The following is a 56,740-nucleotide window of genomic DNA, read 5'->3' on the forward strand; positions in this document are numbered from 1 at the left end:
ATCTGGGACGGCGCCATATCGCTGCCGCGCGACTTGGACTCATGATGCAAGAGGACCGCGTGCGGGACATAAACATTCTTCCACCCCGCCGTTTGTAGCTTCAGGCAGAAATCGACATCGTTGAAAGCGACGGTAAACTGGTCTTCGTCGAGACCGCCGACCGCTTCATACTTTCGCTTGTCCACCGTCAGGCATGCCGCGGTAACCGCACTGACGAAATGCGCCGAATGGGGCAGAGCGAAATATCCGGGTTTGTCGTTCGGTTCGAACCGGTGTGCATGGCCGGCAGCGTCGCCGATCCCGATCGTGACCCCCGCATGCTGGATCGTGCCGTCGTCGTATAGCAGCTTGGCGCCGACGGCTCCGATGTCGGGGCGGATTGCGTAACGCATCATCTCCGACAGCCAGGCGGGCTCTATCACTTCGGTGTCATTGTTGAGGAGGCACACATATTGGCCGTTCGCGACGGACACCGCGAAATTATTGATCGCGGAAAAATTATACGGTGCGGGGTAGTCCAGCACGCGGATGCGCAAATCCTTGGAAATCCTGGACAAGAACGCCGCGGTGGCCGGCTCGACGCTCCGATTGTCGACGATGAGGATCTCGAAGTTCTGGTAATCGGTGCGCGCAAGGACCGTTTCTATACAAGGCTGAAGAAGTTCGACCTTGTCCTTGGTCGGAATGATCAGGCTCACCATCGGTGCTGGTGACGGCAACGGCCAGGTGACGCGGGTGGTACCGAAAGGCCCCGGCGAAACGCTGCCACGTTGCCCCATCAGCGCCGCGGCGAGAGCCGTGCGCCTCTCTTCTTCATGGCCGGGCTCCAACAGAATCGTGTGACTAAGCACGTGAGGGATGTGGAGAATGTCCTCATCGCGAGTTTGCAGAGCAGATCCCACTGTCAGGTCGGCGATGTTTGCGATCGCCTGCTGGCTATCGACATGCTTCGCCACTGACGTCGCAATCGCCGTCGATGAGCGAAGCAAGTCCTGGGCAATGTAATATTCTCGATTCCACCGCGGCTTGAACCAGGGTGAATACCGCTCCTCTTTCTCATCCAACCGGTCTTCATCGCCGTAGATTATCGACGGCCGCGCTGCCTGGAGCGCCTGCCCCAACCGGTAGAGGGCGGTTGTGGCAAGCCGATCTCCTGCCCGGAGCGGAAGGATGTAATCGGCGTCTGCCCCCGCGAGGCGCGCGCCAATCGGCTCCGATGGGTGCCCGATGAGTGCCCAGCCCGGATAGATCTGTCCCTCAAGCGATCGGAGCGAACGTTCGACCGCGGTCTCGTCATCGGGACCACCGTGGAGGAGTATTCCGAAGCGCGGTTTATACTTCCAGCCATCGATGACTGCGGGGGCTTGAGCCACCGCCTCGCGGCTGTTTTCAATCCGAGCGATCCAGACTTCGTAGGCGAAAGGCAGCTCACTGCTCGCACGGAGCAAGATGTTGCGGGCGCGCACCCGCTTGCGCAGCGAACGCCAGTACAAGGCGCGCAATGCCTCACCCGGCCGATGTCGAACGACGCGGACGAACAATCCCCAAAATCCAATTTTCGGGCTGGGTGGCAGAGCGGTCAAAAGACTAGCAAAACATTAGGGTTAGGTTCAGAGGGCCGCGTACATCAGCTTGGGAGGACAAGCTAGTTGGGGTGTTCTCGCGTTTGATCTTGGCGCGAGACAAGTGTTATGGGCGGCGCAGATCATCTGACCGATTTCAGGGTTCTTCTAGAAATGTGGAATAAAAGCGGACCGCGGCGGAGCGGATTGTTTCGCCGCGCAGTGGTGGTCCTGATTTGCACTTCGAGCTTGGGCGCGTGCGCAAGCTTGCCTTCGAGCGGACCGACCGGCGTCGAAATTCGTCAGGCCGTTCGCAGCAAGACCAATCAATACCCCTTCACGCTTGTCGAGCTCCAGACGATTGCGGCCGTGCCATCTCCACCCGCCGTCCCGACCTCCGACCTTAACGCGATGCCACCTCGCCCCACCGACCTCATCGGGCCTGGCGACGTCCTCAACGTCACGGTCTACGAAGCGGGCGTATCGCTGTTCGGCAGTGCGCTGAAAGCTTCGGCATTAGGCGGCGGCTCAGTCGACACGAGCTCGAGCGGTGAGCGCCTCCCGCCGATGCGAGTGGACGACTACGGTTATATCAAGGTGCCCTTTGTCGGGCGCCTTCGCGCGGCGGGGCGCACGGCGGCTGAGCTTCAAACCATGATTCAAGGTGGCCTGCGCGGTTTGTCACAAGATCCGCAAGTTCTGGTCACGATCGAGCAGTCGATCACCAACAGTGTGATCGTAGCGGGCGAGATCTCGAAGCCGGGGCGCCTTGTCCTCGCCACGAACCGTGAATCCCTGCTCGATGCGATAGCTCTGGCGGGTGGCTACCGCGGCCAGGCCAAGGATGCGGTCGCGCGGATCCAGCGTGATGGTCAAACCTTCGAAATTCGCCTGAGCGACCTCCTCGACCTGCCGCAGCAGGACGTTGTTGTCGCGCCGGGCGATCGAATTACCCTCGTCAGCCGGCCGCAAAGCTTCTCGGTGCTGGGCGCACCGAATAAGTCGGAGGAGATTGCCTTCCCGAGAAGCCGCGTAAACCTGGCGGAAGCTGTCGCTCTGGCGGGCGGCGCCAATCCAAATGCCGGCGACGCGGCGGCAGTGTTCGTGTTCCGTTACGTGCGTCAGGCGGACGGCACTGAGCAGCCCACGGTTTATCATCTCAACATGATGCGGCCGTCCTCGTATTTGCTGTCGCAGCGTTTTGCGATGCAGGACCGCGACGTCCTCTATATTGGCAATGCGCGCGCCAATCAGCTGACGAAGTTCATCAACCTGCTGAGCCAGTTGTTTGTGCCGGTCGCAACTGCGCGAGCGGTCACGCAGTAGCTTTCGGCACGTCGCAAGAGGGGCAGTGATGGAGTTTCGGACGTTTGCGATCGACGGGCCCGTCGAGGTCATTCCGCGCAAGATCGGGGACGAGCGGGGCTACTTTGCGGAGATCTTCCGCGCCGATAAGTTCTCCCACCATGTTCCGGACACCGCCTTCGTCCAGGATAATCAATCGCTGAGCGTTCGCGCCGGCACCATTCGGGGACTTCATTTCCAGTCTCACCCGGCCGCCCAAGGCAAGCTGGTCCGTTGCCTCTCGGGCCGAATTTTCGATGTTGCGGTTGATCTTCGAAATGGATCGCCGACCTTCGGCAAGTGGATTTCAGTCGTGCTGTCGCCTGAGGACTGCAATCAGTTGTGGGTTCCGGTGGGTTTCGGCCACGGCTTCTGCAGCCTCGAGCCGAACAGCGTGATCAGTTATCGCGTGACAGCCTATTACAGCGCCGAGAATGACAAAGGCGTCGCCTGGGATGACCCGGACATTGCGATCGAGTGGCCGCGGCTTGCGGACCCCGCGACATTATCCGCCAAGGACAAGACCCAGCCGCGACTGGCAGAACTGCCCTCATACTTCTCTATGGATGACCTCAAATGCGCGTAATCGTCACCGGCGGTGCCGGCTTTATCGGCTCGGCCCTCGTCCGACATCTGGTGCTGGAGCAGCGCTATGACGTCCTCAACGTGGATGCCTTGACGTATGCCGGTTATTTGCCGTCGCTGCGGGACGTCGAAGGCAAGGCCAACTACCGGTTTCTGCATGCCGATATCTGTGATCGCGCAGCCATGACGTCGGCGATCGCGGAGTTCGCGCCCGATCGCATCATGCATTTGGCGGCGGAAAGTCACGTCGACCGCTCGATCACCGGAGCCGCAGACTTTGTGCAGACGAACGTCATCGGCACCTTCACGCTCTTGGAGGCCGCGCGCGAGTACTGGTCGGGCCTGGACGAAAAGACCAAGCAGGCATTGCGCTTCCTGCACGTCTCCACGGACGAAGTTTACGGTTCGCTGGGTGATAAGGGCCTGTTCACGGAGGACACGCCGTACGATCCAAGTTCGCCCTATTCGGCGTCGAAAGCGTCTTCCGACCATCTCGCCAAGGCGTGGCAGCGCACCTACGGCCTGCCGGTTGTCGTTTCCAACTGCTCGAACAACTACGGGCCCTATCACTTCCCCGAAAAACTCATTCCGCTGACCATTCTCAACGCGCTCGCGGGTGAGCGTCTGCCGGTTTACGGCAAAGGGGAGAATGTTCGCGACTGGCTGTACGTCGAAGATCATGCTCGCGCGCTTGACCTGATCGCGGAACGTGGACGGCCCGGAGAGACGTATAACGTCGGCGGCCGGAACGAGCGGCAGAACATCGATGTCGTGCGCCGGATTTGCCAGACTCTCGACCGCCTGGTGCCTGGCAACCGGCCACGTGAGGAACTGATCGAGTTCGTCACCGATCGCCCTGGTCACGATGCGCGCTATGCGATCGATGCGACCAAGCTGGAGACGGAACTGGGCTGGCGCGCGCGAGAAAATTTCGAGAGCGGGATAGAAAAGACCGTCCAATGGTATCTGGACAACGAGTGGTGGTGGCGCCCGCTGCGCGACCGTTATTCGGGCGAGCGGCTTGGCCTGCTGAAAACCGCCAAAGGCTGATTCCAATGCGCCTCGTGGTCACGGGCCGGGAAGGGCAGGTCGTCCGCTCGCTGATGGAGCGAGCGGCGGACACGGCGGTGGAGGTAGTCTCCGTAGGGCGGCCGGAGTTGGATTTGGCCGGTGACGCTGCTGCCATTGGCGCGGCAATCGAATGCGCGCGACCGGATGCGATCGTGTCGGCCGCTGCCTACACTCAGGTTGATCGCGCGGAGACCGATCAGCATGCGGCTTTTGCGATCAATGCGGAGGGCGCCCGCGCAGTGGCCGAGGCGGCGGCTCGCCTGTCCGTTCCATTGATCCACCTATCCACAGACTACGTCTTCGATGGCACGTCGCCCTCACCCTATCGGGAAACCGACGATACCGGCCCAACCGGCGTTTATGGAAAGTCCAAACTTGCCGGCGAGCAGGCGGTTCTCGAGGCGCATGCAAACAGCGTCATCTTGCGCACTGCATGGGTGTACAGTCCGTTTGGGGCGAATTTCGTGAAAACGATGCTGCGGCTGGCAGGCGAGCGCGACGAGATCTCGGTGGTCGCCGATCAACGCGGCAATCCCACCAGCGCGCTCGATATCGCCGATGGCATTTTGAAAGTCGCATCCAACCTGCACGCGAGTCCATCGGAAGAACTTCGCGGGATATTTCACATGACGGGGCAGGGGAGCGCGACGTGGGCCGATTTCGCCGAGACGATATTCGACTTCTCGGCGGCGCTCGGCGGTCCGAACGCGGCGGTTAGGCCGATTGGGTCAGCCGATTACCCCACGCCAGCGCGGCGGCCACAGAACTCGAAACTTGACTCGAGCAAGCTTGAACAGATCCATGGCGTGACCTTGCCCATGTGGCAGGCCTCGACGAAAGAGGTCGTCCAGCGCCTCGTTAACAAGCGCTAAGGGAGCAGCAATTACTATGAAGGGTATCATCCTCGCTGGAGGAAGCGGGACACGGCTGTTTCCAATGACCTTGACGGTCTCCAAGCAACTGCTGCCCGTCTATGACAAGCCGCTGATCTATTACCCGCTGTCGACCCTCATGTTGGCTGGCATCCGCGAGGTGCTGGTGATTACGACGCCGCACGATTCGGCGCTTTTCCAGCAGTTGCTCGGCGATGGAACGCAATGGGGAATGGAGATCTCGTTCGCCGTTCAGCCAGAGCCCAAGGGGCTCGCGCAGGCCTTCACCATTGGCGCCGATTTCGTGTCGGGTGGGCCTTCATGCCTCATCCTCGGCGACAATATCTTCTTCGGCCACGGGCTGTCGGAAGTGCTGGTCAATGCGCGGCAGCGAAGCAGCGGCGCTACCGTGTTCGCCTATCATGTGGCTGACCCAGAGCGATATGGCGTGGTCGACTTCGATCAGGATATGCGTGCCCTTAGTATCGAGGAAAAGCCGTCGCAGCCGAAGTCGAACTGGGCGGTGACCGGGCTCTATTTTTACGATCATCAGGTCGTCGACCTCGCCGCCAATATTCAGCCGTCCGCGCGCGGCGAATTGGAGATTACTGACGTCAATCGTGCTTATCTCGACAAAGGTGAGTTGCAGGTCGAGGTGATGGGGCGCGGTTATGCGTGGCTGGATACGGGAACGCCCGACAGCCTGCTGGAGGCTGCCGATTTCGTCGGAACGCTTGAGCGGCGGCAGGGCACGAAAATCGCATGCCCGGAGGAAATCGCTTTCCGCTCGGGGTTTATCGATCAACCGCAACTGGAGGCTGCAATCGCCAAGCTCGGCAAGTCTGACTACGCGAATTACCTGCGGCGCGTGGCGAAAGACGGTTGAGCCACGGTCCGACAAGGCCGACGCTGAGTGAGGTTACCCTCGTTGCCGTGACCAGCGTGGCGCTGGCCGCAACGATCGAGGCGCTGCGTAAGTCCATGCGACAGGTGGAATTCGGCCGTGTCGTGCTTCTCAGCGACCGCAGGCCCTCCGTTTTCATGAAAGGGATCGAGTGGATCGCCATCGATCCCCTGCGGTCACGCAGCGATTACTCTCGCTTCATGCTGCACGAGCTGTACCGGCACATCACGACCGAGCATGCTTTGTGCGTGCAATGGGATGGGTTTGTCCTGAAGGGCGATGCATGGCGACCCACATTTACAGACTACGACTATATTGGGGCGCTATGGCCTCACTTCTCGGATGACTACCGGGTCGGCAACGGTGGCTTCTCGCTTCGATCGCGGCGCTTGCTGGAAGCTTGCACAAGCTTGCCAGCGGACGGTTTGCACGCCGAGGATGTGCTCATCGGCCGGGTGTATCGTGAACGCTTGGAAAACATAGGCATCCGGTTTGCTCCAGAGGAAGTTGCTGCCGGCTTCGCTTACGAACGAACAGCGCCAACCGGGCGGGAATTTGGATTTCACGGCGCCTACAATTTGGTTCGGCATGTCTCGAAGGAGGAGGCGTCCGCTACCTTCGGCTCGCTGGACCCGCTCATGCTAACCGATGGGGAGCGGAGGGAAGTATTTCGCTGGGCCCTGCGTCGCGGCAGGTTGAACCTAGCTTGGCAGGTCATGCGCCGCCGTTAGGGGCTCGCCCTGACCTCCTGTTGTAACAAAGCAACAATTTAAATTTACTTTTCGGTAACTGTATTTCCGCAGGGGGGAGTGCCGGGTCGATGCGGTCGCTTACCTTGACTGGAAGGCGACCTGCGATAAGGACGAGATGGCTCGGCTGGGGGTCTACTGTGATTTCGAGCGCGGCATCTATCGTGTTGCCAGACAAGGACAATTCGGACGAGGCTGACAGCCTCCCGAACCCTCGCGCGCAATTGCCCTTCCTTCGCATCCCGTCATTCCCTGGGGCGCTGCACGATCGCTTCAATCCGTTGCCCAATGCGGGCGAACAGCTTCCGGTAGATAAGATTGTCGGGCTTTTGACGCGTCACCGCGTCGGCGGGACATATTGGGCGCGCCAGCCGAACTTGCCGGCGAAACGCGTCGTCGTCCGCTCTGCCGTCACCCTCAGATACGCGGAGAAGTTCGCGGCGGGCCGACCCATTGTCGGCTGGTTCGACCGCGGCAGCGCACTCAACGGAGCTGAAACGCTGGTCGGGGATTGCGACCCGTGGCACGTGCTGGATGGCGCCAGCGCGCTGATCGCCGAACGGTCGGATGAGGTTGCGGTCGTGGCGGCGTTGCTCGGCGTGCCGGTTTACCTCGCCAAAGGTGGCGACGTTGTCGAAGCTGGCATCGACTTCACCCAGGCGCTCCGAGAGCGGTTGCCAGGGCAATATGAGAACCCGTTTACCGGCGATCCGATCAGCCTGACGGAGGCCATCGAACTTTGTGGCTTCTGGCGAAGCCTAATCGACTCGAACCGCGGGATCGCTGGCGGGTTCGGCTTTGCGTTCTGGAAGCAGGAGCGCGTGGCGCCTTTGCTCTGGAACGGCGCCGCGCCCTTCCGATTCCTGACCCGCGCAGCTGCCGTGCGACCTGCACAGGCGGTCGCCGTGTGGCGCGCGAAGACGCCGTCCTCCGTGATCGATGCGCTCGTTGCCCAAAAGTCTCCCCTGATCGAGGTCGAAGACGGTTTCCTCCGCTCGCATGGCCTTGGCGCGGATTGCATTCCACCTCTGTCGATCGTCGTCGATCGCCTGGGCGCGCATTTCGACCCCTCCCAGTCGAGTGAACTCGAGTTACTGCTCGAGGAAGGCAAGTTTTCGGACACTCTCCTTGCCCGTGCGCGGGAACTGCGCCGAGTCATCGTCGCCGCAGGCATCGGCAAGTATGGGCAAGGCGGTGCGCCGCTTGAGCGTCCGGCGGGGGAACGGCGCCACATCCTGGTGCCGGGGCAGGTAGAAGATGATCGTGCTGTTCAGACGGGCGGCTGCGGCCTGACCTCAAATCTGGATTTGCTTCAACGCGTCCGCGCCCAGGCTCCTGACGCATTTATCATCTACAAGCCGCATCCGGACGTCGTAGCGGGCCACCGCAGGGGCGCCATTCCCGAGCGTCACTGTCGCCGCTACGCGGACCTGATTGCCGAAGATCTTGCCATCGACCCGCTTCTCGCGATGGTTGATGAGGTTCATGTCAACACGTCTCTTGCCGGCTTTGAAGCGCTGTTGCGCGGAAAGTGCGTCACCACCCATGGAGTGCCGTTCTACGCGGGGTGGGGACTGACGCGTGATCTTGGGCCGGTGCCAGTCCGCCGCACCGCGCGGCGGTCACTCGATGAACTTGTCGCAGCAACGTTACTGCAATATCCGCGTTACCTAGACCCCGTTACGGGTTTGCCCTGTCCTGCCGAAGTCGTTGTGGCGCGCCTCAGCCAAGCTGAATCGCGCGACCCCGGGCTGTTAGTCGGCGTCCGGAGGATGCAGGGGAAGCTCATGCGTCGCTTGAGGAGCCTGGTCCAGTGAATCGCCCAGTTGGCAATCTCAGCTTCCTGTTACGCCCGACGGATCCGTCGCCGGCGTCCTTCCGGCCGCGAGTCCCGATTCAGAAGCCGGAGCGACGCGCGTTTCTCTTTCTCCAAGGACCTCCAGGCCCGCTAATGCATCAATTGGCGGGCGCGATGCGCGAACGAGGACTTAAGGTTGAACGCATCAATATTTGCGCGGGCGACCGGGTCGATTGGCCGGAACCTGCAACGAATTTCCGCGGCCGATTCCGCGACTGGCCGGTATTCTTCGACAATTTTCTGCGCGAGCATCAGATCACCGACATCCTGCTGTTCGGCGATTGCCGACCCTATCACATGTCGGCGCGCGGCATCGCGGCGCTGCGCGGGGTACGGACCTTCGTTCTCGAAGAAGGCTATCTGCGTCCCCACTGGATGACGCTGGAACTCGACGGGGTGAACGGTCACTCACGGCTGGCACGCAACAAGGAGTGGCTGATCGAGCAAGCGAGCGCATTGCCGCCCGAGCCCTATCTGATGCCGATCACGGCGACCTTCCGCCGTCGCGTGCGCGATACTGCTCGACACTATATTGCTGTCCACGCCGGCCGGCTGGCATACCCCTTTTATCGGACGCACCGGCCGGGTTCCGCGCTGATGGAAGCGGCGGGCTGGGGCTGGAAATATCTCGTAAGCGGCCTACGCCAACGGCAGACAGAGCGAGTTCTGCGGCGGCTTGAGGGCAAGCGGTTCTTCTTGTTCACCCTGCAATTGTCCGGCGATTATCAGATCCGGAGCCATTCGCCTTTCCCCGAAATGCGCGCGGCGGCCCGTTATGTGATGGAAAGTTTCGCCCGGCACGCGCCGGAGGATGCTCACCTGCTGATTAAGGCTCACCCCTTCGATACATCGCTGTTCAACTGGCGGAGCAACATCGATCGCCATGCCCGGCGGCTGGACGTGCGGGACCGCGTACATTTCATCGACGGCGGCAATCTGGAGGAGCTTGCTGCGCAGACGGCCGGCATGGTCTGCGTCAACAGCACTTCAGCTACTTTGGCGTTGGCGGCGGGCAGTCCGGTCTGCACGCTTGGCGAGGCGATCTACAAGGTGCCAGGTCTCACCTTCCCGCGGCATCTCGACGAATTTTGGACCGATCCGACCCCGCCCGAGCCAGGCCTTTATGGCGCCTTCCGTCGAGTGCTGGTCGATCGCTGTCTGGTTCGCGGTGGAATCGCCAGCGAGTCGGCGGTGCAGACGTTAATCGGATCGATGCTGGAACGCCTCGGCTGCTAGCCGAGCGAGCGGAGCAGCTTCTCCACCACCGCGAAATGCTGATCCCAATTGGGTGGCGTGAAGCCCTGGATCCGTCGCATTTGCGCTGCCCGGGCCGGACTCGCGTCCGAGGCGTAGTCGAGAATCGTCCGTTCCCAAGCTGATTCGTCGCGAGGGTCCAGATAGTCCGGTAGGCCACCGGCGATTTCGCGAAAGACCGGCAAATCGCTGGCGATTGCGGGAACCTGAGCCGCCAGTGCTTCGATCAACGGGAGCCCATAGCCCTCGATGATGCTCGGAAAGAGGAGTGCACGTGCCGAGACGAGATGCCGCGCAATCTCTTCGTCGGAACAACGGCTCAACTCGATCACCGCGCCGTTCAGTTCCTGAGGATGATCAAGACGCTCGAAAACCGATTGGGCCTGCCAACCGCGCTGGCCAATGATCAAAAGCTTGGGCGCCTTCGAGCCTAGACGCTCGACCAACCTGGTCCAGACGCGCAACAGCATTTCATGATTCTTGCGACCCTCGATCGTGCCCAAAATGACGAAGGTCGGCTTGGCAGGCGGGGGAATGGAACCACTCGGTGAAAGGCTCTCCTCCTTCCCAAGCCAAGCAACCGCGTGGGGGGGCATCGGACGGCCCTCCACCGCTGCGAAGGTTGCCAGCTCGTCGATCGTCGCCTTGCTGTTGCCAATGACGGCGCTGGCCGTGGCGAGCACCGTTCGCATTCGCTCGCGGTGCTTTGCGGTTTCGCCGGGTCGGCAGAATTCCGGGTGGGTGATCGGGATCAGGTCGTGAACCAGATAAACGGGTCGCACGTCCTCGCGCGCGCACCAGTGGGCATAACCCGGTGAATTGAGACCGGTGTGTCCGACGTTCAGATATAAACGGCCTTCACCACGCTCATGCAGGCGTCGAAAATTGCGAACGGCACCACCGAGCAGCGACGTCCGAAAACGAGGATGCGGCGCCGCCAGTAGCTCAAACAATTCTCGCGAGGCCTCGCGGTCGAGGACGCCCCGGAAACGGTCGTGTTGGACGACGGCTTGGGCTCGATCGGCAAAATGGCTGAGGTAGGCGAGGCTGACGCGATCAATCCCGGTCGGCAAGCGCTTTTTGGAGCGGCGCCAGATGAGGCGGGTCACATCGAGGAGAAGAGGCGCGTCGTTGCTCACGAGGGCGCGCCCATTTCAGTTACGCTGCGCGAGGTCAACGCAGGCAGGTGGTCACGGGCCAGTGGGACCGTTCTGGACCAATGATTTAGGAACAGGCCACTCGCCGCCATTTAATCCTTGCGCCATGCGGGGGTTGAACAGGGACAGCGGGCTACGCCCACGCGAATTGCGGCGACGAGTCGTCCTTCCGGCACGCCTGCGTTGCGGTTCACAATGGAGCGACGCCTGCATCCTGAACATTTCGTCGCGCGGAATGCTGATCCAGACGGGGCATCTCGCTCCACAAGGAACGATGATCGAGATTCGCCGCGAGCGCTATGTGATTAGCGCACGGATCATGTGGCGCGACGGCACCAGGATTGGGCTGCGATGCGAGGACAGCATGCCGGTCGACGAGATCCTGTCCTCCGGGGCGTGCAGCGCCCTGCGATTGGTGGCTGAACATGGCACATTGGTCGACCGACGGCGGTCGCCACGGCCTAACCGGTTCCGCCACCATGGAAGGTCAATGCAATTCGCCGCGGTGGTGACAATATCGCTATTTCTTGCGGTCACCGGCGTGCTTTGGGTTCACGCGATACTGGCGGCCCCGTTACGCGCGGTCGAGGCCGCGCTGACCTTCTAGACCCGTTCGGCGAGAAAGCGTTCCAAGTCCTCGCTGCCGCCGATGCGCTCGCCGGCAATGAAAATCTGCGGCGTTGTCGAAACGCCCTGCTCCGTCTCGAAAGCATCCACCTCTTCGCGGGTTGTCAGCAATCGATCATCCACCGTGTAACCGGCATCCTCCAGCATGGTCTTGGCCTTCAGGCCAAAGGGGCATTCGTGGCTCGGCAGCTTCATTCGATACAAGGTGGCATGACGTTCGGACATGTTCGGCCTCATGATTGATTAGGTTGCAGTCAGAATGCGCGGCTACGCTTGAAAGTTGCGGCCTCGCGACAGGCCGTTCGTCGCGCTATGCCGCGCTAATGAACCCCCTGTACGAGCACATGCCGACCAGCATTTTCGAGCGGATGTCGCTGGCTGCGGCCAGGCAAGGTGCCGTGAATCTCGGGCAGGGCTTTCCCGACTTCGGCTGGCCACCCGAAATTCTTGAGGCGGCCGCGCGTGCCTTGCTTGAGGGGTCCAACCAGTATGCCCCCTCGCGCGGCCTACCCGCGCTTCGTGAAGCCGTTGCGTACCACTATCGACGCCATTTCGGACAGGATTTCTCAGCAGCCAACGTCTGTATCACCAGCGGGGCAACCGAAGCTCTCGGCGCGGCTATTCTGGCGACGGTGGAGCCCGGTGACGAGGTTATCGTCTTCACGCCGGCCTATGACAGCTACGCGCCGATGATCCGCAGGGCAGGGGGCTCCCCGATCGAGGTGGCGCTGCAACCGCCCGACTGGCGGATCGAGGCCGACGCGCTCGATGCAGCGGTTAGTCCACGAACGCGCGCGATCATACTCAACAACCCGCATAATCCGACTGGCCGGCTGTTCGACCGTGCAGAATTGGACCTCGTTGCGAAGTGCGCCGTGGGGAGCGACCTAATTGTCATCAGCGATGAGGTCTGGGAGCATATCGTGCTCGATGGCTTGGAGTTCACGCCGCTCGCAACGCTTCCGGGGATGGCCGAACGGACGATCAAGGTCGGATCGGCCGGCAAGATTTTCTCGCTCACCGGCTGGAAAGTTGGCTGGATCGTGGCGCCCGAACCCATGAGCAACGCGCTCGCCAAGGCGCACCAGTTTTTGACCTTCGCAACGGCGCCAAATCTCCAGGCTGCCGTGGCATTCGGCCTTGATCAGGGCGACGAATGGCTGGTCCCAATGCGGCGCGACTTTCAGCGGGGGCGCGATCGATTGGTCGAGGGCCTAACCCGCGCCGGTTATACCGTCGCCCCATCCGTCTCGACCTATTTTCTTTGTGTGGATCTGGAGAGGTCGGGGGTCGGCGTAAGGGACGAGGATTTTGCAAACGCTGCCGTCGAACGGGCGGGTGTGGCAATTATCCCCCTGTCGCCTTTCTCGGAACAGCCGCCTTCCGGCCAATTCGTTCGGCTTTGTTTCGGCAAACGCGACGAGACGATTGATGCTGGCGTCGCGGCCATGGCGAAGGCCAGGGAGTTGTTCTTGTGAGGCCCGCGGATCAGGCGCGATCGCTGCTCCGTGATTTTGGGATCGTCAGCGCCGGCCCTTTGGTTAGCACCTCGCCAATAGACGGGGCTGAAATCGGGCGGGTCCAGGTCGGCAATCCGACCGAGGCTGCAATGTCCGCGGCACGAGCCTTCGCGCAGTGGCAACGGGTGCCGGCGCCCCGTCGTGGTGAGTTGGTTCGTCTGCTGGGCGAGGAGCTTCGGGCAGCGAAGGAGCAACTTGCGCTGCTGATCACCTTGGAAGCGGGCAAGATCGTCCAGGAGAGTTTGGGCGAAGTGCAGGAGATGATCGACATCTGCGACTTCGCGGTAGGTCTGTCGCGACAGCTCTACGGATTGTCTATCGCCAGCGAACGTCCAAGCCATCGGATGATGGAGCAATGGCATCCGCTTGGCCCGGTACTGGTCATCAGCGCGTTCAACTTCCCAGTCGCGGTATGGGCCTGGAATGCCGCGCTAGCACTGGTTTGCGGCGACTCCGTAATATGGAAGCCCAGCGAGAAAACCCCATTATGCGCGGAAGCCGTCATGGCTATTGTCCAGCGAGCGTTGGCTCGTTTCGGTGACGCGCCGGATCATCTCGTGCAACTTGTCCAGGGTGACCGTGAGGTTGGCGAGAGTCTGGTCGATGATCCGCGGGTTGCCCTCGTCTCCGCGACGGGGTCAACGGCCATGGGCCGCGTGGTCGGCCCCCGCGTAGCAATGCGCTTTGGGCGCGTGCTGCTGGAGCTCGGTGGGAATAATGCGGCCGTCGTCACGCCGACGGCGGATCTCGAACTGGCGGCGCGGGCGATTTTGTTCTCGGCAGCCGGGACGGCTGGTCAGCGCTGTACCACGTTGCGGCGCCTTATCGTTCACGAAAGCATCGCCGACAGGCTCATTGCAAGGGTCAGATCATTATTTGACTCCGTGCAGATCGGCGACCCCCGCGACCCGTCAACGCTCATCGGCCCGCTCATCGACAATGCCGCGTTTGACACCATGCGATTGGTGTTGCCGGACGCCCGGCGCGTCGAGGCGGTCCCGGGCGGCGTCTACGTCCGTCCCACGCTGGTGGAAGTCGAGACCCAGGATGAGCGCGTCATGACGGAGACCTTCGCGCCGATCCTCTACGTCTTGCGCTACCGCGATCTGGATGACGCTATGGCCTTGAACAACGCCGCGCCACAGGGACTGTCCTCCTCGATCTTTACGAACGACTTGCGCGAGGCCGAGCGTTTCCTGTCCGCGGCGGGGTCCGACTGTGGGATCGCGAATGTGAACATCGGCCCGTCAGGGGCAGAGATCGGCGGCGCGTTCGGCGGCGAGAAGGAAACCGGCGGGGGCCGTGAAAGCGGCTCGGACAGTTGGCGAGCTTACATGCGGCGGCAGACGAACACGATCAATTACGGCGCTGACCTTCCGTTGGCCCAAGGAATCAAGTTCGACGTCGCACCCTGATCAGGCTTCGACATCGCCCCACAAGGCTAGCTTCTCCTCGGCGATCATCGCCGGCCACGCCCGCCGGAACTTGAAGACCCAGCCCGGCAATTCCTCCGGCTCCATTGGAGGTGCCAGCAGATAACCCTGCACTTCGTCACAGCCAAGTTCGCGGATGGCGCGAAGCTGGTCGATCGTCTCGACCCCTTCCGCGGTCGCCGTAAGCCCCAGGCCATGCGCCAGTTCGGTCACAGCCTGAATGATCAGCCGGGAATCACGTGAGCTTGGGACATCGGCGACGAACGCCTGATCGATCTTCACTTCCGTGAACGGCAGCTGACGCAGTTGCATCAGCGACGAATAGCCGGTGCCGAAATCGTCGATTGCTAGGCCGATGCCCTTGATCCGAAAGCGGGTGAGGGCGTCCATCAGCTTGACCAGCGGCTGCGTCGCGCCCTCCGTCAGCTCCAGCACGATGCGGTCTGGCGGCACGTCAAGCGCGCGGCACATCCGCTCGACCAGATCCGGGAAATCGAGATGCTGCAAGCTAAGCGCGGAGATGTTGAAGGCGATGCAGGTGTCGAGGCCGACTTCGCGCCAGTCGAGCCACTGCCGCAGAATGGTGCGCAGGCCCCACTGCGTCAGTTCGTGAATCAGCCCGTGTTCTTCCGCCAGCGGCACGAAGTCAGACGGCTTGACGGCGCCCAGTTCTGGATCCGTCCAGCGGACCAGGGCCTCGACCTGGCGAAGGCTGCCGTCCCGGGTCGAGATCTTGGGCTGGTACATCATCCGCAGCCGCTGCAGATCCAGCGCCCGTTGCAGGCCGCGAACGATCGCCAGCTCCGCCTGCGGGCTCATATGACGAGGGTGGCCTTCACCTTGCTCAGCAATTCCTCGAGCACTTCAAGGCGCACCGGCTTCTCAACCGGCCCGGCCATGTTGAGGCCCAAGGCCTCGCCGAGACGGAACGCCGATTCCAGCACCCGTCGATCGAAGCCGCTGACGATCAGTACCGGCCCGCGATATTCGTGATCAGCCAGAAAGCGGATGAGTTCCACGCCGTCGACAGGCATACCTAGATCAACGGCGATCATCTCCGGACGATTGGCCAAGAAATATTGCCTGAAGTCCGCGTCGCGCTCGGTGATTACCGGCTCGAAACCGCAGGTACGCGCCGCGCTCGCCAGATAGTCGGCGAGGACCGGCTCGTCATCGATCAGCAGCAGGCGCGGCTGCGGCATCTCTAATCTCCCCACGGGAGGCGTAAGCGGGTACAACGCTTTAGATCAACAATTCTCAACGCCTTTTTAACCCTATCCCCAATAAAGTCCCAAATTGGCGCCGATCGCCTCATTTGGAGACGGAATTCTCGCATGTTCACGGACCTTATCCGTCGCAAAATTTCCGGTCAGCCGCTGAGCAGCACGGACGCGGCCTTCGAGTCGACGACGGTTTCGCTCTCGACGGCCGTGCCGCGTCCCGAGGAGCGCCGCTCGGACGAGCGCATGTCGCCGATGCTGCGCGTGGGCAAGCTTGTCGATTCCAGTGGCAGCGAGCAGTTGGTCAAAATCAAAAATTTGTCTGCTGGCGGCGTAATGGCCATCGTAACCCGTACGCCGACCACCGGCGAGCAAGTGAACATCGAACTTTCTTCGCAGCGCATTCCGGCGACAGTTGTGTGGATCCGTGGCGACATGGTGGGCCTGAAGTTTGAGCAGAATCTCGACCTCGGAGAGTTGCTCGCCGGCCGCAAACCACGGCACGGATTTCGCCCCCGTCCGCCCCGCCTCGAAATCCCATGCAAGGCTTCGGTCCGGGTCGGCAAGACCTACTATACCGTCGACGTTCACGATATCTCGCTCGCCGGAATCAAGGTCGAGCCGATCGAGGAATATTGTGTCGGCAAGCAGGTCGTGGTGGTGGTGGAGAGCCTCCATCCGATCAAGGGCGAAGTCCGCTGGTACAGTGACCGCAAGGCCGGCATCGTGTTCGACAAGCCGCTCGAGTTCCAGCAATTGTCAGAATGGGTCGGCAAGCGGCTCGAGCTCGCCAGCCTGAAGGCTGCTTACAAAGCCGGCTGAGGGTTCCTACATTCCGCTCAGGCAATCAGCAGGAGCGGATAGGATGGCGGAACAAGTCGCGGTGCTCGCGGGCGGGTGCTTCTGGTGCACCGAAGCAGTGTTCCTGGACGTGGTCGGCGTGAAGAAGGTCGAAAGCGGCTACACGGGGGGACAGGTCGCCAATCCGACCTACAAGCAGGTCTGTGGCGGGGATACCGGCCATGCCGAGGCGATCCGCATCACCTTCGACCCCGACCAGATCAGCTACGACGATCTCCTCGACATCTTCTTCGCGACCCACGACCCGACCCAGCTCAACCGGCAGGGCAACGACGTGGGGACGCAATATCGATCAGCGATCTTCCCCCAGGATGCCGAGCAGGCGGAGAAAGCTCGTGCCGGCATTGAGCGCGCCAACGCTGATCACGCCGGAAGGATCGTGACGACCATCGAGCCCAAGGCTGAATGGTATCCTGCCGAGGATTATCATCAGGATTATTGGGCCGGCGAGGGGCAGCGAAATCCGTACTGCCTCGCGGTGATCCCGCCCAAGCTGCAGAAGCTCCGCAAGAGCTTCCAGGCGCGTCTCAAGAGCGCGGGGCCGCAGCCCGCCTGAGCCGGTCGTTGATCGCGGCGCCGAGACCTGTTTCAGGGACCGGCGCCACGGCGATTCTTGATTGGGCAGCGTCATCTGCTTGGTGCAGCACGTCGAATAGCCGTGCCGCGGCTTCCGTTAGATCACCGTCGGCGCTGAGTGTCGCGTCGCCGGCAAGATCTCCGAAGCCGATCCAGAACTCGTCTGGCTCCGCACTGGACGCGTTGAGACGCAAGGGCTTCGATGGTGCATAATGGCTCGCCAATTGCCCGGGCGCCTCGATCTTCCCACCTTCGCTGGCGAGCGCGTCGACCTGGATCGGACCCGCGCGCAATAGCCGCAACGGTCCTCCCGTCGCCGCGACGATCGTGGACTCGATGCCGCGTTCCGTCGGTCCACCGTCTATGATTAGCGGTACGCGTCCCCCCAAACTTTTCAATACATGTTTGGCGCGGGTGGGGCTGATTGCGCCGCTTGCGTTGGCGGAGGGCGCGGCCAGCGGCCGCCCCGCCGCGCGCAGTAGCGCCTGCATCGCTGGATGCGCCGGCACGCGAAGCCCGATGGTCGGCAAGCCGGCGGTGGCGATCGAGGCGATCTGCGCTGCTTCGCGAAGTGGGACGACGAGCGTCAGCGGGCCTGGCCAGTACCGTGTCGCCAGCGCTTCCGCTTCTTCTCCGAACTCGCCGATCTCACGCGCGGCGGCGAGGTCGGGGACGTGCACGATGAGCGGATTGAACGACGGTCGACCCTTGGCTTCGTAGATGCGCGCGACGGCTTCGCCATTGGTCGCATCGGCCGCCAAGCCATAGACGGTCTCCGTCGGCACGGCGACGCACTGCCCGGCGAGGATCAAGCCAGCAGCTTCCGCTATCGTGGCATCGTCGAATTTCAGAACGTGGGTCTGCACGCCTCGCGGCTAGAGGATATTCCCGCCGTGCGGAATATCAGGCGCGTTCGCGCTCCAGCAGGTCTTCGGCGTCGATGCCAAGCCGCCGCATGCGCGCGCGAATCTCGGGCCATTCTTCCTTGAGGAAGCGGTTGCGTTCGGAATCGCTCAGCCGTGCCCGCGCACCCTCGGCGACGAACATGCCGACGCCGCGCTTCACGACCACTAGGCCTTCGTCCTGGAAACCCTGATAAGCCTTGGCGACGGTAAGCGGATTGGCCTGCTGTTCGGCGGCCAGTGCGCGGACGGACGGAAGCGGGTCGCCATCAGCATATTTGCCCGCCATGATCGCGTCGGCGATGGTCTCGCGAAGGCGGACGTAAACGGGCTTTTCGTGCTGAGTGCGTAGCGTCATGCTGTAGTAATACAGCGGATCGCAAAGAAGTTCAATGGCTTACTGCGGCGGCTGCCAAACGCTGACGACCTCATCTAGCGCCGGGCGCGGCCGGTCTTCGAGTTCGCGGCTCTCGTGACCGATGAAGATGAACCCTGCAATCTGCTCATCCGCCTTGCAGAAGGCGTTGCGCACGACGTCGGAATACGTCCGCCAACCCGTGACCCAACCAGGCACGTAACCAAAGGCGTGGGCTGCCAGCAGCAGGTTCATCGCTGCCGACCCGCACGACAGTTCCTGTTCCCACACAGGCACCTTGTGGCCCTGAACGGGGGCCGAGATCAGAATGACCAATGCGCCCTGGTAATGGGAAAACGCGTGCTCCTTCTCGACCTTTGCCGCGGGGGCGTCGGGTTCCTCCTCGCGCAGCGCCCGCTGAAGAACGGCTTCGAACGCGTCGCGCTGATCGTCGCCAACGATGACGAACCGCCAAGGCTCCAGATTGCCATGGTCGGGCGTGCGCGCAGCTATGGTCAGCATCTGCTCGAGCTCGGTCGGGGATGGGCCAGGCCCGACCAGTTCGCGCGGCTTTCCCGATCGCCGCGTTTGCAGCAGCGACAGGATGGAAGATGTGTCGTTCAGCATGGTTGCAGGCCAGATAGGAGACAGCGCCCTCATCAACAATGCGCTTCACAAGCGGGGATTCACCGCTAGGGTCGCGCGATTGCGCCGGGCTGGCGCGTGGGGAGAAATACCGGATGGTCGATACACCAGGCGTCGAAGAACCGTTTTCGCCTGCTTCGGGCAAGACCAATCCAGCGGACAAGGGCACTTGGTTTGGCCATCCGCGGCAGCTGGCACGGTTGTTCACCACCGAAATGTGGGAACGCTTCGGCTATTACGGCATGCGGGCGTTGCTGACGCTCTATCTGACCAAGCACTTCCTCTTTTCCGACCAGCAGGCGACTGGCCTCTACGGCGGCTACACCGCGCTGGTTTACCTGACCCCGCTGATCGGCGGCCTTCTGGCCGACCAATTCCTCGGCTCCAAGCGCGCGGTGAAGTTCGGCGCGCTGGTCATGGCCATCGGCTATTTCACGCTCGCCTTCGGCGGTTCGCCGGCCAAACCCTATGCAATGATCGACGGGCAACGTTACGAGGTCGTCGTCGACAATTTCGTGGACCGTCCGACCAGCAGTCCGAACGAGGCGCGCTTCGTCGTCGACAACGGCAAGAAGCTGCAGATCCGCGGTAACGAGGACAGCTCGGTCTCGCTGCTCGACAACGGCACCGAAGTGAAACGCGTCGCCAAGGGCGGCTTCGAGGCGGGCGCGGACCGCAACTCGCTGACGGTGATGATCATGCTGATCGCGCTGTCGCTGATCTCGGTCGGCAACGGTTTCTTCAAGCCGAATATCTCGACCATCGTGGGTACGCTCTACGACCAAGGTGACAAGCGCCGCGATGCCGGTTTCACCATCTTCTACATGGGCATCAACCTCGGCTCGGTACTCGGCCAGTTCTTCTGTCCGATCCTGGCCGATACGCTCGGCTGGTGGGCGGGCCTAAGCCTTGCCGGTGTCGGCATGCTGATCAGCTATGGCCTGATGCAATTCGATGGCGGCCGTCTCACGGGATATGGCGACCGGCCGGACGGCGCGCCGAACAAGGATGTCATGATCTACATCGGCGCGCTGATCGCGGTGCCGGTGCTCGTGTTCCTGTTCTTCAACCTGATGAACTCGCCGCCGCCGGCGGAAGGGTCGGGCTTCGTCGGCTACCTGTTGTCGCTCTCGCTGATGGGCAAGCTGCTGTTCGGCACGTTCATCATCGCCGTTCCCGCTATCCTCGCATGGTCCTATGCCAAGGGCACGCGGACCGAGGCACAGATGATGACCGCGGCGATGGTCCTGATCGTCTTCAACGTCTTCTTCTGGACCTTGTTCGAGCAGGCGGGATCGTCGCTGACGCTCTTCGCGGACCGGAACACCAATCGCGACTTCCTCGGCCTGTTCACAATGTCGGCGCCGCAGACGCAGCAGTTCAACCCGTTCTTCATCGTCGTCTTCGCGCCGATCATGAGCATCGTCTGGACGACCCTCGCCAAACGGGGGCTAGAGCCGTCGATTCCCGTCAAGTTCGCAATTGCGCTCGCGGGCGTCGGTGCCGGCTTCCTTTTCCTGGTGTGGGGTTCGACCTTCGCTAGTGCGGGGAACAACTGGCAGGTCGGCTTGTGGTGGCTCGCGGGCCTTTACCTGTTCCACTCGCTTGCCGAGCTCTGCATCTCACCGGTCGGGCTCAGCATGATCACCAAGCTGTCCATTGCCCGCGTCGTCGGGCTGATGATGGGCGTCTGGTTCCTGTCGATCTCGGTTGCGCAATATTTCGCTGGGATCGTGGCCCAGTTCTCCAGCGTCGATACGGTTGGCGGACAGGTCACCAACCTGAAGGTCAGTCTGGACACCTACATGCACACGTTCACGACCATCGCATGGATCGCGATCGGCGCGGGTGTAGCGCTGTTCCTGCTGTCATGGCCGCTCAAGAAATGGATGCACGGAGTTAATTGATGCACAAAGGGGGCGCGCTTTCGCTGATCGCTCTGGCGCTGTCGGCTTGCGCCGGCATGGGCGGCGAGGCGAAGGGGCCGCCCCCCATCCGCATCAATGAAGATCCCTATCCTTCGACCTACGCTCGCTATCCGGGCGTGCCGACGGTCATCCGTCACGCCACCGTTTTCGACGGCGAGGGGCGGCAAATCAACGACGGCGAAGTCGGTTTGGTGGACGGAAAGATTGCTTGGGTCGCCCCTTCTGGCGGCGCGGAAAGCATGAATTTCCAAGGGCCGCACGTTGAGATTGACGGCACGGGCAAGTTCATCACCCCAGGCGTCATCGACGTCCATAGCCACCTTGGCGACTATCCGTCGCCCGGTGTCGAGGGCAATTCCGACGGGAACGAAGCGACAGGTCCTGTCCGTCCCGAGGTTTGGGCCGAACATAGCGTCTGGCCCCAAGACCCCGGCTTCAGCCGCGCACTGATCAACGGCGGCGTGACCACGCTGCAGATCCTGCCCGGCTCAGCCAATCTGTTCGGCGGCCGCTCGGTCGTGCTCAAGAATGTTCCGGCGCGAACGGTGCAGGGCATGAAGTTCCCCGGCGCACCCTACGGGCTCAAGATGGCCTGCGGCGAAAACCCTAAGCGCGTCTACGGATCGAAGGGCAACATGCCCGGCACACGCATGGGCAATATCGCGCTATCCCGTCAGACTTGGGCCAAGGCGCAGGACTACAAGCGCAAATGGGACAAATACGAGAAAGACGGCGGCGACATGCCGGAACGCGATCTCGCCATGGACACGCTCAAAGGCGTGCTCGACGGCAAGATCCTCGTCCACAACCACTGCTATCGCGCGGACGAAATGGCCAACATGATCGATATGTCGAAGGAGTTCGGCTATCGCATCTCGGCGTTCCACCACGCGGTTGAAGCCTACAAGATCGCCGACCTGCTGGCCGCCAATGGCATTTGCGCGGCGATGTGGGCCGATTGGTACGGCTTCAAGATGGAAGCCTATGACGCGATCAAGGAAAATATCCCCTTCGTGCACAATGCCGGCGCCTGCGCGATTGTCCACTCCGACGACCCCAACGGCATCCAGCGCCTGAACCAGGAAGCGTCGAAGGCGCTCAGCGACGGCATCCGCGCCGGCATTCCGGGCCTCAATGAAGCAGTCGCCTGGACCTGGCTGACACGCAATCCGGCGCGCGCGCTCGGCATCCTCGACAAGACCGGGACCCTGACGCCGGGCAAGGAAGCCGACGTCGTGCTGTGGAACGGCGATCCCTTCAGCGACTATTCGCGGCCCGAGCGCGTCTGGATCGACGGCGCGCTGATGTACGACGCCAACGATCCCAAGCGGCGGCCGGTCAGCGACTTCGAGCTTGGCCAGCCCGGCCAGGGAGACGTCAAATGACGCGGCGCCTGTCATGGTGGGGAACGGCGGGGATCGTTTGCGGGCTGGCCGGTGCCTTCGTTGGCTGGAAGGCCAATGCCCAGACCTTCGCCATCGTCGGCGGGACTGTCGCGCTTGGCGACGGGTCGGAACCGATCCCGAATGGGACTGTGCTGGTTCGCGACGGGCGGATCGTCGCTGCGGGCGGGATGCAGTTCAAGCTGCCGGCCGGAATGCAAGTCATCGATGCGCACGGCAAATGGGTCACGCCGGGCATCGTCGGCGGCTTCTCCCGCCTCGGCCTGAGTGATGTGGACCTGTCGGCGGATGGCTCCAACGACACCACGGCGGACGGACCGTTCAGCGCGGCGCTGGATGTCGTGCCGTCGATCAATCCGCTTGCCACCCCGATTGCCGTGAACCGCGCGGACGGTGTCACGCGTGCGCTCGTCGTGCCCAACGTCGGCAAGAGCATTTTCGCCGGGCAGGGCGCGGTCATCGATACGGGCGCGGACATGGACCCGATCACGGCGCCACGGAAATTCCAGTTCGTCGAGCTGGGAGAGACCGGCAAGGACAAGGCGGGCGGCTCCCGCTCTTCCGCGCATGTGCTATTCCGAAACGCGTTGCGCGAAGCCGCTGAATTGCGGCGTTTCGCCGCGCCGTTGCGGGGAGCGGCACGCGGCACCTCGCAGTCGGCGGTGGTCACTAACCCGAATGAATCGCGCACGCTCGGGCCAGACGCACGGCGGAGCGACGACGTCCTCCTCACCCGCTTCGACGCAGCGGCGCTCGTGCCGGTCTTGCAGGGCCGTCAGTATCTCCTCGTCCATGCCGAGCGCGCCAGCGACATCCTGCAGGTCATCGAGCTTGGCCGGGAATTTCCGACGCTGAAGCTGGTGCTGGTTGGCGCCAGCGAAGGCTGGACCGTGGCCGACCGCATTGCGCGCTCCGGCATTCCCGTCATCGCCTCGGCGGTGAACGACCTGCCGGCCGCGTTTGAGCAGATTGCGGCTACCCAATCGAATATCGGCCGCATGCGCCGCGCGGGTGTGAAGGTGTCGATCGGCATGATTGACGACAGCGACACGCGCTACATCTTCAATCAGCGCCAATATGCCGGCAACCTCGTTGCGCTGCAGAAGCTGCCCGGCGCCGCCGGCGTCAGCTGGGGCGAGGCGCTGGCGTTGATCACCTCTCGGCCAGCCGAAGCGGTCGGCATGGGAAGCGAGATCGGCAGCCTCGCCAGCGGCCGCCGGGCCGACGTCGTCGTCTGGTCTGGCGATCCGCTGGAAGTCGCCAGCGCGGCGGAACAAGTGTATATCGATGGCGTGCGGCAACCGCTCGATACTCACCAAACCCGCCTTCGCGACCGCTATCGCGACCTCAGGCCCAGCACGCTGCCGCAGGCGTACCGGCATTGACCCCGCAGGCTGGCCTCTTCCTGTCCGCTCTCGCGTTCGTGGGAACGCACTTCCTGATGTCTCATCCGCTGCGCGGGCCGATGGTCCGTGCGATGGGGGAGAAGGCCTTTCAGGGCGTCTATTCGCTGATTTCGCTGATCCTGTTCGGCCTGATGATCTATTTCTACCGGGTCATTGGCCGCGAGCCGCCGCTGTGGGATGCCGGTCAGGCTGGTTGGGTCGCCGGCACGATCCTGATGTGGCTTGGTTCCGTCCTGTTCGTCGGTTCGTTCGTGAAGAACCCGGCTTTGCCCGGTGCGAAAGGTCCGCGTGGCGGCCCGCATGGCGTGTTCACCATCACGCGCCATCCGATGATGTGGGGCTTCGCCTCATGGGCTGCGGTTCATCTGGCCGTCGTCGCGATGCCCAAGGCGATGGTCTTCGACGGCGCGATCCTCGTCCTCGCGCTGTTCGGTGCGGCGGGACAGGACAGCAAGAAGGCCGCGCAGATGGGCGAGGCGTGGCACGAATGGACGGCGCAGACCGCCTTCATTCCGTTCAGCCGCGGTGTGGGCAATCCGGGTGCTGTTGCGCTGATCGGCGGCACCTTGCTGTTCCTGATTGCGACATGGGCGCACCCGATGCCGGCGGGAATCTGGCGCTGGATCGGCTAAGCGCGCTAGAGACGCGTCATGACGCGTAAATTCTTCGGCACCGACGGCATCCGCGGGACCACCAACACCGAACCGATGACCGCCGAAACCGCGCTTCGGGTGGGGCAGGCGGCAGGCGCCCATTTCCTGCGCGGCGACCATCGCCACCGCGTGGTGATCGGCAAGGATACGCGGCTCAGCGGCTACATGATGGAATCGGCGATGGTTGCGGGCTTCACCAGCGTCGGCATGGACGTCGTGCTGGTCGGGCCGATGCCGACGCCCGCAGTCGCGATGCTGACGCGTTCGATGCGAGCCGATCTCGGCGTGATGATTTCCGCCTCGCACAATCCCTACGCCGACAATGGCATCAAGCTGTTCGGGCCTGACGGTTACAAGCTCAGTGACGACGCGGAACGGTCGATCGAGCGGCGGCTCGAGAAGCAACCGAAGCTCGCCAAGTCGGAACTGATTGGCCGCGCGCGCCGCATCGACGATGCGCGCGGTCGCTACATCCACTTCGCGAAATCCACCTTCCCCGAGCACTTACGCCTGGATGGCCTCAAAGTGGTGGTCGATTGCGCCAATGGCGCCGCCTACCATGTGGCGCCCGAAGCCCTGTGGGAGCTGGGCGCGGAAGTGATCCCGCTCGGGGTTTCGCCGGACGGCACCAACATCAACGACGGCTGCGGCTCGACGCATCCCGATCTGCTGCAGCAGACGGTCGTTGCGAGCGGCGCGGACATCGGCCTTGCGCTCGATGGCGATGCGGATCGCCTGATCGTGGTCGACGAGACCGGCCGCCTGATCGATGGAGATCAGCTCATGGCGCTGATCGCGCTGGGCCTGAAGGGCCGCGACGAGTTGCGCGGCGATGGGGTGGTAGCAACGGTCATGTCCAACCTGGGTCTCGAGCGGAAGCTCAGCAGTGCGGGCCTCAAGCTCCACCGCACGGCGGTCGGCGACCGCTACGTTCTGGAACACATGCGCAAGTCCGGCTGCAACGTGGGTGGTGAGCAGTCGGGCCACATCATCCTGACCGATCATTCGACGACGGGAGATGGTCTCGTCGCGGGTCTGCAGGTGCTGGCGGCGCTGGTCGAAGCGAGCGTCCCGGCAAGCACCTTGCTTCGCCAATTCGAACCGCTTCCGCAACTGCTCAAGAACGTGCGCTTCACGGGAGGCGGGGAACCGCTCGAGACGGACGGAGTCCGCAAACGCATCGCGGCTGCGGAGGCCGAGCTCGAAGGGCGTGGCCGCCTCGTCATTCGCAAGTCCGGCACCGAGCCGCTGATTCGCGTGATGGCCGAGGGTGACGATCCCGCGCTGGTCGAACGCCTGGTCGACGACATTTGCGAGGCCGTGAAAGCCGCGGCGTGAACCATTTGTTCGGACTTGTCGGCTTACCGACGGACGCGTGCACATGGACAACTTCGCGCCCGGGATCGGCTCGAAGACGCGGGGTATGACGTCGACGGCTCGGATCCTGATCATCGCCGGCTCGGACTCGGGCGGGGGCGCCGGGATTCAGGCCGACATCAAGACCGTCACCATGCTCGGCGGCCACGCCATGACGGCGGTTACGGCGATTACCGCGCAGAACACGGCCGGGGTGCAGGGTGTCCACCCGGTCCCGACCGAGATGATCCTGCAGCAAATCGACTCCGTCATCGACGACCTCGGTGTCGACGCGGTGAAGATTGGCATGATCGGCGGTGCCTTTGCCGCGGAGCAGATCGCCAACCGGCTCGAGCGCCTGAAGGCCGACCAGCCCGACTTGCCGATTGTGTTCGATCCGGTGATGGTCGCCACCAGCGGCTCGATCCTCGCCGACGACGCGACGATTGCCGCCTTTGGCCGCTTGATGAACGTCGCGACCGTCGCCACGCCGAATCTTCCCGAGCTGAAGCGACTAACCGCCGAAGAAGATCCGGTGTCCGCCGCGCTGCACCTCGTCGGCCTCCACGGCTGCGCCGTGCTGATCAAGGGTGGTCATGAAGAGGGTGACGCGCTGGCTGATGCGCTGATCGAAACCGACAACATGACCAGCTGGCAGGGCGCCCGCGTCGACACCACCAGCACCCACGGCACCGGCTGCACGCTAGCCAGCGCCATCGCCACCTTCCTCGCCACTGGCGCGAGCTTGCCCGACTCGGTCGCACGCGCTCGCGAGTTCGTCCGCGTCGCGCTGCACGACGCGCCGGGGCTGGGGCAGGGCGCCGGCCCACTCGGCCAGGGCCGCGTCCGCCTCGATGTGGGCGAAGGACCCCGCCTCAACCAGGTCACCGTTACCGGCACGCATTACCGCCGTTCGGTCGAATTCTATCGCCAGCTCGGCCTGCGGCAGATCGTCGACAGTCCCGATACCGGCTACGCCCGCTTCGAAACGGCCGGCGGCGTGACGCTTTCGGTGCAGATCGACCCCGAGGAGAAAATCCTCGCGACCACCGCCATCTATTTCGAATGTGACGACCTCGACGAACGCGTCGAGCAGCTGGCGCGCAGCGGTATCGCCCTTGAACATGGTCCGCGCAACCAGCCCTGGATGTGGCGCGAGGCCCGCCTCCGCGACCCGGACGGCAACATCATCTTCTTCTACAAGGCCGGAGAAAATCGCCGCTTCCCGCCCTGGCGGATGGACTAATCCACAAAATTTGCGCGCGGCCACTGGCGATTTGTGCCGCGCCTTCATAGGCTTGGGCCATGCCGCGGCGCTGCTCTTTCAAGATCGAGCTCGAATTTCCCCAGCCGATGGCCGGCGTCGATGAGGCCGGGTGCGCGCCGCTGGCCGGTCCTGTCGTGGCGGCTGCCTGCATCCTCAATCGCGACAAGTTTCCGCGCGGGATCGACGACAGCAAGAACCTACCACTCGAGAAGCGCGAGGCGCTCTACGCCAAGCTCGTCAAGTGCGCGGGTTGGGCCGTCGGCATCGCGTCGGTCGAGGAAATCGACACCATCAACATCTACTGGGCACGCATGCTGGCGATGACCCGCGCCGTCGACGCGCTGGGGCTGGAACCCGCCTGGGTCCTCGTCGACGGTAACGCAACGCCGCGCTGGCAGCGGCCGTCCAAGGCGATTGTCGACGGCGACGCCAAGTGCCGCTCGATCGCGGCCGCCTCGATCATCGCCAAGGTCACGCGCGACCGGATCATGGCCGATCATGCCCGCGATTACCCCGGCTACGGGTGGGAGCGGAACCGCGGCTATCCGACACCTGATCACCGCCGGGCACTGCGCGAGCTCGGCCCGACGCCGCTGCATCGCCGAAGCTTCGGACTGGTCCGCGCGATGCTCAGCGAAGCCGCCCAGCCGCAGCTCGACATCGAAATTCAGGTCAGCGAGTCCTCCGCGCCACACCACCACGGGTTGAGTCCGGCCAAAGCCGCCTGACTCAACATCTTGTGCCGAAGCCGTTGCGGACTCGTTCCGTTCTTTCCAGCTGATCGCGGCCGTTAACCCTTTGCTTGTTGACCGCGAGTCCGCTTGGACTCAGCTTCTGGTCTCAAGAAACGGGGACGGGGCCAGCCATGAATCTCATCGCTCCAATCGCGGAGAGCCGGGCGCACTTGCGCCCGCGTACCAAGCCGGTGTCGAAGAGCCTGCCGCTCGACAGCATTCTCCAGGGCGATTGCATCGCGGAAATGGCGCGGCTGCCCGACAAAAGCGTCGACATGATCTTCGCCGACCCGCCCTACAATCTTCAGCTGGGCGGCGATCTGTTCCGCCCCGAAGGCAGCCGGGTCGATGCGGTGGACGACGACTGGGACAAGTTCGACAGCCTGACCGCCTACGACAATTTCACGCGCGACTGGCTGATGCAGGCGCGCCGCATCCTCAAGGACGACGGCACGATCTGGGTGATCGGCAGCTACCACAACATCTTCCGCGTCGGCGCGCTGCTGCAGGATTCGGACTTCTGGATCCTCAACGACATCGTCTGGCGCAAGACCAACCCGATGCCGAACTTCCGCGGCACCCGCTTCACCAACGCACACGAGACGCTGATCTGGTGCGCCAAGGACGAGAAGGCGCGCTACACCTTCAACTATCGCGCGATGAAAGCGCTCAACGACGACCTGCAGATGCGCTCGGACTGGCTGATGCCGATCTGCGCCGGCAGCGAGCGGGTGAAGGGCGAGGACGGCGCAAAAGCCCATCCGACGCAAAAGCCCGAGGCTTTGCTCTACCGCATCCTGCTCGCCTGCACGAAGCCGGGCGACATCGTGCTCGATCCCTTCTTTGGCACCGGCACGACCGGTGCCGTGGCCCGCCGCCTTGGTCGACGCTGGATCGGCGTCGAGCGTGAGCCAGCCTACATCAAGGTCGCGCGCGAGCGGATCGCCTCGACGCTGCCGCTCGACGAGAGCGCGATGAAAACGGTGCCCGACAAGCGCGACGCGCCGCGGGTTGCCTTCGGGGTCCTCGTCGAAAGTGGGATGGTGCCCCCGGGAACGGTGCTCACCGACGCCAAGCGCCGCTGGACCGCCAGCGTCCGCGCCGACGGCTCGGTCGCCTGCGACCTGCACGCCGGCTCGATCCACAAGGTCGGCGCCGCGCTCCAGGGCGCGCCGTCGTGCAACGGCTGGACCTTCTGGCATATCGACAAGGCCGGCGACCTGATGTTGCTCGACGCCTTGCGGCAACAGCACCTCGCCGCGCTATAGCGCCGGCCATGCGCACACTCATTCGCCCGACGGGCTTCGTCGACTCGCCCTTCGGCCATGACGGGAAGGTCGCTCGCCTCGCCGGCGGACTGAACTGGTTCTCGGCAGCCGAACTCATCACGGTGGACGGCAATCGCCGGACCGCGACTGAACTGGTGCCTGTTGCGGGGATTGAGGACCGTTTCGACGACGCGCTTGCCGCTCAATGGGCGGCACTGACCGCCACACGCGCGCCGCTGCAGCTCGGCGAGCGCACCGTTCGCTTGGACCAGCCGCAGGTCATGGGCATCGTCAATGCCACGCCGGACAGCTTCTCCGACGGTGGCCAGTTCGCCGACGCCGCCGCGGCTGCCGAGGCCGGTGCCCAAATGGCAGCCGAAGGTGCAGCGATCATCGACGTCGGCGGGGAATCGACCAGGCCAGGCGCGCGCTCGGTCTGGGAAGGCGACGAGATCGAACGTATCGCGCCCGTCATCCGCAAGCTCGCCGCTGGAGGCGCGGCCGTGAGCGTCGACACCCGCAAGGCCGATGTGATGACGGCAGCGGTCCAGGCTGGCGCGAGGGTGATCAACGACGTCTCCGCGCTGACCTACGATGAGCGATCTGCCCAGGTCGCCGCGACTCTAAACGTCCCTGTCGTCCTGATGCACCATCAGGGCGACCCGCAGACGATGCAGGACGACCCGCGCTACGACGACGTGCTGGTCGAGGTTTACGTCTGGCTTGAAGAGCGGATTGCCGCCGCGGTCGGCGCCGGCATTTCGCGCGACCGCATCCTCGTCGATCCCGGCTTCGGTTTCGGCAAGAACGTCGGGCACAATCTCGAACTCATGAACGGCCTGGCGCTGTTCCACTCGCTCGGCTGCCCGCTCGTCCTCGGTGCCAGTCGCAAGCGCACGATCGGGGCTTTGTCGAACGAAGCGTCGGCCGATCGCCGCCTCGCCGGCAGCCTCGCCTTTGCGCTGAAGGCAGTCGAGCAGGGTGCACAGCTCATCCGCGTTCACGACGTCGCGGAAACGGTGCAGGCATTGCGCATCTGGCGCGGCCTGCGCGACCAGGCGCTGACGCCCCGGCTATAGCGCCTCGCATTCGTCTGGCTCGAGTGGGACTGCCATGCTAGTCGCGCCGCGCAAAGACCTAGGAATGCTAAGTACCCGATGCTGAAGAACCTTTTTTCGAAGGGCTCGCACGCGCAGGAGCCAGAAGCCGCAGCAGCGCCGCAGGCTTCCGCAGCCGCCGAGTCCCGCGGCTACACCGTTGGCTGGCTGCTGAAGACCGACGAGGCGAGCATCATCTGGGATACCCCCAGGCCCGTCCGCGTCGATGCGCAGAGCAATGACCCGCGGTCGGTCGCCCAATGCCCTTCTGTGCTGGACTTCGACCGCCGCCATTTTGTGGTCAATTGCCCGATCGACGTTCATTTGCGGCTGAAACTGACCGCTACCGGCATGGACATCACCAACGTGCTCGCAGACAAAAGCCCTATTCGGGCGGAGGCCTTGCAGCGCTGGATCGTGTTCCAGCCGCGCCATGAATGGCGGAACCCGCAGCGGCCCGTGCTGCAGATGCTGACCAGCTACGTGTTTGTCTCTGACGATCCGGTTTACGTGAACCAGTACCCCCCAATCTTTCACTACGCCGGCGACAATCGCCCGGGCGTCCAGATCGGCGGCCGCTTTCCGATCGACATCTGGCCGCGCGCCTTGATGTGGGCGTTCGAATGGCATGATACGACCAAGGACCTAATCCTGCGACGCGGCGAGCCCTTGTTCACCGTCCGCTTCGAGGGGCCCGATCCTTCCGCAAACGTGCGCTTGGTCGAGGCGACGAAGACGCCCGAGCTTGAAAGCTATATGACCTCGATCACGGGCGTGACGGAGATCGTCGGCCAGACCTATTCACTATTCAAGAATGCGCGCGAGCGCCGGCCCGAGCGTCTGCTCGTCCCGAAGAAATAGTTTCGCGAAGGAAGGGGTATCTGGTTTGAAGTACGTTCGTGTCCTGCAGTGGTCCGCCGACGCCGACAGCATCACCCTGCAGATGCTGGGTGAGGATGACAGCACTCAGAGCTTCCAACTGGGCAAGGAATGCGCGGCGAGCGCCGCCGGGGCGCTGGCATCTGAACTGGCCAAGTCCGGCGCGGAAGGGATCGAGCAGCAATTCATCCGGCCCAAGGGCCTGCAGACCGGCAAGACTGGTCGTAATGAGCCCGTGCTGTTCATGACCCTCGAAGGCGGTGTCGAACTGCCGCTGGTTTTCCAGCCCGAAGCTCTGCCTTTGCTGATTGCAGAACTGGAGAAGCTGAGAGGCGTCCTGCAACCAGGTTCCGACGTCCGCTGGATGTAGGCCCAGCGAACGATTGGAATGCACAAGATCAGCACATGATCATGGTTTGATCGTCAGACCATCATCGAGTCTGGACTGGACGGCGCGTAAGGTTGCCCATCATCCACAAGGGGTAGTGGGCCATGCGCGGACGAAAGCTGAACACGCTGTTTTTATGCGTCAGCCTTACTGGACTTGGCGCCTGCGGCGGCGGTGGTGGGACGGGGATGAACTTTATCCCGGCCCCGCCTCCGGCTCCGCCGCCCCCACCTCCGCCTCCAACCGTCGCAGCGACGGCGCCATTCGGCCTGACGACCAGCCAGCAATTCGCGACGTACGGCGCGCTCAGCCGGTCGGACGCGGGCGCTTACAACGTAAAGCCCGCAGATCCCTCGGCGATCAGCTTTCGTTGGTCAGCGACGAGCAATACTTACGAGATGACCGTGCCGGGCTTCTCGCCTGCGCAACTGTCACTCAGCTTCCCGGGTAACAATGAGCGTGCATTCTGGGCGGTCGACGGCAGCGGCAACCGCCTGCCGCTCGCGGTGTCGGTTTTGCTCCCCAGCGATACGAACGTCAATTTAAGCTATTCGAGCCTGGCATTCTACCAAACCTACCCGGACAACGCGACGAACCCGTTCATCTACGGGATGTTCGCTTTCGGGCTGCCAACTGCTCCAGGGGGCGTGCCCGTCTCCGGAACGGGAATTTACGACGCCAAAGTGCGAGGATTGACGATCAGCAACAACGGGTATGAAATTATTGGGGACGCGCAGCTGACCTTCGACTTTGCGGCTGGTTCCTTGAGCGGATACATGCGCCCGCGTCTTTTCAACGACTGGGACGGTGTTGATCGTGCGCTGCCCCAATACGACTTCAAAAATACTGTTTATTCCGCCGGAAGCACCGCCTTTTCTGGCCAGCTTGCGGGGCCGGCCGGGACTGACGGCTCCGCGTTCGACGGGCGTTTTACCGGGCCGGCGGCGCAGGAACTGGTCGCCGGTTTCAAGGCAACCTACGTCGATCCGTTCGACAGTGTCACGAAGACGATGGGCGGCGTTTGGCTCGGGAAGAAGCAGTGACGACGCCGTCAGGCCGCGGTGTCGATCCCGAGTTCGCCAAGCTTGCGATATAGGGTCGACCGCCCGATCCCAAGCCGGCGGGCGACTTCGGTCATGCGGCCCCGATAGTGGCCGATGGCCAGGCGGATGATGTCGGCTTCGATATCTTCGAGCGGCCGGAGATGGCCATCACTGCTGTAAAGCGTGACACCCGGGGCGCCCGCCAGCATTTCCTCGCTGCGTTCTGCACTGACGGTCGGTGCGAAATCGGTGCGGCGTGCGGTGTAGCGCGACTGGACTGCGATGTGCGGGAAGTGTTGCGCTGTCAGCGCGCTTTCCTCGCATTGCAGCGCCGCGCGGAACAGGACGCCGGCGAGCTGGCGGACGTTGCCCGGCCAGCCGTAGCGCATCAGCACCGCCAGCGCGTCATTGCCAATCGACAGCTCTTTAAGGCCCGTTTGCTCGGCAAGGCGTTGCAGCAGGTGGCGCGCAAGCGCAGGGATGTCGCCGCTGCGTTCGCGGAGCGACGGCAGGTTGACCGTCGTGCCGCCGATCCGTTCGGCGAGGCCGGGATGGAAATCTTCGGGCAACGCGCGATTGCTGGTCGCGATGACGCGGACGTCGACGGAGTAGCTGCCGTTGAGCCCGACCGGGCGAACTTCGCCGGTCGCAAGCATGCGGTCGAGCAGTTCCTGCGTCTGCAGCGGCAGGCAACCGATGTCGTCAAGGATCAAGGTGCCGCCGTCCGACTGGACGAGCTTGCCCACCTTCGACGTGAAGGCGCCCGGGAAGGCGCCCTTCTCGTGGCCGAACAATTCGCTGTCGACGATATTCGCGGCGGCCGCCTTGCAGTCCAGGGTCAGCAGGGGTCCTTTCGCGCGCAAGCTGGCGCCGTGGATAGCACGGGCGACGGTTTCCTTGCCCGTCCCGGGCTCGCCGATGATCAGCACGGGCAAACGGTTGCGGGCGGACTTGGCGGCAACCGCGAGGGCCGCACGGAATTCGGGGGCAGCGCCAATCAACTGCTCGAGCGCCAGCGGGCGAGCGAGCTTCTCCGAAACCGGCGCCAATTCACCGGCCGCGCGGCGGCGATCGGCGTTCGCCGCAAGGGCCTCGAGCAGTCGCTCTGGCGCGACGGGCCGAACCAGGAAATCGGACGCGCCGGCGCGCATTGCTTCGACCGCGATCGCGACATTGTCGCTCTGCGACAGGACGATAACCGGCAAGCCGGTGCGTTGTCCGCGCAGCGCCGTGATCAACTGAGGACCCCTGTCTGCATCCCACCCGCCCAGCAAGACGGCGAGAACCTCGCGGCCGTGCGGGCCCTGCAGCAGCGCGATCGCCGTTTCCTCGTCGGCGGCGCCGACGACGCTCCAACCGGCGCGCCCGGCGATGGCCGAAATCAATCGGCGCTCTTCCGGATTCGCGTCGAGCAGCAGCAGTGAACGGATCGGTTCTTCACGCATGAATGACAGGCCTTCCTCCGCGCGGTCATAGGGGCAGAGGAGTAAAGGTCGCCTTAACTGCTTGATGTGCGACGTTCATTCCGCCGCAGACGCAAGGGACTTGGGCGTTACCGAACGCCTTGTTATGGGGTGGTGAACGACAGACGCATCCAACAGAGGGATTTTGAATGGCGCACAGTGAAGAACCCTTGCTCGAAAATCCGCCGACGCAGGAAATGTCCTCGCATGTCGCCGACTATTCGAGCTTCGTGAAGCTCTTCAAATGGGGCGCCATCATCTGCTTCATCGTCGGCTTCCTGTGGCTGTCGATCGTGAAGGCCTATTGGTAAGATTCGCCCGGTGAAGATCGCGGTCCTGAAGGAAGCAGACGGCGAGGCGCGCTGCGCCGCGATTCCGGAAACGGTGAAGAAATATGTCGCCCTGGGCGCCGATGTCGCGGTCGAGCGCGGTGCGGGCGAGGGCGCATCGACTGCCGACAGCGACTTTGAGGCTGCGGGCGCAAGCCTCGGTTCGCGCGCCGAAGTTCTCAAGGATGCGGCCGTAATCCTGACGGTGAACGGCCCGGAACCTGCGTCGCTGAACGGCGCAATCCCCGGGGCGCTGCTCATCGGAGCGCTGGATCCCCTGCGCCGGCGCGAGGCCGTCGACGCTTATGCGAAGTCAGGCGTCGATGCGCTGGCAATGGAATGGATGCCGCGCATCACGCGGGCGCAGTCGATGGACATCCTTTCCTCGCAATCTAACCTTGCCGGCTACAAGGCGGTTGTCGAAGCCGCCGCCGCCTACGGCCGGGCTTTCCCAATGATGATGACGGCAGCGGGGACGATCAGCCCGGCCAAGGCCTTCGTCATGGGCGTTGGCGTCGCCGGTCTCCAGGCGATCGCCACTGCGAAGCGTCTTGGCGCGCAGGTCAGCGCGACCGACGTCCGCTCCGCCACGCGCGAGCAGATCCAGTCGCTCGGCGCCAAGCCGATCTTTGTCGAAAATGTCGCAGGCATCGAGGGCGAAGGCTCGGGCGGCTACGCGACCGAGATGTCCGAGGAATATCAGCGGGCGCAGGCCGAGCTCGTCTCCGGCCACATCGCCAAGCAGGACATCGTCATCACCACCGCGCTGATCCCCGGACGGCCCGCCCCGCGCCTGATCAGCGACGCGCAGATTGCCAGCATGCGGCCCGGCAGCGTCATCGTCGATCTCGCCGCCGAAGCCGGCGGCAACGTCGAAGGCACGGTCAGCGGCGAGCGGGTCGTCAAGCACGGCGTCACCATCATTGGCGCCGCGAACCTCGCGCGTAGCCTCGCCGCCGATGCTTCGGCCCTGTTCGCGCGCAACCTCTATAATTTCCTCGCCGCCTTCTGGGACAAGGATTCCGGCAAGCCCGTGCTTCCTGACGACGACGAAATCGTGAAGGGCATCCGCCTCACGCAAGGCGGCAAGGTCGTCAGCGAGCGATTGCTTCAGGCCTGAGGCTCTGGCGGGCGGCAGAGATCGACCCAGCGCTCCGCGACCAGCTCAAACAGCCGCTCAACGCCCACTTCGACCGACGTGTTGAGCGACCCACCAGCGGGGTAGACGATGTCGAAATCGTGCAGCGAACGGTCGAGATAGACGGGCAGGGGCGTGTTCAGCCCGAACGGACAAACGTCGCCGACCGGATGCCCCGTCAGCTCGAGCGTCTCCTCCGCGCCAAGCATCCGCGGCCGCGAGCCCAGCTCATCCTTGCACTTGCGGTTGTCGAGCCGCGCGTCGCCCCGCGCCACCAGCAGGAACAATTGCTCGCCCGCCCGCACGGCCAGCGTCTTGGCGATCCGGCCCGGCTCGACGCCGAGCGCCCGCGCCGCGCTCTCCACCGTGGCCGTGCTCTCCTGCACCTCGATCAGGCGGAGCTCGGGCGCATTTGCCGCCAGCCACGCGCGAACGCTCTCCAGGCTCATTCGCCCACCACATGGAAAACGATCTCGCGCTCAGGCGGACGACGCCGATGTTCGAACAGGAAAATACCTTGCCACGTTCCGAGCATCGGTTGACGCGCCATCACCGGCACCGACAATTGGGTCGCGGTCAACGCGGCCCGGAGGTGCGCCGGCATGTCGTCCGGTCCCTCGTCGTCATGCTCATATTCCGCGCTCTCCGGCGCAAGCCGGGTTAGAAACGCTTCGAGATCCCGGCGCGCGGCAGGCGCCGCATTCTCCTGGATGACGAGGGATGCCGAGGTGTGGCGGCAGAAAACGGTCAGCAGACCGTCGGTGATGCCGCTGTCGGTAAGGAAATGCTGGACCGCATCCGTAATTTCGATGAGGCCCTGGCGACTCGCGCGAATCGGCAAAACGGCGATGGATTGGCGCAACATCGGGTCGCGCTAATGCCGATTATTCGGCCTGCCAACCGGTGACAAACCGCCGGCATAACGCACAAAAGAAAAGCGCCCGTCTTTCAACGAGCGCTCTCTAACTCTTTGATATACGGCCTGACTTTCGTCAGGGCACGGCCAAATTAGCCGTTACCGCCAGCCGTATCCCAGCCATGACCCATGAGCCAGCTCATGAAACCGCGGGACGTTTTGACCTTCTTCATCTCGCTTACCCCGTTTTGCACTGCGATTCGGCAGCTGGGGTCATTATTAACCTTAATCGTTATGGTTAGCAAACAAGTAACCATGTTTTTTGCGAAGACGAGCGAATACTTAACCGAAGGTAGTATTAGGATTTTTTGTTAGGCGGCGGTGCGCTTGCGGTCGGAAACCAAGCGTTTGGTCAGACTCTCGAGGCCCATCGGCCGGCCGACCGCGAAGCCTTGGGCGATATCGCAGCCCATTTCGACCAGCAGATCGAGAATATCGCGATGCTCGACGCCTTCGGCGACGACCTTGCGGCCCAATGAGTGGGCGAGGCCGACCGTGGACTGCACCATCAACCGGTCGCTGCGATTGTCAGCAATACCTTTGACGAAGCTTTGATCGATCTTGATCTCGTTGGCCGGGATCTTCTTCAGGTAATCGAGCGTCGACAAACCGGTCCCGTAGTCGTCGATCGAAATGTTGACGCCGAGATCGCGCAAGCGGCCAATCATCTCCAATCCTTCGCCGCTACCGGCGAGCGCGGCCGTTTCCGTCAGCTCCAGCGTCAAATGATGGGCAGGGAGGCCGTGCCGGGCCAGTGAGGCGGACAGGCGCAGCGTGAATCCGCGGTCGCTGAGCAGCCGGGCGGATAGATTGACCGCAACGTCGAATGTTACACCGCGCTTGTTGATCTGCGCTGCCGCGGCGATCGCGTGGTCGAGCACGAAGTCGGTCAGCTTGCCAATGCGGTTGTGCTGTTCTGCTGCGGCGACAAATTCCGAAGCGGCGATCGGACCCTTCTCAGGGTGGGTCCACCGCGCCAGCGCTTCCGCGCCGATGATCCGCCGGGTCGCGAGGTCGAGCTTGGGCTGATAGGCGACCCACACTTCTCCGCGATCGATCGCCTCGTCCAGCTGGCTGAGCATCGACAGCCGCCAGGACGCGCTCTCCAGGGTTTCCGGGTCGTGATATTTCCACTTGAGGCCATCGTGCGCCGCTTCGTCGGCGGCGACGAGGGCACTGGCCAGACGATTGGCGGGCGACCGTCCACTTCCGACTTCGACGCCAAATGAGATGGTGAGGTCGAGCGACAGGCCGTTGATCCGGGCGGGCGTGCGAAAGAGTGCATAAAGTGCCTCGAGGTGATTGCCGACCGGTTGGCGGCTGTTCTCGAACCATGCGAAAATACCAGCATCGCCCTGATACAGTACCCGATCGGGGGAGCCGACCTTCAGGCGCGCGACGATCTGGTCTATCAGCTGGCGCTCGCTGTTCGGGGGCAGGGTAGCGACGATTTCTTCGTAATTGAGCATCCGCGCGGCGACCAGCGCCTGCTCGTGACCCGCACGATTGGCACGCAATGCGCTGAGGTTAGGCAAGTTGGAGATGGCGTTCACCAGGCCGCGATCGCGGTACCTGCGCCAGCCCATGACCGTCGCAACGATGATCAGGACGAAGAGGCCGGGCGTGACGTCAAAGAAGATCAGCTGCGCTTCCGTGAAAATCGGCGCGATCAGAAGCGCGGCAGAAGCAATGCTGAACGCCGCGAGCGATTCAGCGAAACGTCGCCGCAGCAGAACCACCGTCACCGCGGCGAGGGCGAGCGCAAAACCGGGAAGCCAGCCAAGATCAAGCGGGCGACCCTGCTTCAGGGTCTCGGCGCCAAGGGCGTGGATGTAGACGCCGTACGATCGGCCGTAACCGGGCAGGAAGTACCTATCGCCGAGGATTTCCGACGCGATGCCGATGACCACGTCCTTCCCTTCAAGTTGCTTGGCGCTGACACGGCCGCTCAGCACGTCAGCGGCGGAATAGGATGGCAAGCTGCCGGAGCGTAGCGAATAATCGACGAAGAATTGCTCGCCCGGCTTGCCCTTTGCGTCGGCGAGTAGGGCTGCGAATGACGGGACGGTACGGCCCTCGACCTTGGCGGCATAGGGCAGGCGCCACACGGCATTCTGCCAATTATACTCGACGCTTGCGACACCGAGCTGCGCGTTTCGCGAAAAGATCGGAAGCGGCAGCGAGTCCACGCGTTTCCCGTCGCCGGCGCCGATCTTGTACCGGGTCAGCAGCGTCACCCGTCCGGAGCGGCGGATCGCCTCGGCGAACCGGCGGTCTTCGGCGGGATTCGACGCGAATGAGAAATTGATGTCGTAAACGATGCGCTTGGCGCCCGCCGCGGTCAGGCGATCCACGAGATCGGCCTGGCGGCCGCGTGGCCACGGCCAGTTGCCATATTGGCGCAGCGAGGCGTCATCGATTTTGATGACGACGACCTTGCCGGTAGCGTTATGCTCGTGGAGGCTGTTGCGGCTCACGCGCAAAGCGTCCTCAAAGACTTCGCCGAGCCCGATCAGGCCGGAAATCAGCCCGGCGAGCGCCACCCACAGCAGCAGGCGCCACGGCTTTGGTTCCTGTCCTTGAACGCCGCGCTTCGACACGTGCGGTGGAATCCTTCCCTAGGGTTCCCCCCGCATGCGCGCGAAAAGGTTAGGAAAGCGCTAACCGCATCGAAATTAACAGCCGTTCGAATGGCCGCTGCAAAGTCTCTGTCCTATCCCATCGTATCTGTGCCAAGGTGGCGGCGGATGCGCACACACAGCAGGGAAATCGACGGGCGGTGGATGAGCTTCGGCAACTGGCCGCCGCTTAAGTTCACGCAAAAGCTGCTGTCTGGCGTGAACTTAAGTACTTTAGCGGCTTCTTGAGAGGGACCGATGGACTTCATCTCGATCCTGTCGATCTTCATTTTGGCCTGTTTTGTCGGTTATTACGTGGTTTGGTCGGTAACTCCGGCGCTTCATACGCCGCTGATGAGCGTTACCAACGCCATTTCCTCGGTGATCGTCGTCGGCGCCCTGATCGCCGCCGCGGCCGCCGGTAGTCCCAGCTCCAAATGGCTCGGGCTCGCCGCAGTCGCGCTGGCCAGCGTGAATATTTTCGGGGGCTTTGCAGTCACCGCGCGAATGCTGGCGATGTACAAGAAGAAGGATCGCTCGGGAGACAAGACCCATGCATGAGGCGGCCGCCACACCCGCCTGGGTGCTCCTTGCGTATCTGGTCTCCGGCGTCTGCTTCATCCTCGCGCTGAGGGGGCTGTCGAGCCCGGAAAGCAGCCGCCGCGGCAACCGCACCGGCATTATCGGCATGGCGATCGCCGTCGTCACGACGTTGGCGACGCACTACCCCACGATCAGCGAAATACTTACGCCCGACACCGGGCCGACGATCATCCGATACTCAATCGATTGGATCGCCGCTCTGGAAATTCTTGCTGCCATCGCGGTGGGTGGCGCGATCGGCCTCATTACCGCGCGCAAAATTCAGATGACCGCCATGCCGCAGCTGGTCGCGGCGTTTCACAGTCTCGTCGGCCTCGCCGCGGTACTGGTCGGCGCGGCCGCCTACCTAAACCCCGAAGCGTTCGGCATCGCCGCGCGGATCACCCCGGTCTACGGCCCGTCGATCATCAGCATTCTGCCGATCAGCCGGATTGAGATGGGCCTTGGCGTCGCCATCGGCGCCATCACCTTTTCCGGATCGGTGATCGCCTTCCTCAAGCTCAACGGCAACATGAGCGGCAAGCCGATCCTGCTGCCGCTGCGCCACGTCATCAATCTCGGCACGCTGTCCGCCATCCTCGGGCTGATCGCCTACTTTACCCAGGACCAGTCGCCCTGGGTGTTCGCGACCGTGACCGCGCTCAGCTTCCTGATCGGCTTCCTGCTGATCATCCCGATCGGCGGCGCCGACATGCCGGTCGTGATCTCGATGCTGAACAGCTATTCCGGCTGGGCCGCGGCGGCGATGGGCTTCACGCTCCACAACAGCGCGATGATCATCACCGGCGCATTGGTCGGCAGCTCGGGCGCGATCCTCAGCTACATCATGTGCCGGGCGATGAACCGCAGCTTCATCTCGGTCATCGCGGGCGGTTTCGGCGGCGACGCTGGCGCGGGCGGCGCCGCGGCGGCAATCGATCGTCCCTACAAGCGCGGCTCTGCGGAGGACGCCGCCTTCCTGATGAGTCAGGCCGACCAGGTCATCATCGTCCCCGGCTACGGCATGGCCGTCAGCCAGGCGCAGCACGCGCTCAAGGAAATGGGCGACAAGCTGAAGGCCGAGGGCGTCCGCGTGAAGTACGCGATCCACCCGGTCGCCGGTCGCATGCCGGGGCACATGAACGTCCTGCTGGCCGAAGCGAACGTGCCTTATGACGAGGTGTTCGAGCTGGAGGACATCAACAACGACTTCGCGCAGACCGACGTCGCGTTTGTCATCGGCGCTAACGACGTCACCAACCCGGCCGCCAAGACCGACAAGAGCTCACCGATCTACGGCATGCCCGTGCTCGACGTCGAAAAGGCACGCACCGTCCTGTTCGTGAAGCGCTCGATGGGCGGCGTGGGCTATGCCGGCGTCGACAACGAGCTTTTCTACCGGGACAACACCATGATGCTGCTGGCCGACGCCAAGAAGATGGTCGAGGAAATTGTGAAGGCGCTCGGCTGATGCGGAAGCTCGGCCTGATCGGCGGCACCAGCTGGTCGTCGACGGCGCTCTATTACGAACATCTCAACCGCGGGGTCGCAGCGCGGCTCGGCGGGCTGCACAGCGCGCGTCTGGTGATCGAAAGCCTCGACCTCGCGCCGTTCGCGACGAAGGAATTGTCGGGCGATTGGGACGGAGTGGCCGAGGATACGCTGGCAGCGGCCAGGCAATTGGAGGCTGCCGGCGCCGATGGCGTGATTATCACCTCCAACACCGGCCACAAGGTCTACGACGCCGTTGCGCCCAAGGTCGGCGTGCCGATGCTTCACATTGCCGATGCGACGGCCGACAAGCTCGTCGCCGACGGACGCAAGCGGATCGCGCTGCTCGGCACGCGGTTCACGATGCTGGAGCCGCACATCCGCAGCCGCCTCGAGGCGCGCGGCCTGTCGCTGGCGCCGATCGAGCAGGCTTGGGTCGATGAGGTCGACCGGGTCATTTTCGAGGAACTCGCGGCCGGGAACGTCGTCCGCAACAGCCAGCGCAAGCTTAAGACCCTGCTGAGCGAGCTTGCCAAGCAGCGCGTTGATGCCGCGATCCTCGGCTGCACCGAGCTAGTGATGGCCGTCGACGTCCGTTCCAACGTCCTGCCGGTCTACGACACGACCGAAATCCACGCCCGCGCCTGCGTCGAGTGGATGCTTGCCGAAGAGGAGCAGTCGCGGGCCGCGGCCTGACGCTGGAAGGGCGGGGCGGCACCGCCTAGATAGCGAAGATGAATCGAACACCGGCCGACCGTCCGGCTCATCCGAATTCCGCCGAGCGCTTCAACGAGGACCAGGCGACGTACGCCGTGCGCGGCGAGGGGGCGCCCGACCTCGACGCTGGTGTGGCGGCGATCCGCGAGGTGCTGAAGACGCTGCCGGTCCGCCCCGGCGTCTACCGGATGCAGGACGCGCGCGGGGACGTGCTCTATGTCGGCAAGGCGCGGACGCTGAAGAACCGGGTGACGAGCTACACGCAGGTCGCGCGGCTGCCGAAGCGCCTGCAGCGGATGGTGTCGCAGACGCGCTCGATGACCATCGTCACGACGCGCACCGAGGCGGAGGCGCTGCTGCTGGAAGCGCAGCTGATCAAGCGCTTCCGGCCGCCGTACAACGTGCTGCTGCGCGACGACAAAAGCTTCCCGTTCATCCTGCTGCGCGAGGATCATAAATTCCCTCGTGTCCAGAAGCATCGCGGCGCGCGGCGGATCAAGGGTCAGTACTACGGACCGTTCGCCAGCGCCGGTTCGGTAACGCGGACGCTTAATGCGCTCCAGAAGCTGTTCCTGCTACGCAGCTGTTCCGACAGCTTTTTTGCCAACCGCTCGCGGCCTTGTCTGCTCTACCAAATCAAGCGATGCTCGGCGCCCTGTGTCGGCCGGATCGACGAGCCTGACTATGACGAACTGGTCGATGAGGCGAAGGAATTCCTGTCCGGCAAATCCACGGGGGTTCAGACGAAGCTCTCGCGGCTGATGGCCGAGGCCGCGGAGAAGCGGGATTACGAGCTGGCGGCCGTCTATCGCGACCGGCTGCGTGCGCTGACCTACATCCAAGGCAGCCAGACGGTGCATGCCGAGGGCCTGGGCGATGCCGACGTCTTCGCGCTGGCTTGCAAGGCGGGCACGGTCTCTATCCAGGCATTTTTCATTCGCGGTGGGCAAAACTGGGGTCATCGTGCCTTCTTCCCCGCTCACACAAACGACGTTCCGGAAACCGAGGTTCTCTCAACCTTTCTGGTCCAGTTCTATGAAGACATGCCGCCGCCACGGCGTATCCTCGTCGACCGCGAGCTGGCTGATCGCGAACTGCTCGAGGAAGCGCTGTCGGAGCGGGCCGAGCGTAAGGTCGTCATCGAGATTCCACAGCGTGGCGCGCGGCGTAAGCTGCTGGAGCAGGCCAAGCGCAATGCTGAAGAAGCGCTCGACAGGCGAATGGCCGAGACCACGACGCAGACCAAGGTGCTCCGCGAACTTGCCGATACGTTCGAGCTAAGCGACGTACCCAAGCGCATCGAAGTCTACGACAACAGCCACATCATGGGCACTAATGCGACCGGCGCGATGATCGTCGCCGGGCCGGAGGGCTTCCGCAAGAACAACTACCGCAAGTTCAATATCAAGGCGGCACAGACCAACGACGATTTTGGGATGATGCGCGAAGTGCTGGAGCGGCGCTTCGCACGACTGGAGAAGGAAGACCCGGATCGTCAGACCGGCGAGTGGCCGGATCTTGTGTTGATCGATGGCGGCAAGGGCCAGCTGTCAGCGGTCTGCGAGGTCATGGAGGAGATGGGTGTCCATGACGTGCCGGTCGTCGGGGTTGCCAAAGGCCCGCACCACGGACGCGAGGGGCGCGAAGTGTTTCACCTTCCGGGCGGACGCGAGATCACCTTCCCGACCAACTCCGCGATCCTCTTCTATTTGCAGCGGCTGCGCGACGAGGCGCACCGCTTCGCGATTGGCACACACCGGGCGAAGCGCGCGAAGAGCCTGACGACTTCGACGCTGGACGAGGTTCCCGGCATCGGACCGAACCGCAAGCGCGCCTTGCTGATGCACTTCGGGACAGCGCGGGCGGTAAAGGGTGCGGCACTGGAGGATCTCGAGAAAGCGCCAGGCATCAGTCGCGCGACCGCACGGCAGGTGTACGACTACTTCCACCCGCGCGGATGAGGAGCGAGACCGCCGCGATCGTCTGCGCTCTTCGCAATCACGGCGAGCATGGTGCGATCGTACGGCTAATGACACCGGAGCAGGGGCTGATTGCTGCTTACGTGCGCGGCGCGCGCGGCCGGCGAATGCGACCGGTGCTCATCGCGGGCAACGTCGTCGATGCGCGCCTTTCGGCGCGGACCGAGGCTCAATTACCGCAGGCGGAGATCGAGTTGGTGCACAGTCGCGGTCCGTTGCTGTCAGAACCGCTGCCCGCGGCGGCGATCGAGTGGGCGACGGTGCTCACGGCGAGTGCGTTGCCTGAGGGGCAGCCATACCCACTGCTGTATCAGGCGTTCGAAGGTTTGCTCGATGCAATCGAAGCGTCGCCGTCCGCGAACGGCTGGGGTGTCGCGCTGGTCAGATATGAGCTGCTCCTGCTAGCCGAACTCGGGTTTGGCCTCGACCTTGAGCGATGTGCCGTGACTGGGGCGAACGACGACCTCGTTGCGGTCAGCCCGAAGTCGGGGCGCGCAGTCAGTGCCGCAGAGGCGGAGCCCTATACCGGAAAGCTGCTACCGCTTCCCGCATTCGTCCGCGCTGGGGGTCGCGCTTCATGGGAGGACATCGCCGACGGCTTGGACCTGACCGGTCACTTCCTCTTGCGTGATGTTCTCAACGACCGCTCGCGCCCTGTCGCCGATGCGCGAGGGAGGCTCGTTGAGCGGTTGCGCCGCGCGGGCGGTCTCGCTTAGGCTTGGCTGGTGACGATCGATACGCTGGCCATGCTCTTTCCCAACGTCGCGGTAACCCGCGGCATCGCGGTGCGCGTGGCGGTCAGTTATTTGGTCGAGCAGTCCGATCCTACGAGCGATCGGTGGTTCTGGTCGTACCATGTCCGGATCGAGAATGGTGGTGAAGTCGCAGTGCAGCTGCTGTCGCGCAGCTGGACGATCATCGACGGACGCGGGACGGTGCACGAGGTCGTCGGCGAGGGCGTTGTGGGCGAAATGCCGCTGATCGCTCCGGGCGCGAGCTTCGATTATGTTTCGGGATGTCCACTCGACACGCCGGCAGGATCGATGAGCGGTACGTACCGCATGGTCGACGAGAACGGCACGGCTTTCGACGTCGAGATCCCACGCTTTCAGCTTCTCAGCGCCTGAGAGAATAGCAATCTCTTCCCGCAGGGTCGTCCTGTCCGCCAACAGCAATTGGAACATCGCCAATTTTCGGGCGGGATTGGTCGCTGGCCTACGCGCCGCTGATTACGAGCCGGTTGTTATCGCCCCTCAGGATCCGGAAGCAGCGAGCCGGATGGAAGCGCTCGATGTCGACCGCATTGAGGTAAAAATCGACCGTTCCGGAATGAACCCAGTTGCAGATCTTCGATTGTTATACGACTACCGAAGGCTTCTGCGGCGGCTTCGACCAGCGGCATACATGAGCTTCACAATCAAGCCGAACATCTACGGGGCACGGGCCGCCGCGTCCTGTGGCATCCCGGCCTTTCCCAACGTGAGCGGTCTCGGCACGGCCTTCATCGGTAACGGAGGATTGCAGCAGATTGTGACTCCTTTGTACCGCTGGGGTTTCAGGCGGGCGGCCAAGGTATTTTTCCAGAATAGCGAGGACCGAAACCTGTTCGTCGAACGGCGCATCGTCGGCACAGCGCGAACGCAAGTTCTTCCCGGTTCCGGCGTCGATCTCGATCGCTTTACGCCCGCTCTCATGCCGGAAGGGCCACCGACTTTCCTGCTCGTTGGCCGCATGTTGCGCGATAAAGGGATTTTTGAGTTCGCCGAGGCGGCCCGCCACGTCCGCAGGCAGGTCCCCGGCGCACGCTTCCAATTGCTGGGGCCCGTCGACGAGGGCAATCGCACGGCCATCGGCCGCGGGCAGCTCCAGGAGTGGGTTCGCGACGGTACTTTGGAGTATTGCGGAACCACTGAAGACGTCCGGCCTTACATCGCCGGCGCCTGGGCAGTGGCACTGCCATCCTATCGGGAGGGCTTGCCGCGCTCACTGCTGGAAGCCGGCGCAATGGCCCGGCCACTGATTGCGACCGACGTTCCCGGCTGTCGTGCCGTGGTGAAAGACGGTCTGAATGGTTATCTTTGCACCGTGCGCGACCCACTTTCTCTCGCCAATGCGATGATCAAGCTGGCAGCCCTGCCGGCCGCCAGTCGCTTTGCGATGGGTGCTGCAGCGCGTGAAACGGTTGCAGAGAGCTTCGGAGAGAAGCGCGTTATCAATGCTTACCTCGAGGCACTCTCCGATGTCGCGCTAAGCCATGGGTAGCCCAGCATTTGATCGGGACGTGCCACCATCGGGTCCCGCTGGCCACCGGGCCTATGTCATCGGCGACGTGCACGGCCGACTCGATTTGCTCGAGAATTTGCTGGCGCGGATCCATTCCGAATTGCAGCGCCATCCCGCTCCCAAGACGACGATCATCTTCGTCGGAGATTTGATCGATCGTGGTCCTAGCTCCGCACAGGTGTTGGAGCGGCTGCGCACGTACAGACGGGCCGGTATCGAAACGGTCTTCTTGCTCGGCAATCACGAGGAGGTCTTGCTACGGATTCTCGAAGGGGAAGGTGCGCTGATTGCCAACTGGCGCACTTTCGGCGGGACGGAGTGCCTCGAGAGTTACGGTGTCGATCCTCAAGCTTTACGACATGCCAATCACGGTGAGGCGCTTGCGATCGTCCGCCGCGCCATTCCGAAGGAGCACGTGCATTTCCTTCGCTCCTTTGCCGACAGTTGTCAGTTCGGTGATTACCTCTGCGTCCATGCGGGCATTCGGCCCGGGATCGCGATTGACGAGCAGACGCAAGCGGACATGCGGTGGATTCGTGAGCCATTCCTGCTCGACGACAGCGATCATGGCTTCGTCGTCGTTCACGGCCATACGATCACGGCAGAAGTCGAACAGCGGCCAAACCGCATCGGCATTGACACGGGCGCCTACCGGAGTGGGGTGCTGACGGCGCTGGGGATCGAAGGGACGGAACGCTGGCTGTTGGACACGCGATCCCAGGCTGATTGATTTGCCTCACACCGCGGAATAGTCATGATGGACGAATTCCATGGGACATTGCCCGGTTGGTCGCGGGCAAGTCGTTTTTGCGCGGGAGCGTTTCTGTGTCTTGTTCTTCGCTCTGCCGCGCCTTCGCAGCTTCACTTTCACTATTCGCGCTGGCTGCCTGTGCCGACACCCGCGGAGGCACGATACCCTATGACCGGCCGCTCGCCGCTCCTGACGAGGTCAAATTCCAGACACTAGGCGCCAATTACCGCATAGCGCCGATGGACAAACTGTCGGTCAAGGTCTTCCGGATGAACGACCTTTCGGGCGATTACGACGTGGATCTCGCCGGCAACATATCCATGCCATTGATCGGGCAAATCTACGCCGCGAACCTGACGACCGAGCAGCTCGATCAGCAGCTGACCGAGAAACTCGGGACCAAGTATCTCGAACATCCGGACGTGAGTGTCGCCATCAAATCGTCCACCGCGCACGTGGTGACAATCGATGGGGCAGTGAAGGAGGGCGGGTCGTACCCGGTCGGGGGGACCGTGTCCCTTATCCAGGCGATCGCCATGGCGAAGGGGACCACCGAGGACGCGAACGCGAGGCGGGTCGCCGTATTTCGGACGGTCGGCGGCAAGCGGCAAGCCGCCGCGTTCGATCTGACGTCCATCCGCCGCGGGCAGGTCCCCGACCCGACGATTTATCCTGGAGACATTATTGTGGTCGATGGCTCTTCCGTGAAAGCCGCGCAGAAGAAGATTCTGCAGAGCATTCCGCTGCTATCGATTTTCGGCCCGCTTTGAGAAGGGCGCCTTAACGGTGAATACGAACGTCGTCGTCAATCCCAAGGCCAGTGGCCCGTCGCGCCGCACACTGGGACCGGCCACAATACTGGCGCCGGCCAGCGCAGCTATTCCGCGGCAGCAATCCTGGACCTGCCGACCCTGCTCCGGATCATTCACCATTGGCGGTGGCTGCTGCTGTCCGCTGTAGCCCTCGGCCTCGCGGGCGCCATCTTGTTCTCGATGCTGACCAAGCCGGTTTACCGCGCGAGCGTCACACTGGAGGCAAACCCGCCGACGGTGTCGGTAAGCGACGAGCAGACCCGACAGCAAAATAATGAGATCACGAATAGTTACGACTTCATCGCGACCCAGGTGGGGTTGCTTGGCAGCCGTGCCGTGGCGGAGCGGACCGCGCAGGAATTGAACCTCGCCAATAATCCGGACGTGGTCTCACAAGACGTCGATGCCTCAACGAGGCTACGTGCCGCGACGGGCGCCGTGACCGGTGGACTGAAGGTAACGGCTCCCGAGGAAGGGCAGCTGATCAAGTTCACCTATGACTCGACATCCCCCCAGCTTGCCGCGTTGATCGCGAACGGGGTCGCGGACAGCTTCATCAATACCGCGTTGCAGCGTCGCTACGAAGCATCGGCTTATGCGCGAAACTTCCTTGAACGGCAGATCAGCAAAACTCGCAGCGACCTCGAGCGCTCGGAACGCGCCGTCGTCGCCTATGCCCAACAGCAAGGCATCATCAACACCGCGGGTGGTACCGCCGAGAAGCAGACCGGCAGTAGCGACACCAATTCACTGCAAGGAGAGTCGCTGGTCCAGCTGAACAGCGCACTGGCTGCCGCGACCGCGCGGCGGATTGCGGCGGAGGGGGCGTATCGGCAGGCGCTGGCGACGGGGCCGACGTCGGAGGTCAACAGCGCCGTTCAGCCGCTGCGCCAGGAACTGGCCAAGCTGCAGGGCGACTATCAGCAGAAGCGTGAATTCATGAAGCCCGAGCATCCGGAGATGCAGAGCCTTCAAGCGCAGATCGCCGAGCTGCAACGCCAGATTTCAAGCCAGATGTCGCAGGCCTCGTCAGGCAGGATCAACGGGCTGTTGGCCGATTATCGCGGTGCCGTCTCCGCGGAGCGTGCCCTGCAGGGTCGGGTCGCCGCGCTGAAAGGCGATGTACTGAACCTGCGCGGTCGGAGCATCCAGTACACGATCCTGCAGCGGGAGGTTGACACCAATCGCAGCCTGTATGACGCGCTCCTGCAGCGGTACAAGGAGATCGGTGTCGCCGGCGGCGTCGGCACGGCGCCGGTCTCAATCGTTGATCGTGCCCAGACGCCGACCCTGCCATTCAAACCCAATTTGCTTCTCAACCTGCTCGTCGGCCTCGGCCTCGGGTTTCTCGCTGGCATTGCGAGCGCCATCGGGCTCGAATTTGCGAACGACACGATTAAGAGCCGTGAAGATGTGCGGCGTAAGTTGGCGCTCGCGTGCCTAGGGTCTGTACCCAAGACCTCCGCGCGCGGGAGCTTCGTGGACGACCTCAGAAATCCAACGTCGATTGTGTCCGAAGCCTATTCGGCAATTGTCGCCGCGCTTCGCTTCAGTACCGAAGCAGGGATGCCAAAGGTGCTGCTGGTCACGAGCACGCGCTCATCGGAAGGCAAATCATCGTCGGCCCTCGCCATCGCCCAGAATTTTGCGCGTCGGGAGCGCCGGGTACTGCTGATCGACAGCGATCTCCGGCGACCCGCATTCAAGGCGGCCACCGATCGGATCGGTCTCAGCAAGCTTCTCACGACGGAAGATAATCTCGAAAGTCACGTCGTCCAAACCCAGCATGACAATCTATGGCTGCTGCCAAGCGGACCGCTGCCACCCAATCCTGCGGACCTTCTATCGACGGGACGCATTCGGAAGATAATCGGCGAGGCGCGCGACCAATTTGATTTGGTGATCATCGATGGCCCGCCGACCCTGGGTCTGGCGGACGCGCCCTTACTGGCTTCGGCGGCCGAAAATGTGATGTTCGTGATCGAAGGCGGCAAGACGCGCACGCGTGCGGCAATCGAAGCGCTCAATCGTATCGAAACCAGCGGGATCCACGTTCTCGGAGCAGTGCTGACCAAATCGACTGAAAGCGCAGGCGGCTACGGCAATTATGGCTATGGATACGGTTACGGCTATGGGGCCAAGGGCCGCTTGAAAAAGACCGAGATCCTGATGATCCCGCACGACGACAGCGAGGATGACGATCAGAACGGACGAAAGCAGTCGGCCGAGGCCAACGCCTGAAAAATAACCGGGATCGGCAGCAATGACTGGCCGGCGTGTCATAGCCGTCTTGGCGGCGCTTCTGATTGCTGTTGTGATCGTCAGGAATGCGGCCGTTCGCATGCTCGCGCAGCGGGCACCCGGCTCGGCCGCACTGCTTTGGCGCGACCATCCCGATGTCGAGATCGCATCGGCGATGACGCAAATAGCATTGGCTGCCCGGGCGGGTGGGGCAGCACCAGCATCGGCGTACGGCTTGTTGGCTCGCGCCGCAGCGCAGGATCCACTCGCACCCGAACCGTATCTCGTGCGCGGCGTTCAGCTAGAGCTTGGTGCCAAGTCGGACGGCGCTCAACAAGCGTTCGAGGCTGCGCAATGGCGCGATCCGCGATCGCTTCCCGCCGCATATTTCCTGGCGGATAAATTTGTTCGCCAGGGCAGGATTGGCGCGGGCTTGAAGCAGATTGCGGCATTGGCACGGCTTTCTCCCAACGGCGGGCAAATCGCGGCACCGTATCTCGCGTCGTTCGCCAGCAGTCCGGCGAACTGGCCGGCACTTAGGACCACGCTTCGGGATAATCCTGAACTAGCCGAGCCGACGTTGCGAGTATTGAGCAAGCGAGTCGAAACTGTGCCTGCGCTGCTGGCGCTGGCAGACAAACAAGGATTGTCCGGGAGCACGCCGTGGCTTCCGGGATTGCTGGATACACTGATTCAGGCCGGACAATATCATCAGGCAAAGGCGATTTGGGCTCGCGCCGGCAAGCTACCGACCGACGAACCACTTCACGACCCGCAATTCGCTGACAAGGCGTCTCCGCCGCCCTTCAATTGGTCCCTTACATCTAATTCAGTGGGATTGGCCGAGCGGCAATCCGGAGGTCGGCTGCACGTACTCTACTACGGTCAGGAAAACGGTATACTTGCGACCCAGTTGCTGACGCTTGTACCCGGGCCCTACCGCCTTCGCTATGAGCTGCTGAGCGGGCAAACCGCCGGCGAAGCCAGCCTTACCTGGTCAATATGGTGCGACAAGGGCGCGGCTGCCCTGGCTTCGGTCACCATTCGTCAGGGGGCCAAAGATGGCCTGCGATTTGTCGTTCCCGCAAACTGCCCCGCACAATGGCTGCGCTTGTCCGGCTCATCGGCGGATGTCGCGCAGCAAAGCGATGTGACAATTGGCGGACTGAAACTGGAAGCCGTGCCCGGTGTCTGACAAGGTTCGCGATTTCATTGCCCCAGCCTATTTGCTGGCATGTGTAGTGTTTGGGGGAAGTGCTCAAGGCGTTTGGCAAAATGCGCTTCTCCAGCTGGCAGGGCTGATTGTCATCGTTTCGGCCGCCGCATGGCCCTCCGACGATGTATTCCCACGCAGCGCTCGTCCCATATTATGGATGGTGATCGCGGGACTCTTGATCGTCGCCATTCAATCAATCCCTCTACCAAATTCGATCTGGGCGTTAGGAGTGCGACAGAGGATCGCACACGACTTTGGACTTTTAGGTCTACCCCTTCCGGCACAGCCCTTGTCGCTTACGCCCCACAAATCCCTTGCCAGCGTACTGGCACTCATCCCGCCGCTCGCGATGTTCTGCGCAATTGTTCGGCTTCGGTCCTGCCGCGCAAGCTGGCTGGCTATTTCGCTGTTAACAGGCACCGTCGCCGCGGTTCTCCTGGGCATTTTACAAGTCGTCGGTCCCCAGGCGGCGCCGCGATGGTATCCTTATTCCGAGACGAATATTGGCGCGGCGGTGGGCTTTTTTGCGAACGCCAATCACATGGCGATGTTGCTGGTAATATCGCTTCCGTTTCTCGCCGCTCTGGGCAGGGCCGGAGCCGAGCACAGCTTGCAGCGCGCCGTCGCATTATTCGCCGCCGTCGCAGGCATTGCGCTTCTGATCCTGATCGGCATCGTGCTCAACGGGTCGATCGCCGCTTTCGCGCTTACGCCGGTAGTTTTCGCCGGCAGCGCGCTCATCCTCTTGCGCCCATCGCGGATTGCTCGACGACTAATCACCGCGACCGTCATCGCGATGCTGGCTGGGGCGCTAGCGCTTTTGTCGACAAGCTCCATTGGCGCTGACAAGGTGAACAGCGACGCTCGTGAATCCGTCGCCAGCAGAGCCGAAATACTGCGGACGACTTCCCAAGCCATCGGCGACTATTTCCCTTTCGGCTCAGGACTTGGATCCTTCCGGCAGGTCTACCGCACCTATGAGCGGCCGGAAGACGTCACGAGCGAGTATGTCGTTCATGCACATAACGACTACGCCGAACTTGTGCTCGAGCTTGGCTTCCCCGGTCTCGTCCTTCTGCTGTGTTTCCTGATGTGGTGGGGCAAGGCGTTCTGGGCCATTTGGGGACGGGGCGAGGGTGGAGCTTACGCTCGTGCGGGGTCAATAGCTTGCGCGGCCTTGTTGACGCATAGCCTGGTTGAGTTCCCGCTTCGCACGGCCACTCTTTCCGTCGTCTTTGCGATGAGCCTCGCCCTGATGGCCGAGCGCCGACGGTCCCAGCGTCCGCAGGTGCCCGACCTTCGGCCTACTCGCCACGTCGTTATCGGTTGAACGAATGGCTCACGATTTTTGGCGTGCAACAGGAGCCGCAATGGCTTCGTGGCACCAGGGAACGCTGTTCGTTGAGCATGCCCTGACGATTGGACACGATGCTCTTCACGTCCTTGCCGGCGTGATCATTTGGATGCTGATAGGCCTCGTCGCTCGCCGCTCGCTCACAACGTGGCTGCCATGGCTCTCCTTGCTCGCCGTAATTCTCTGGAATGAGGCCGTTGATATTTGGGTGGAGCGATGGCCCGACCCCGGCCAGCAATATGGGGAAGGCTTCAAAGACCTTCTCCTGACCATGGCTGTGCCGACGATCATCATGGTAGCTGCGCGGCTCCGGCCCGGCCTATTCCGTAATTAATCCTCAGCCGCGTCAGAATTTGTGCAGCTTGCTGGGTAAGATGCGTCAGTTTGAGATGCACGCCTGGTTGGAGCAAGAGCTGGTTCACGTGGAGCGGCCAGGTGCCGAGCAAGCGCTCGGTCGGTTCTGGAGGACCCTGCATTATAAGCTTCAGAGCCCGGCGGAACGATCGGGAGAGGGCGGGCTCCGCGCGAAGCTGCCGCTGCAATTCGGGGGAGGCGTCGAGGGATTGGAATAAGGCGTCTGCCAAAAGCAACGCTTGGCCAGCAGCCCGGCCAGCGCCAACCTTTTTACTGGCTTCGTAGCACCGCGCGACCGATCCCGGGCTCTGCGTCGAAAGGAACGCGGCAAAGTCGGAAATCCACTTCAGACGAAACCAGCTTGAGCTTGCTCCATGGACGCTGAGGTAGGCGAACAGCGGTTCGTTAGCGAGCGTAGGCAGCACGATGTCACCGACAACCCGCACGCTTTGCTTGGCGGCGTGAACGTCGACGCTCGGAAGCCATAGCCGATTGTCGACGAGCCGCGTGTGCAGATCGAGCTGCAGTCCATCATTCTGGCGCCAGATCGATTCTTTCCAGGTGCGATGCCATCGGTGCAGCAATCTCGATGGTGCGATGAGCCGAAAACCAGCAGCCTCCAAGATCACTGCCGACTGGGACAGATCTGCGGGATCGATCAGGATATCGACATCCACCGCCGACTTGATGGTGGGGGTGGCATAGGCCAGCGTCCCCAATGTTAGCCCCTTGACAAAAAGAACTGGAATTCCCGCTGAATTGAAACCTTCAGACAGCGAGCCGCACGCGGCGGCGGTCCGTAAGTTGAGCGCGGCTATTGAATTCGCGGCTTCTTGAAGACCTACGGCAAGCTGCCGGGGGACGCAGCGCTCACCCCGCAAGGCGTTGTGCACCAAGCCCTCTATTCGGTGGAAGCGCACGAGTTTGCAGAACTTTGCCCAATCGATCTGTGCGGGCAGGGGCATCGGATGGCTTTTCTGCAGGTTCCGCCGGCAACATTCGACGACAGCTTGGAATTCGGGAGAACCAACCATGGGAGCCTATTTGCCTGATGCGTCGAACAAAGCGAATAAGCTGGCGATGATCGTCACTCCGCAACATCGCCATCGGTTGTTCGGACTAAGCATCGCGAGCGACATTCCGCTGCCCGAAGCAATGAGCTGTGCAGACAGAGGTGGCGCGGATGTCACCATCCTTGTTCAGAAGCTCGACCTGCCGCCACAAGAGATTGGCATTCATGCCCTCGACGGCCGCGTCGTGCTCACGGTTCCGGGCGTTGCACGCTATCTCATCCGGGAGGGACGCGAGATCATTGTCGATCCGGTGCCAAACATACCCGAAAAAAATGTCCGTCTTTATCTGCTCGGCTCAGCGATGGGGGCGCTGTTGCACCAGCGGGGTCTCCTCCCTCTTCATGCTAATGCGATCGAGATCGACGGACGCGGTTATGCTTTCGTCGGCGAGTCCGGCGCGGGCAAATCAACGCTGGCAGCGCGGTTCCACGACCGTGGCTACGCAGTCCTTTCGGATGACGTTTGTGTGGTCCGCCCACTTCGGACTGGCCTGGCCGTGGTCGAGCCGGCTCTTCGCAAAATGCGGCTTTGCCGGGATGCCCTGATCGCCAGTGGGCGAAATCCGGGGCATTTCGAGCCAAGCTTTTCGGGTGATCCAAGCTTTGACAAGTTCGACGTTCCTCTCCCTCCGGCGCAACCGGTGCCGATGAAAGCTGTGGTGCTCCTTGAGTTCGGCCCAAGCCATTCTTTGCATCGCATGGAGGGAACGGAGGCTGTCGAGATCTTATTCGCGCACACCTATCGCGGCAGAATCATCGACCGGGCGGGAAGCGCGAAACAGCACTGGGCTGCGGTCATCGAGCTGTTGTACGCCATAGACGTGTTCCGTTGGACCCGTCCGAAAAATGGCGCCCAACTCGACCACGGATTGGTCAACTTGATCGCCTCGCTCCGCACTCATTCAGTCGATGAGGAGACGAGCCCCTTGTTCACCAAATCCGCGAGCAGGGTCCGCAACTCCTCCTCGCACTGATCCTTGGGGACGTCATATTCCGCGAGAAGCCCGTCGCGCAGCATCTCGAATCGCGTCGGCTCGGCAAGTTTCCGCCACACGGAGCTGGCGACATCATTGAACCCGAAGCATGTGCCGCCGTCGACGTCGAGCGCGACAATTTCGTCGCCTACGTCCGCCTCCATAAGGTTTTTTGCACGCTGATAAGTCGTCACCATCAGCTCCCTCGATGTGTGATGCGACAGGGAAGGTCAACGTTCCAAGTCGCTGCATAACATTCCTGGCAGTTGACAAAGTGAACGTTCACAATCAGAACTTATTGACCGCTGGAGAGAGCGGACTGTTCGGGAGAGGGGGATTATGCGGTTCAATCGCAATCGTGCGCTGTGTGGTTTGACCGTCGGCGTATCGCTGATCGCGCTGGCATCACCGCAAGCCGCAATCGCGCAAACGCAGCCCGAGCCCGCGCCGGCCCCAGCAGGCGACACGACCGCGGCCAACCCACCGCCGCAGGATATCGTGATCACCGGCATCCGTGGGTCTCTCAAGCGTTCGATGGACATCAAGCGCAATGCGCAGGGTGTCGTCGATGCCATTTCGGCTGAAGAAATCGGCAAGTTTCCCGACACCAATCTCGCGGAGTCGCTACAACGCATTACCGGTGTGTCGATCGACCGCTCAAACGGCGAGGGGTCGAAGGTCACGGTTCGTGGCTTCGGGCCTGAATTCAACCTGGTTCTCTTGAACGGACGGCAAATGCCGGCTTCGGGGCTTGGCGACTGCTGCTCCGCGCCGGCGTCGCGCAGCTTCGATTTTGCGAACCTGGCGTCTGAAGGGATCGCCGCGGTCGAAGTCTACAAGTCAGGTCGCGCCAGCCTGCCAACCGGCGGGATCGGTTCTGCGATCAATATCATCACGCCCAAGCCGCTGAGCCGGCCTGGTTTCCATGGGTCCATCGCCGCCAAGGGCGTCTACGATACGTCCCGCTTCGACGGTCACCCGATCACGCCCGAAGTGTCGGGGATCATCAGCGATACTTTCGCTGATAACCGCATCGGTATTTTGGTTACCGGCGCCTATCAGAAGCGCAAGGCTAGCGTCGCGCAGTTCACGGGCGGTTGGCGTGAAGGTTATCTGGGGTCGGAAAACAACTGGGAGTCCCTGGCACAGCCAGGTGACCCGCGTTACGCCAACATTACGAACCGGCCTGACGCGACCGACGTATATCAGGTTCCGCAGAATGGCGGTTACGACTTCACCAACTTCACGCGCGAGCGCATCAACGGACAGGCAGTTTTGCAGGCACGGCCTACCGACTCGCTCACCGCAACCGTTGACTACACATTCTCGCAGAACACGATCGACGCGCGCACAAACAGCATCGGCGTCTGGTTCAACGGCAACGACACCACCAGCAGCTGGACCGATGGTCCAGCAGCCGGTCCGCTGTTCTACACTGAGCGCTTCACCTCCGGAGAGGCAAAGGATTTGGCCATCACCGGCGCGGTGGCGAAGAATCGGTCGATCAACAAGTCGATCGGGGGCAACCTTTCG

General features: G+C 62.8%; 56 protein-coding genes (2 of these 56 running past the window's edge). 42 read left to right on the plus strand and 14 right to left on the minus strand.

Going from position 1 to position 56,740, the window contains the following annotated elements; all coding sequences use genetic code 11:
* A protein-coding gene (locus QU596_RS00910) for a glycosyltransferase family 2 protein (protein ID WP_308516439.1) crosses the window boundary here: on the minus strand, nt 1-1,493 show its 5' portion. It extends 121 nt beyond the left edge of the window; 1,493 of the gene's 1,614 nt are visible here — the first part of the coding sequence; the start codon lies at nt 1,491-1,493; the stop codon falls past the left edge of the window.
* A gap of 336 nt (nt 1,494-1,829) precedes the next feature.
* On the opposite strand from QU596_RS00910, the gene QU596_RS00915 reads away from it, so the two are divergent.
* From QU596_RS00915 to QU596_RS00950, 8 genes are all read left to right on the plus strand, one after another.
* Nucleotides 1,830-2,888 carry a polysaccharide biosynthesis/export family protein gene (locus tag QU596_RS00915; protein WP_308516440.1) on the plus strand — a complete coding sequence of 353 codons (1,059 nt, stop codon included), beginning with the start codon at nt 1,830-1,832 and terminating at the stop codon, nt 2,886-2,888.
* Between the two features lie 28 nt (nt 2,889-2,916).
* On the plus strand, nt 2,917-3,492 hold the full coding sequence (gene rfbC, locus QU596_RS00920) for a dTDP-4-dehydrorhamnose 3,5-epimerase (RefSeq protein ID WP_308516442.1): 576 nt from the start codon (nt 2,917-2,919) through the stop codon (nt 3,490-3,492).
* Nucleotides 3,483-4,541 (plus strand): dTDP-glucose 4,6-dehydratase, encoded by a 1,059-nt coding sequence (gene rfbB, locus QU596_RS00925; RefSeq protein WP_308516444.1) that lies wholly within the window; start codon nt 3,483-3,485, stop codon nt 4,539-4,541. Before rfbC ends, rfbB begins: the two co-directional genes overlap by 10 nt.
* 5 nt (nt 4,542-4,546) lie before the next feature.
* Nucleotides 4,547-5,434 carry a dTDP-4-dehydrorhamnose reductase gene (gene rfbD / locus QU596_RS00930; RefSeq protein WP_308516445.1) on the plus strand — a complete coding sequence of 296 codons (888 nt, stop codon included), beginning with the start codon at nt 4,547-4,549 and terminating at the stop codon, nt 5,432-5,434.
* 16 nt (nt 5,435-5,450) lie between these two features.
* On the plus strand, nt 5,451-6,320 hold the full coding sequence (gene rfbA / locus QU596_RS00935) for a glucose-1-phosphate thymidylyltransferase RfbA (protein ID WP_308516446.1): 870 nt from the start codon (nt 5,451-5,453) through the stop codon (nt 6,318-6,320).
* Nucleotides 6,321-6,376: 56 nt separating this feature from the next.
* Nucleotides 6,377-7,069, plus strand: coding sequence for a DUF5672 family protein (locus QU596_RS00940; RefSeq protein WP_308516447.1), 693 nt, complete (start codon nt 6,377-6,379; stop codon nt 7,067-7,069).
* 158 nt (nt 7,070-7,227) lie between these two features.
* Nucleotides 7,228-8,904: a capsular polysaccharide export protein, LipB/KpsS family gene (locus QU596_RS00945; protein ID WP_308516449.1), complete on the plus strand. Its 1,677-nt coding sequence runs from the start codon at nt 7,228-7,230 to the stop codon at nt 8,902-8,904.
* 134 nt (nt 8,905-9,038) lie between these two features.
* On the plus strand, nt 9,039-10,181 hold the full coding sequence (locus tag QU596_RS00950) for a capsule biosynthesis protein (protein WP_308516450.1): 1,143 nt from the start codon (nt 9,039-9,041) through the stop codon (nt 10,179-10,181).
* Here the strand turns inward: QU596_RS00950 and QU596_RS00955 are convergent.
* Nucleotides 10,178-11,338: a glycosyltransferase family 4 protein gene (locus QU596_RS00955; protein WP_308516451.1), complete on the minus strand. Its 1,161-nt coding sequence runs from the start codon at nt 11,336-11,338 to the stop codon at nt 10,178-10,180. The genes QU596_RS00950 and QU596_RS00955 overlap by 4 nt on opposite strands.
* A 124-nt stretch (nt 11,339-11,462) precedes the next feature.
* On the opposite strand from QU596_RS00955, the gene QU596_RS00960 reads away from it, so the two are divergent.
* A complete protein-coding gene (locus tag QU596_RS00960; RefSeq protein ID WP_308516452.1) occupies nt 11,463-11,963 on the plus strand; it encodes a PilZ domain-containing protein in 501 nt (166 codons plus the stop codon).
* Here the strand turns inward: QU596_RS00960 and QU596_RS00965 are convergent.
* Nucleotides 11,960-12,208, minus strand: a complete 249-nt coding sequence (locus tag QU596_RS00965; RefSeq protein ID WP_308516454.1) for a glutaredoxin domain-containing protein — start codon at nt 12,206-12,208, stop codon at nt 11,960-11,962. The two genes, QU596_RS00960 and QU596_RS00965, sit on opposite strands and share 4 nt — an antisense overlap.
* 98 nt (nt 12,209-12,306) lie before the next feature.
* On the opposite strand from QU596_RS00965, the gene QU596_RS00970 reads away from it, so the two are divergent.
* Nucleotides 12,307-13,461 carry an aminotransferase gene (locus QU596_RS00970; RefSeq protein WP_308516456.1) on the plus strand — a complete coding sequence of 385 codons (1,155 nt, stop codon included), beginning with the start codon at nt 12,307-12,309 and terminating at the stop codon, nt 13,459-13,461.
* Nucleotides 13,458-14,918: an L-piperidine-6-carboxylate dehydrogenase gene (gene amaB, locus QU596_RS00975; protein ID WP_308516458.1), complete on the plus strand. Its 1,461-nt coding sequence runs from the start codon at nt 13,458-13,460 to the stop codon at nt 14,916-14,918. Before QU596_RS00970 ends, amaB begins: the two co-directional genes overlap by 4 nt.
* Here amaB and QU596_RS00980 read toward each other — a convergent pair whose 3' ends face one another.
* Nucleotides 14,919-15,755 (minus strand): EAL domain-containing protein, encoded by an 837-nt coding sequence (locus QU596_RS00980; RefSeq protein WP_308516460.1) that lies wholly within the window; start codon nt 15,753-15,755, stop codon nt 14,919-14,921.
* The gene (locus tag QU596_RS00985; RefSeq protein WP_308516462.1) at nt 15,752-16,138 is read right to left on the minus strand and encodes a response regulator; all 387 of its coding nucleotides are present in this window, start codon (nt 16,136-16,138) and stop codon (nt 15,752-15,754) included. Before QU596_RS00985 ends, QU596_RS00980 begins: the two co-directional genes overlap by 4 nt.
* Before the next feature lie 132 nt (nt 16,139-16,270).
* On the opposite strand from QU596_RS00985, the gene QU596_RS00990 reads away from it, so the two are divergent.
* Together QU596_RS00990 and msrA are read left to right on the plus strand one after the other, a co-directional pair.
* The gene (locus QU596_RS00990) at nt 16,271-16,978 is read left to right on the plus strand and encodes a PilZ domain-containing protein (RefSeq protein WP_308516464.1); all 708 of its coding nucleotides are present in this window, start codon (nt 16,271-16,273) and stop codon (nt 16,976-16,978) included.
* Between the two features lie 43 nt (nt 16,979-17,021).
* Nucleotides 17,022-17,573, plus strand: a complete 552-nt coding sequence (gene msrA, locus QU596_RS00995) for a peptide-methionine (S)-S-oxide reductase MsrA (protein ID WP_308516465.1) — start codon at nt 17,022-17,024, stop codon at nt 17,571-17,573.
* Here msrA and QU596_RS01000 read toward each other — a convergent pair.
* Genes QU596_RS01000 through QU596_RS01010 form a run of 3 tightly spaced genes read right to left on the minus strand, consistent with a single transcriptional unit; the run spans nt 17,545 to nt 19,477 of the window.
* Nucleotides 17,545-18,459, minus strand: coding sequence for an L-threonylcarbamoyladenylate synthase (locus tag QU596_RS01000; protein ID WP_308516466.1), 915 nt, complete (start codon nt 18,457-18,459; stop codon nt 17,545-17,547). The genes msrA and QU596_RS01000 overlap by 29 nt on opposite strands.
* A 37-nt stretch (nt 18,460-18,496) precedes the next feature.
* The gene (locus QU596_RS01005) at nt 18,497-18,853 is read right to left on the minus strand and encodes a GntR family transcriptional regulator (RefSeq protein ID WP_308516469.1); all 357 of its coding nucleotides are present in this window, start codon (nt 18,851-18,853) and stop codon (nt 18,497-18,499) included.
* Nucleotides 18,854-18,892: 39 nt separating this feature from the next.
* Nucleotides 18,893-19,477 (minus strand): nitroreductase family protein, encoded by a 585-nt coding sequence (locus tag QU596_RS01010; RefSeq protein ID WP_308516470.1) that lies wholly within the window; start codon nt 19,475-19,477, stop codon nt 18,893-18,895.
* A gap of 113 nt (nt 19,478-19,590) precedes the next feature.
* On the opposite strand from QU596_RS01010, the gene QU596_RS01015 reads away from it, so the two are divergent.
* From QU596_RS01015 to QU596_RS01070, 12 genes are all read left to right on the plus strand, one after another.
* A complete protein-coding gene (locus tag QU596_RS01015) occupies nt 19,591-21,402 on the plus strand; it encodes a peptide MFS transporter (protein WP_308516471.1) in 1,812 nt (603 codons plus the stop codon).
* The gene (locus QU596_RS01020; protein ID WP_420030931.1) at nt 21,402-22,808 is read left to right on the plus strand and encodes an amidohydrolase; all 1,407 of its coding nucleotides are present in this window, start codon (nt 21,402-21,404) and stop codon (nt 22,806-22,808) included. The genes QU596_RS01015 and QU596_RS01020 overlap by 1 nt, the downstream gene beginning before the upstream one ends.
* A complete protein-coding gene (locus tag QU596_RS01025) occupies nt 22,805-24,211 on the plus strand; it encodes an amidohydrolase family protein (protein WP_308516472.1) in 1,407 nt (468 codons plus the stop codon). Before QU596_RS01020 ends, QU596_RS01025 begins: the two co-directional genes overlap by 4 nt.
* A complete protein-coding gene (locus QU596_RS01030; RefSeq protein ID WP_308516473.1) occupies nt 24,208-24,864 on the plus strand; it encodes an NnrU family protein in 657 nt (218 codons plus the stop codon). The genes QU596_RS01025 and QU596_RS01030 overlap by 4 nt, the downstream gene beginning before the upstream one ends.
* Before the next feature lie 18 nt (nt 24,865-24,882).
* Nucleotides 24,883-26,223: a phosphoglucosamine mutase gene (gene glmM, locus QU596_RS01035; RefSeq protein ID WP_308516474.1), complete on the plus strand. Its 1,341-nt coding sequence runs from the start codon at nt 24,883-24,885 to the stop codon at nt 26,221-26,223.
* A gap of 43 nt (nt 26,224-26,266) precedes the next feature.
* Nucleotides 26,267-27,487, plus strand: coding sequence for a bifunctional hydroxymethylpyrimidine kinase/phosphomethylpyrimidine kinase (thiD, locus tag QU596_RS01040; RefSeq protein ID WP_308516475.1), 1,221 nt, complete (start codon nt 26,267-26,269; stop codon nt 27,485-27,487).
* A 59-nt stretch (nt 27,488-27,546) separates the two neighbouring features.
* Nucleotides 27,547-28,236, plus strand: coding sequence for a ribonuclease HII (locus tag QU596_RS01045; protein ID WP_308516476.1), 690 nt, complete (start codon nt 27,547-27,549; stop codon nt 28,234-28,236).
* Nucleotides 28,237-28,373: 137 nt separating this feature from the next.
* Nucleotides 28,374-29,510, plus strand: coding sequence for a site-specific DNA-methyltransferase (locus QU596_RS01050; RefSeq protein ID WP_308516477.1), 1,137 nt, complete (start codon nt 28,374-28,376; stop codon nt 29,508-29,510).
* Between the two features lie 8 nt (nt 29,511-29,518).
* Nucleotides 29,519-30,589 (plus strand): dihydropteroate synthase, encoded by a 1,071-nt coding sequence (folP, locus tag QU596_RS01055; protein ID WP_308516478.1) that lies wholly within the window; start codon nt 29,519-29,521, stop codon nt 30,587-30,589.
* Between the two features lie 78 nt (nt 30,590-30,667).
* Nucleotides 30,668-31,468, plus strand: coding sequence for a hypothetical protein (locus tag QU596_RS01060; RefSeq protein ID WP_308516480.1), 801 nt, complete (start codon nt 30,668-30,670; stop codon nt 31,466-31,468).
* Between the two features lie 25 nt (nt 31,469-31,493).
* The gene (locus QU596_RS01065) at nt 31,494-31,856 is read left to right on the plus strand and encodes a hypothetical protein (protein WP_308516482.1); all 363 of its coding nucleotides are present in this window, start codon (nt 31,494-31,496) and stop codon (nt 31,854-31,856) included.
* A gap of 122 nt (nt 31,857-31,978) precedes the next feature.
* A complete protein-coding gene (locus QU596_RS01070) occupies nt 31,979-32,917 on the plus strand; it encodes a HupA family protein (protein ID WP_308516483.1) in 939 nt (312 codons plus the stop codon).
* A gap of 8 nt (nt 32,918-32,925) precedes the next feature.
* Here QU596_RS01070 and QU596_RS01075 read toward each other — a convergent pair whose 3' ends face one another.
* Entirely contained in the window at nt 32,926-34,362 is a 1,437-nt protein-coding gene (locus QU596_RS01075) for a sigma-54-dependent transcriptional regulator (RefSeq protein ID WP_308516484.1), read from the minus strand.
* 167 nt (nt 34,363-34,529) lie between these two features.
* On the opposite strand from QU596_RS01075, the gene QU596_RS01080 reads away from it, so the two are divergent.
* Entirely contained in the window at nt 34,530-34,691 is a 162-nt protein-coding gene (locus QU596_RS01080) for a hypothetical protein (RefSeq protein WP_308516485.1), read from the plus strand.
* A gap of 10 nt (nt 34,692-34,701) precedes the next feature.
* Nucleotides 34,702-35,829: a Re/Si-specific NAD(P)(+) transhydrogenase subunit alpha gene (locus QU596_RS01085; RefSeq protein WP_308516486.1), complete on the plus strand. Its 1,128-nt coding sequence runs from the start codon at nt 34,702-34,704 to the stop codon at nt 35,827-35,829.
* On the opposite strand, the gene QU596_RS01090 is transcribed toward QU596_RS01085, so the two are convergent.
* The 3 genes from QU596_RS01090 to QU596_RS01100 all read right to left on the minus strand — a co-directional run bounded on the left by QU596_RS01090 (nt 35,820) and on the right by QU596_RS01100 (nt 39,363).
* On the minus strand, nt 35,820-36,296 hold the full coding sequence (locus tag QU596_RS01090) for a YbaK/EbsC family protein (protein ID WP_308516487.1): 477 nt from the start codon (nt 36,294-36,296) through the stop codon (nt 35,820-35,822). The two genes, QU596_RS01085 and QU596_RS01090, sit on opposite strands and share 10 nt — an antisense overlap.
* Nucleotides 36,293-36,709 (minus strand): secondary thiamine-phosphate synthase enzyme YjbQ, encoded by a 417-nt coding sequence (locus QU596_RS01095; protein ID WP_420030990.1) that lies wholly within the window; start codon nt 36,707-36,709, stop codon nt 36,293-36,295. Before QU596_RS01095 ends, QU596_RS01090 begins: the two co-directional genes overlap by 4 nt.
* A 365-nt stretch (nt 36,710-37,074) precedes the next feature.
* Nucleotides 37,075-39,363, minus strand: a complete 2,289-nt coding sequence (locus QU596_RS01100) for an EAL domain-containing protein (RefSeq protein ID WP_308516490.1) — start codon at nt 39,361-39,363, stop codon at nt 37,075-37,077.
* Between the two features lie 276 nt (nt 39,364-39,639).
* On the opposite strand from QU596_RS01100, the gene QU596_RS01105 reads away from it, so the two are divergent.
* The 13 genes from QU596_RS01105 to QU596_RS01165 all read left to right on the plus strand — a co-directional run bounded on the left by QU596_RS01105 (nt 39,640) and on the right by QU596_RS01165 (nt 53,141).
* Nucleotides 39,640-39,942, plus strand: a complete 303-nt coding sequence (locus QU596_RS01105) for an NAD(P) transhydrogenase subunit alpha part 2 (protein WP_308516492.1) — start codon at nt 39,640-39,642, stop codon at nt 39,940-39,942.
* Nucleotides 39,935-41,434 carry an NAD(P)(+) transhydrogenase (Re/Si-specific) subunit beta gene (locus tag QU596_RS01110; protein WP_308516494.1) on the plus strand — a complete coding sequence of 500 codons (1,500 nt, stop codon included), beginning with the start codon at nt 39,935-39,937 and terminating at the stop codon, nt 41,432-41,434. Before QU596_RS01105 ends, QU596_RS01110 begins: the two co-directional genes overlap by 8 nt.
* Complete coding sequence (locus QU596_RS01115) at nt 41,434-42,150, plus strand: aspartate/glutamate racemase family protein (protein ID WP_308516496.1); 717 nt, start codon at nt 41,434-41,436, stop codon at nt 42,148-42,150. The genes QU596_RS01110 and QU596_RS01115 overlap by 1 nt, the downstream gene beginning before the upstream one ends.
* Nucleotides 42,151-42,188: 38 nt before the next feature.
* Nucleotides 42,189-44,132, plus strand: a complete 1,944-nt coding sequence (gene uvrC / locus QU596_RS01120; RefSeq protein ID WP_308516497.1) for an excinuclease ABC subunit UvrC — start codon at nt 42,189-42,191, stop codon at nt 44,130-44,132.
* Nucleotides 44,129-44,866, plus strand: a complete 738-nt coding sequence (recO, locus tag QU596_RS01125) for a DNA repair protein RecO (RefSeq protein WP_308516499.1) — start codon at nt 44,129-44,131, stop codon at nt 44,864-44,866. The genes uvrC and recO overlap by 4 nt, the downstream gene beginning before the upstream one ends.
* A 30-nt stretch (nt 44,867-44,896) precedes the next feature.
* Nucleotides 44,897-45,277: a Co2+/Mg2+ efflux protein ApaG gene (apaG, locus tag QU596_RS01130; RefSeq protein ID WP_420030991.1), complete on the plus strand. Its 381-nt coding sequence runs from the start codon at nt 44,897-44,899 to the stop codon at nt 45,275-45,277.
* Nucleotides 45,278-45,308: 31 nt separating this feature from the next.
* The gene (locus QU596_RS01135; RefSeq protein ID WP_308518016.1) at nt 45,309-46,412 is read left to right on the plus strand and encodes a glycosyltransferase family 4 protein; all 1,104 of its coding nucleotides are present in this window, start codon (nt 45,309-45,311) and stop codon (nt 46,410-46,412) included.
* On the plus strand, nt 46,405-47,163 hold the full coding sequence (locus tag QU596_RS01140) for a metallophosphoesterase (RefSeq protein ID WP_308516500.1): 759 nt from the start codon (nt 46,405-46,407) through the stop codon (nt 47,161-47,163). The genes QU596_RS01135 and QU596_RS01140 overlap by 8 nt, the downstream gene beginning before the upstream one ends.
* A 95-nt stretch (nt 47,164-47,258) precedes the next feature.
* Complete coding sequence (locus QU596_RS01145) at nt 47,259-47,954, plus strand: polysaccharide biosynthesis/export family protein (protein ID WP_308516501.1); 696 nt, start codon at nt 47,259-47,261, stop codon at nt 47,952-47,954.
* Nucleotides 47,955-48,131: 177 nt separating this feature from the next.
* A complete protein-coding gene (locus tag QU596_RS01150; protein ID WP_420030992.1) occupies nt 48,132-50,237 on the plus strand; it encodes a GumC family protein in 2,106 nt (701 codons plus the stop codon).
* 100 nt (nt 50,238-50,337) lie between these two features.
* Nucleotides 50,338-51,432 carry a tetratricopeptide repeat protein gene (locus QU596_RS01155; RefSeq protein ID WP_308516502.1) on the plus strand — a complete coding sequence of 365 codons (1,095 nt, stop codon included), beginning with the start codon at nt 50,338-50,340 and terminating at the stop codon, nt 51,430-51,432.
* A 562-nt stretch (nt 51,433-51,994) separates the two neighbouring features.
* Entirely contained in the window at nt 51,995-52,783 is a 789-nt protein-coding gene (locus tag QU596_RS01160) for an O-antigen ligase family protein (RefSeq protein ID WP_308516503.1), read from the plus strand.
* Nucleotides 52,784-52,823: 40 nt separating this feature from the next.
* Nucleotides 52,824-53,141 (plus strand): hypothetical protein, encoded by a 318-nt coding sequence (locus tag QU596_RS01165; RefSeq protein ID WP_308516504.1) that lies wholly within the window; start codon nt 52,824-52,826, stop codon nt 53,139-53,141.
* Here QU596_RS01165 and QU596_RS01170 read toward each other — a convergent pair.
* The gene (locus tag QU596_RS01170; RefSeq protein WP_308516505.1) at nt 53,098-54,195 is read right to left on the minus strand and encodes a nucleotidyltransferase family protein; all 1,098 of its coding nucleotides are present in this window, start codon (nt 54,193-54,195) and stop codon (nt 53,098-53,100) included. The genes QU596_RS01165 and QU596_RS01170 overlap by 44 nt on opposite strands.
* Between QU596_RS01170 and QU596_RS01175 the strand changes: the two genes are divergently transcribed.
* The gene (locus tag QU596_RS01175) at nt 54,194-55,207 is read left to right on the plus strand and encodes a hypothetical protein (protein ID WP_308516506.1); all 1,014 of its coding nucleotides are present in this window, start codon (nt 54,194-54,196) and stop codon (nt 55,205-55,207) included. The genes QU596_RS01170 and QU596_RS01175 overlap by 2 nt on opposite strands.
* Here QU596_RS01175 and QU596_RS01180 read toward each other — a convergent pair.
* Nucleotides 55,132-55,404 carry a PqqD family protein gene (locus QU596_RS01180; RefSeq protein ID WP_308516507.1) on the minus strand — a complete coding sequence of 91 codons (273 nt, stop codon included), beginning with the start codon at nt 55,402-55,404 and terminating at the stop codon, nt 55,132-55,134. The two genes, QU596_RS01175 and QU596_RS01180, sit on opposite strands and share 76 nt — an antisense overlap.
* A 142-nt stretch (nt 55,405-55,546) precedes the next feature.
* Between QU596_RS01180 and QU596_RS01185 the strand changes: the two genes are divergently transcribed.
* Nucleotides 55,547-56,740: the beginning of a TonB-dependent receptor gene (locus QU596_RS01185; protein WP_308516508.1), read on the plus strand. It continues 1,806 nt past the right edge of the window; the window shows 1,194 of its 3,000 coding nt (coding positions 1-1,194); its start codon is at nt 55,547-55,549; the stop codon falls past the right edge of the window.

It is taken from the genome of Sphingomonas flavescens, from assembly GCF_030866745.1.
GTDB lineage: Bacteria > Pseudomonadota > Alphaproteobacteria > Sphingomonadales > Sphingomonadaceae > Sphingomicrobium > Sphingomicrobium flavescens.

What these genes read in the sequence shown, in the direction of transcription:
- rfbC (WP_308516442.1), top strand. Translation starts at nt 2,917, where the DNA reads ATGGAGTTTCGGACGTTTGCGATCGACGGGCCCGTCGAGGTCATTCCG.
- rfbB (WP_308516444.1), top strand. Translation starts at nt 3,483, where the DNA reads ATGCGCGTAATCGTCACCGGCGGTGCCGGCTTTATCGGCTCGGCCCTC.
- rfbD (WP_308516445.1), top strand. Translation starts at nt 4,547, where the DNA reads ATGCGCCTCGTGGTCACGGGCCGGGAAGGGCAGGTCGTCCGCTCGCTG.
- rfbA (WP_308516446.1), top strand. Translation starts at nt 5,451, where the DNA reads ATGAAGGGTATCATCCTCGCTGGAGGAAGCGGGACACGGCTGTTTCCA.
- QU596_RS00950 (WP_308516450.1), top strand. Translation starts at nt 9,039, where the DNA reads ATGCATCAATTGGCGGGCGCGATGCGCGAACGAGGACTTAAGGTTGAA.
- QU596_RS00960 (WP_308516452.1), top strand. Translation starts at nt 11,463, where the DNA reads ATGCGGGGGTTGAACAGGGACAGCGGGCTACGCCCACGCGAATTGCGG.
- QU596_RS00965 (WP_308516454.1), bottom strand. Translation starts at nt 12,208, where the DNA reads ATGTCCGAACGTCATGCCACCTTGTATCGAATGAAGCTGCCGAGCCAC.
- QU596_RS00970 (WP_308516456.1), top strand. Translation starts at nt 12,307, where the DNA reads ATGAACCCCCTGTACGAGCACATGCCGACCAGCATTTTCGAGCGGATG.
- QU596_RS00980 (WP_308516460.1), bottom strand. Translation starts at nt 15,755, where the DNA reads ATGAGCCCGCAGGCGGAGCTGGCGATCGTTCGCGGCCTGCAACGGGCG.
- QU596_RS00985 (WP_308516462.1), bottom strand. Translation starts at nt 16,138, where the DNA reads ATGCCGCAGCCGCGCCTGCTGCTGATCGATGACGAGCCGGTCCTCGCC.
- QU596_RS00990 (WP_308516464.1), top strand. Translation starts at nt 16,271, where the DNA reads ATGTTCACGGACCTTATCCGTCGCAAAATTTCCGGTCAGCCGCTGAGC.
- msrA (WP_308516465.1), top strand. Translation starts at nt 17,022, where the DNA reads ATGGCGGAACAAGTCGCGGTGCTCGCGGGCGGGTGCTTCTGGTGCACC.
- QU596_RS01005 (WP_308516469.1), bottom strand. Translation starts at nt 18,853, where the DNA reads ATGACGCTACGCACTCAGCACGAAAAGCCCGTTTACGTCCGCCTTCGC.
- QU596_RS01010 (WP_308516470.1), bottom strand. Translation starts at nt 19,477, where the DNA reads ATGCTGAACGACACATCTTCCATCCTGTCGCTGCTGCAAACGCGGCGA.
- QU596_RS01015 (WP_308516471.1), top strand. Translation starts at nt 19,591, where the DNA reads ATGGTCGATACACCAGGCGTCGAAGAACCGTTTTCGCCTGCTTCGGGC.
- QU596_RS01020 (WP_420030931.1), top strand. Translation starts at nt 21,402, where the DNA reads ATGCACAAAGGGGGCGCGCTTTCGCTGATCGCTCTGGCGCTGTCGGCT.
- QU596_RS01025 (WP_308516472.1), top strand. Translation starts at nt 22,805, where the DNA reads ATGACGCGGCGCCTGTCATGGTGGGGAACGGCGGGGATCGTTTGCGGG.
- glmM (WP_308516474.1), top strand. Translation starts at nt 24,883, where the DNA reads ATGACGCGTAAATTCTTCGGCACCGACGGCATCCGCGGGACCACCAAC.
- thiD (WP_308516475.1), top strand. Translation starts at nt 26,267, where the DNA reads ATGGACAACTTCGCGCCCGGGATCGGCTCGAAGACGCGGGGTATGACG.
- QU596_RS01045 (WP_308516476.1), top strand. Translation starts at nt 27,547, where the DNA reads ATGCCGCGGCGCTGCTCTTTCAAGATCGAGCTCGAATTTCCCCAGCCG.
- QU596_RS01050 (WP_308516477.1), top strand. Translation starts at nt 28,374, where the DNA reads ATGAATCTCATCGCTCCAATCGCGGAGAGCCGGGCGCACTTGCGCCCG.
- folP (WP_308516478.1), top strand. Translation starts at nt 29,519, where the DNA reads ATGCGCACACTCATTCGCCCGACGGGCTTCGTCGACTCGCCCTTCGGC.
- QU596_RS01060 (WP_308516480.1), top strand. Translation starts at nt 30,668, where the DNA reads ATGCTGAAGAACCTTTTTTCGAAGGGCTCGCACGCGCAGGAGCCAGAA.
- QU596_RS01070 (WP_308516483.1), top strand. Translation starts at nt 31,979, where the DNA reads ATGCGCGGACGAAAGCTGAACACGCTGTTTTTATGCGTCAGCCTTACT.
- QU596_RS01075 (WP_308516484.1), bottom strand. Translation starts at nt 34,362, where the DNA reads ATGCGTGAAGAACCGATCCGTTCACTGCTGCTGCTCGACGCGAATCCG.
- QU596_RS01080 (WP_308516485.1), top strand. Translation starts at nt 34,530, where the DNA reads ATGGCGCACAGTGAAGAACCCTTGCTCGAAAATCCGCCGACGCAGGAA.
- QU596_RS01090 (WP_308516487.1), bottom strand. Translation starts at nt 36,296, where the DNA reads ATGAGCCTGGAGAGCGTTCGCGCGTGGCTGGCGGCAAATGCGCCCGAG.
- QU596_RS01105 (WP_308516492.1), top strand. Translation starts at nt 39,640, where the DNA reads ATGGACTTCATCTCGATCCTGTCGATCTTCATTTTGGCCTGTTTTGTC.
- QU596_RS01110 (WP_308516494.1), top strand. Translation starts at nt 39,935, where the DNA reads ATGCATGAGGCGGCCGCCACACCCGCCTGGGTGCTCCTTGCGTATCTG.
- QU596_RS01115 (WP_308516496.1), top strand. Translation starts at nt 41,434, where the DNA reads ATGCGGAAGCTCGGCCTGATCGGCGGCACCAGCTGGTCGTCGACGGCG.
- uvrC (WP_308516497.1), top strand. Translation starts at nt 42,189, where the DNA reads ATGAATCGAACACCGGCCGACCGTCCGGCTCATCCGAATTCCGCCGAG.
- recO (WP_308516499.1), top strand. Translation starts at nt 44,129, where the DNA reads ATGAGGAGCGAGACCGCCGCGATCGTCTGCGCTCTTCGCAATCACGGC.
- apaG (WP_420030991.1), top strand. Translation starts at nt 44,897, where the DNA reads ATGCTCTTTCCCAACGTCGCGGTAACCCGCGGCATCGCGGTGCGCGTG.
- QU596_RS01140 (WP_308516500.1), top strand. Translation starts at nt 46,405, where the DNA reads ATGGGTAGCCCAGCATTTGATCGGGACGTGCCACCATCGGGTCCCGCT.
- QU596_RS01155 (WP_308516502.1), top strand. Translation starts at nt 50,338, where the DNA reads ATGCTCGCGCAGCGGGCACCCGGCTCGGCCGCACTGCTTTGGCGCGAC.
- QU596_RS01160 (WP_308516503.1), top strand. Translation starts at nt 51,995, where the DNA reads ATGGCGATGTTGCTGGTAATATCGCTTCCGTTTCTCGCCGCTCTGGGC.
- QU596_RS01165 (WP_308516504.1), top strand. Translation starts at nt 52,824, where the DNA reads ATGGCTTCGTGGCACCAGGGAACGCTGTTCGTTGAGCATGCCCTGACG.
- QU596_RS01175 (WP_308516506.1), top strand. Translation starts at nt 54,194, where the DNA reads ATGGGAGCCTATTTGCCTGATGCGTCGAACAAAGCGAATAAGCTGGCG.
- QU596_RS01170 (WP_308516505.1), bottom strand. Translation starts at nt 54,195, where the DNA reads ATGGTTGGTTCTCCCGAATTCCAAGCTGTCGTCGAATGTTGCCGGCGG.
- QU596_RS01180 (WP_308516507.1), bottom strand. Translation starts at nt 55,404, where the DNA reads ATGGTGACGACTTATCAGCGTGCAAAAAACCTTATGGAGGCGGACGTA.